The sequence below is a fragment of the Pseudovibrio sp. W64 genome, from assembly GCF_001623145.1.
In the GTDB taxonomy this organism is placed as follows: domain Bacteria; phylum Pseudomonadota; class Alphaproteobacteria; order Rhizobiales; family Stappiaceae; genus Pseudovibrio.
Genome location: NZ_LMCI01000007.1, coordinates 1 through 56,855, shown reverse-complemented (window position 1 = coordinate 56,855; position 56,855 = coordinate 1). Strand labels below are relative to the sequence as shown.

54 protein-coding genes, 2 tRNA genes, 1 other RNA gene and 1 riboswitch (1 of these 58 running past the window's edge) are annotated in these 56,855 nt (G+C 51.6%); of the genes, 38 read left to right on the top strand and 19 right to left on the bottom strand.

Annotation, left to right across the window (positions count from 1 at the left end):
- Both PsW64_RS04020 and PsW64_RS04015 read left to right on the top strand, forming a co-directional pair.
- Positions 1-912: the 3' portion of an Acg family FMN-binding oxidoreductase gene (locus PsW64_RS04020; protein ID WP_063302768.1), read on the top strand. 195 nt of this gene lie to the left of the window's left edge; the window shows 912 of its 1,107 coding nt (coding positions 196-1,107); its start codon lies off the left edge, out of view; it ends in the stop codon at positions 910-912.
- A complete protein-coding gene (locus tag PsW64_RS04015; protein WP_063302767.1) occupies positions 905-1,372 on the top strand; it encodes a MarR family winged helix-turn-helix transcriptional regulator in 468 nt (155 codons plus the stop codon). The genes PsW64_RS04020 and PsW64_RS04015 overlap by 8 nt, the downstream gene beginning before the upstream one ends.
- A gap of 128 nt (positions 1,373-1,500) precedes the next feature.
- Here the strand turns inward: PsW64_RS04015 and PsW64_RS04010 are convergent, their stop codons facing one another.
- Both PsW64_RS04010 and PsW64_RS04005 read right to left on the bottom strand, forming a co-directional pair.
- Positions 1,501-2,013 carry a DUF2938 domain-containing protein gene (locus PsW64_RS04010; RefSeq protein ID WP_063302766.1) on the bottom strand — a complete coding sequence of 171 codons (513 nt, stop codon included), beginning with the start codon at positions 2,011-2,013 and terminating at the stop codon, positions 1,501-1,503.
- Positions 2,014-2,109: 96 nt separating this feature from the next.
- Positions 2,110-2,655 (bottom strand): TetR/AcrR family transcriptional regulator, encoded by a 546-nt coding sequence (locus PsW64_RS04005; RefSeq protein ID WP_063302765.1) that lies wholly within the window; start codon positions 2,653-2,655, stop codon positions 2,110-2,112.
- A 130-nt stretch (positions 2,656-2,785) separates the two neighbouring features.
- Here PsW64_RS04005 and PsW64_RS04000 point away from each other — a divergent pair, with 130 nt between their 5' ends.
- Positions 2,786-3,199, top strand: a complete 414-nt coding sequence (locus PsW64_RS04000; RefSeq protein WP_063291521.1) for a putative quinol monooxygenase — start codon at positions 2,786-2,788, stop codon at positions 3,197-3,199.
- Positions 3,200-3,305: 106 nt separating this feature from the next.
- Here the strand turns inward: PsW64_RS04000 and PsW64_RS03995 are convergent, their stop codons facing one another.
- On the bottom strand, positions 3,306-3,893 hold the full coding sequence (locus PsW64_RS03995; protein WP_063302764.1) for a TetR/AcrR family transcriptional regulator: 588 nt from the start codon (positions 3,891-3,893) through the stop codon (positions 3,306-3,308).
- 106 nt (positions 3,894-3,999) lie between these two features.
- Here PsW64_RS03995 and PsW64_RS03990 point away from each other — a divergent pair, with 106 nt between their 5' ends.
- The 4 genes from PsW64_RS03990 (at position 4,000) to PsW64_RS03975 (ending at position 8,552) form a co-directional block, all read left to right on the top strand.
- On the top strand, positions 4,000-4,887 hold the full coding sequence (locus tag PsW64_RS03990) for a DMT family transporter (RefSeq protein ID WP_063302763.1): 888 nt from the start codon (positions 4,000-4,002) through the stop codon (positions 4,885-4,887).
- A 10-nt stretch (positions 4,888-4,897) separates the two neighbouring features.
- The gene (locus PsW64_RS03985) at positions 4,898-5,314 is read left to right on the top strand and encodes a TrmO family methyltransferase domain-containing protein (protein WP_063302762.1); all 417 of its coding nucleotides are present in this window, start codon (positions 4,898-4,900) and stop codon (positions 5,312-5,314) included.
- A gap of 246 nt (positions 5,315-5,560) precedes the next feature.
- Positions 5,561-6,010 carry a hypothetical protein gene (locus PsW64_RS03980; protein WP_208980559.1) on the top strand — a complete coding sequence of 150 codons (450 nt, stop codon included), beginning with the start codon at positions 5,561-5,563 and terminating at the stop codon, positions 6,008-6,010.
- A gap of 22 nt (positions 6,011-6,032) precedes the next feature.
- A complete protein-coding gene (locus tag PsW64_RS03975) occupies positions 6,033-8,552 on the top strand; it encodes a hypothetical protein (protein ID WP_208980558.1) in 2,520 nt (839 codons plus the stop codon).
- A gap of 145 nt (positions 8,553-8,697) precedes the next feature.
- On the opposite strand, the gene PsW64_RS03970 is transcribed toward PsW64_RS03975, so the two are convergent.
- From PsW64_RS03970 to tkt, 8 genes are all read right to left on the bottom strand, one after another.
- On the bottom strand, positions 8,698-9,492 hold the full coding sequence (locus tag PsW64_RS03970; protein WP_063302760.1) for an inositol monophosphatase family protein: 795 nt from the start codon (positions 9,490-9,492) through the stop codon (positions 8,698-8,700).
- A gap of 68 nt (positions 9,493-9,560) precedes the next feature.
- A complete protein-coding gene (efp, locus tag PsW64_RS03965; protein WP_063302811.1) occupies positions 9,561-10,127 on the bottom strand; it encodes an elongation factor P in 567 nt (188 codons plus the stop codon).
- Between the two features lie 285 nt (positions 10,128-10,412).
- Positions 10,413-10,625, bottom strand: coding sequence for a hypothetical protein (locus PsW64_RS27850; protein ID WP_208980557.1), 213 nt, complete (start codon positions 10,623-10,625; stop codon positions 10,413-10,415).
- Positions 10,626-10,804: 179 nt separating this feature from the next.
- The gene (locus PsW64_RS03955; protein WP_208980556.1) at positions 10,805-11,887 is read right to left on the bottom strand and encodes a tetratricopeptide repeat protein; all 1,083 of its coding nucleotides are present in this window, start codon (positions 11,885-11,887) and stop codon (positions 10,805-10,807) included.
- A gap of 4 nt (positions 11,888-11,891) precedes the next feature.
- Positions 11,892-12,533 carry a thiamine phosphate synthase gene (locus PsW64_RS03950; protein WP_063291524.1) on the bottom strand — a complete coding sequence of 214 codons (642 nt, stop codon included), beginning with the start codon at positions 12,531-12,533 and terminating at the stop codon, positions 11,892-11,894.
- 213 nt (positions 12,534-12,746) lie between these two features.
- Positions 12,747-13,937, bottom strand: a complete 1,191-nt coding sequence (locus PsW64_RS03945; protein WP_063302759.1) for a phosphoglycerate kinase — start codon at positions 13,935-13,937, stop codon at positions 12,747-12,749.
- A gap of 183 nt (positions 13,938-14,120) precedes the next feature.
- Positions 14,121-15,128: a type I glyceraldehyde-3-phosphate dehydrogenase gene (gene gap / locus PsW64_RS03940; protein WP_063302758.1), complete on the bottom strand. Its 1,008-nt coding sequence runs from the start codon at positions 15,126-15,128 to the stop codon at positions 14,121-14,123.
- Positions 15,129-15,252: 124 nt separating this feature from the next.
- The gene (gene tkt, locus PsW64_RS03935; protein ID WP_063302757.1) at positions 15,253-17,253 is read right to left on the bottom strand and encodes a transketolase; all 2,001 of its coding nucleotides are present in this window, start codon (positions 17,251-17,253) and stop codon (positions 15,253-15,255) included.
- A 556-nt stretch (positions 17,254-17,809) separates the two neighbouring features.
- Here tkt and PsW64_RS03930 point away from each other — a divergent pair.
- Positions 17,810-18,106: a DUF4164 domain-containing protein gene (locus tag PsW64_RS03930; RefSeq protein ID WP_057461991.1), complete on the top strand. Its 297-nt coding sequence runs from the start codon at positions 17,810-17,812 to the stop codon at positions 18,104-18,106.
- A gap of 5 nt (positions 18,107-18,111) precedes the next feature.
- Complete coding sequence (locus PsW64_RS03925) at positions 18,112-18,549, top strand: cell division protein ZapA (protein ID WP_063290226.1); 438 nt, start codon at positions 18,112-18,114, stop codon at positions 18,547-18,549.
- Here the strand turns inward: PsW64_RS03925 and nagE are convergent.
- A complete protein-coding gene (gene nagE, locus PsW64_RS03920; RefSeq protein ID WP_063302756.1) occupies positions 18,546-19,964 on the bottom strand; it encodes an N-acetylglucosamine-specific PTS transporter subunit IIBC in 1,419 nt (472 codons plus the stop codon). The two genes, PsW64_RS03925 and nagE, sit on opposite strands and share 4 nt — an antisense overlap.
- Positions 19,965-20,232: 268 nt before the next feature.
- Between nagE and ssrS the strand changes: the two genes are divergently transcribed.
- The 5 genes from ssrS to PsW64_RS03895 all read left to right on the top strand — a co-directional run bounded on the left by ssrS (position 20,233) and on the right by PsW64_RS03895 (position 23,945).
- Positions 20,233-20,392, top strand: a non-coding RNA gene (ssrS, locus tag PsW64_RS03915) — 6S RNA.
- Between the two features lie 157 nt (positions 20,393-20,549).
- Positions 20,550-21,143: a 5-formyltetrahydrofolate cyclo-ligase gene (locus PsW64_RS03910; RefSeq protein ID WP_063302755.1), complete on the top strand. Its 594-nt coding sequence runs from the start codon at positions 20,550-20,552 to the stop codon at positions 21,141-21,143.
- Positions 21,144-21,386: 243 nt separating this feature from the next.
- Positions 21,387-22,223 (top strand): TIGR00282 family metallophosphoesterase, encoded by an 837-nt coding sequence (locus tag PsW64_RS03905; protein ID WP_063291526.1) that lies wholly within the window; start codon positions 21,387-21,389, stop codon positions 22,221-22,223.
- Positions 22,224-22,458: 235 nt separating this feature from the next.
- A complete protein-coding gene (locus PsW64_RS03900) occupies positions 22,459-23,202 on the top strand; it encodes a YebC/PmpR family DNA-binding transcriptional regulator (RefSeq protein WP_063302754.1) in 744 nt (247 codons plus the stop codon).
- A gap of 158 nt (positions 23,203-23,360) precedes the next feature.
- On the top strand, positions 23,361-23,945 hold the full coding sequence (locus PsW64_RS03895; RefSeq protein WP_208980555.1) for a hypothetical protein: 585 nt from the start codon (positions 23,361-23,363) through the stop codon (positions 23,943-23,945).
- Positions 23,946-23,949: 4 nt separating this feature from the next.
- Here PsW64_RS03895 and PsW64_RS03890 read toward each other — a convergent pair whose 3' ends face one another.
- The 3 genes from PsW64_RS03890 to PsW64_RS03880 all read right to left on the bottom strand — a co-directional run bounded on the left by PsW64_RS03890 (position 23,950) and on the right by PsW64_RS03880 (position 26,282).
- The gene (locus PsW64_RS03890; RefSeq protein ID WP_063302752.1) at positions 23,950-24,447 is read right to left on the bottom strand and encodes an Lrp/AsnC family transcriptional regulator; all 498 of its coding nucleotides are present in this window, start codon (positions 24,445-24,447) and stop codon (positions 23,950-23,952) included.
- 130 nt (positions 24,448-24,577) lie between these two features.
- Entirely contained in the window at positions 24,578-25,339 is a 762-nt protein-coding gene (locus PsW64_RS03885; RefSeq protein ID WP_208980554.1) for a sulfite exporter TauE/SafE family protein, read from the bottom strand.
- Between the two features lie 187 nt (positions 25,340-25,526).
- Positions 25,527-26,282, bottom strand: coding sequence for a sulfite exporter TauE/SafE family protein (locus tag PsW64_RS03880; RefSeq protein ID WP_063302751.1), 756 nt, complete (start codon positions 26,280-26,282; stop codon positions 25,527-25,529).
- Positions 26,283-26,405: 123 nt separating this feature from the next.
- Here PsW64_RS03880 and ruvC point away from each other — a divergent pair, with 123 nt between their 5' ends.
- The 17 genes from ruvC (at position 26,406) to PsW64_RS03795 (ending at position 45,156) form a co-directional block, all read left to right on the top strand.
- The gene (gene ruvC, locus PsW64_RS03875) at positions 26,406-26,927 is read left to right on the top strand and encodes a crossover junction endodeoxyribonuclease RuvC (protein WP_082827053.1); all 522 of its coding nucleotides are present in this window, start codon (positions 26,406-26,408) and stop codon (positions 26,925-26,927) included.
- Complete coding sequence (gene ruvA / locus PsW64_RS03870) at positions 26,924-27,538, top strand: Holliday junction branch migration protein RuvA (protein ID WP_063302750.1); 615 nt, start codon at positions 26,924-26,926, stop codon at positions 27,536-27,538. The genes ruvC and ruvA overlap by 4 nt, the downstream gene beginning before the upstream one ends.
- Positions 27,538-28,584 carry a Holliday junction branch migration DNA helicase RuvB gene (ruvB, locus tag PsW64_RS03865; protein ID WP_063290221.1) on the top strand — a complete coding sequence of 349 codons (1,047 nt, stop codon included), beginning with the start codon at positions 27,538-27,540 and terminating at the stop codon, positions 28,582-28,584. Before ruvA ends, ruvB begins: the two co-directional genes overlap by 1 nt.
- Before the next feature lie 9 nt (positions 28,585-28,593).
- Complete coding sequence (gene ybgC, locus PsW64_RS03860; RefSeq protein WP_063302749.1) at positions 28,594-29,055, top strand: tol-pal system-associated acyl-CoA thioesterase; 462 nt, start codon at positions 28,594-28,596, stop codon at positions 29,053-29,055.
- 245 nt (positions 29,056-29,300) lie between these two features.
- Positions 29,301-30,086 (top strand): protein TolQ, encoded by a 786-nt coding sequence (gene tolQ, locus PsW64_RS03855; RefSeq protein WP_057461981.1) that lies wholly within the window; start codon positions 29,301-29,303, stop codon positions 30,084-30,086.
- 3 nt (positions 30,087-30,089) lie between these two features.
- Positions 30,090-30,548 (top strand): protein TolR, encoded by a 459-nt coding sequence (tolR, locus tag PsW64_RS03850; RefSeq protein ID WP_057461980.1) that lies wholly within the window; start codon positions 30,090-30,092, stop codon positions 30,546-30,548.
- Positions 30,549-30,554: 6 nt separating this feature from the next.
- Positions 30,555-31,490 carry a hypothetical protein gene (locus PsW64_RS03845; protein ID WP_063302748.1) on the top strand — a complete coding sequence of 312 codons (936 nt, stop codon included), beginning with the start codon at positions 30,555-30,557 and terminating at the stop codon, positions 31,488-31,490.
- Between the two features lie 40 nt (positions 31,491-31,530).
- Positions 31,531-32,883 carry a Tol-Pal system beta propeller repeat protein TolB gene (gene tolB, locus PsW64_RS03840; RefSeq protein ID WP_446737460.1) on the top strand — a complete coding sequence of 451 codons (1,353 nt, stop codon included), beginning with the start codon at positions 31,531-31,533 and terminating at the stop codon, positions 32,881-32,883.
- Positions 32,884-33,023: 140 nt separating this feature from the next.
- Positions 33,024-33,506, top strand: coding sequence for a peptidoglycan-associated lipoprotein Pal (gene pal, locus PsW64_RS03835; RefSeq protein ID WP_063290216.1), 483 nt, complete (start codon positions 33,024-33,026; stop codon positions 33,504-33,506).
- A 218-nt stretch (positions 33,507-33,724) separates the two neighbouring features.
- A complete protein-coding gene (gene ybgF, locus PsW64_RS03830; RefSeq protein ID WP_063302746.1) occupies positions 33,725-34,612 on the top strand; it encodes a tol-pal system protein YbgF in 888 nt (295 codons plus the stop codon).
- Complete coding sequence (gene tilS / locus PsW64_RS03825; RefSeq protein WP_063302745.1) at positions 34,596-35,921, top strand: tRNA lysidine(34) synthetase TilS; 1,326 nt, start codon at positions 34,596-34,598, stop codon at positions 35,919-35,921. Before ybgF ends, tilS begins: the two co-directional genes overlap by 17 nt.
- Before the next feature lie 270 nt (positions 35,922-36,191).
- A complete protein-coding gene (ftsH, locus tag PsW64_RS03820) occupies positions 36,192-38,120 on the top strand; it encodes an ATP-dependent zinc metalloprotease FtsH (RefSeq protein WP_063302744.1) in 1,929 nt (642 codons plus the stop codon).
- 253 nt (positions 38,121-38,373) lie between these two features.
- Positions 38,374-39,723 (top strand): phosphoglucosamine mutase, encoded by a 1,350-nt coding sequence (glmM, locus tag PsW64_RS03815; RefSeq protein ID WP_063302743.1) that lies wholly within the window; start codon positions 38,374-38,376, stop codon positions 39,721-39,723.
- 268 nt (positions 39,724-39,991) lie between these two features.
- Complete coding sequence (locus tag PsW64_RS03810) at positions 39,992-40,783, top strand: outer membrane protein (protein ID WP_063302742.1); 792 nt, start codon at positions 39,992-39,994, stop codon at positions 40,781-40,783.
- A 283-nt stretch (positions 40,784-41,066) separates the two neighbouring features.
- Entirely contained in the window at positions 41,067-42,239 is a 1,173-nt protein-coding gene (locus tag PsW64_RS03805) for a phosphoserine transaminase (protein WP_063302741.1), read from the top strand.
- 128 nt (positions 42,240-42,367) lie between these two features.
- Complete coding sequence (serA, locus tag PsW64_RS03800; protein ID WP_063302740.1) at positions 42,368-43,960, top strand: phosphoglycerate dehydrogenase; 1,593 nt, start codon at positions 42,368-42,370, stop codon at positions 43,958-43,960.
- Positions 43,961-44,109: 149 nt separating this feature from the next.
- Positions 44,110-45,156, top strand: a complete 1,047-nt coding sequence (locus tag PsW64_RS03795) for a M42 family metallopeptidase (RefSeq protein ID WP_063302739.1) — start codon at positions 44,110-44,112, stop codon at positions 45,154-45,156.
- A 68-nt stretch (positions 45,157-45,224) separates the two neighbouring features.
- On the opposite strand, the gene PsW64_RS03790 is transcribed toward PsW64_RS03795, so the two are convergent.
- Entirely contained in the window at positions 45,225-46,145 is a 921-nt protein-coding gene (locus PsW64_RS03790) for a DMT family transporter (RefSeq protein WP_063302738.1), read from the bottom strand.
- 367 nt (positions 46,146-46,512) lie between these two features.
- Here PsW64_RS03790 and PsW64_RS03785 point away from each other — a divergent pair, with 367 nt between their 5' ends.
- From PsW64_RS03785 to PsW64_RS03770, 4 genes are all read left to right on the top strand, one after another.
- Positions 46,513-47,805 (top strand): adenylosuccinate synthase, encoded by a 1,293-nt coding sequence (locus PsW64_RS03785; protein ID WP_063302737.1) that lies wholly within the window; start codon positions 46,513-46,515, stop codon positions 47,803-47,805.
- 37 nt (positions 47,806-47,842) lie between these two features.
- A complete protein-coding gene (locus PsW64_RS03780; protein ID WP_063302736.1) occupies positions 47,843-49,609 on the top strand; it encodes a hypothetical protein in 1,767 nt (588 codons plus the stop codon).
- A gap of 129 nt (positions 49,610-49,738) precedes the next feature.
- Positions 49,739-49,846: riboswitch (TPP riboswitch) on the top strand.
- A 285-nt stretch (positions 49,847-50,131) separates the two neighbouring features.
- Positions 50,132-50,731 carry an ABC transporter permease gene (locus tag PsW64_RS03775; protein ID WP_446737459.1) on the top strand — a complete coding sequence of 200 codons (600 nt, stop codon included), beginning with the start codon at positions 50,132-50,134 and terminating at the stop codon, positions 50,729-50,731.
- A gap of 26 nt (positions 50,732-50,757) precedes the next feature.
- The gene (locus PsW64_RS03770; protein WP_063302735.1) at positions 50,758-51,696 is read left to right on the top strand and encodes an ABC transporter substrate-binding protein; all 939 of its coding nucleotides are present in this window, start codon (positions 50,758-50,760) and stop codon (positions 51,694-51,696) included.
- A gap of 72 nt (positions 51,697-51,768) precedes the next feature.
- Here the strand turns inward: PsW64_RS03770 and PsW64_RS03765 are convergent, their stop codons facing one another.
- The 3 genes from PsW64_RS03765 to PsW64_RS03755 all read right to left on the bottom strand — a co-directional run bounded on the left by PsW64_RS03765 (position 51,769) and on the right by PsW64_RS03755 (position 56,187).
- Complete coding sequence (locus PsW64_RS03765) at positions 51,769-53,832, bottom strand: CHASE2 domain-containing protein (protein WP_063302734.1); 2,064 nt, start codon at positions 53,830-53,832, stop codon at positions 51,769-51,771.
- Positions 53,833-54,093: 261 nt separating this feature from the next.
- Positions 54,094-54,987: an RNA polymerase sigma factor RpoH gene (rpoH, locus tag PsW64_RS03760; RefSeq protein WP_057461965.1), complete on the bottom strand. Its 894-nt coding sequence runs from the start codon at positions 54,985-54,987 to the stop codon at positions 54,094-54,096.
- 150 nt (positions 54,988-55,137) lie between these two features.
- Complete coding sequence (locus PsW64_RS03755) at positions 55,138-56,187, bottom strand: RluA family pseudouridine synthase (protein ID WP_063302733.1); 1,050 nt, start codon at positions 56,185-56,187, stop codon at positions 55,138-55,140.
- Between PsW64_RS03755 and PsW64_RS03750 the strand changes: the two genes are divergently transcribed.
- The 3 genes from PsW64_RS03750 (at position 56,186) to PsW64_RS03740 (ending at position 56,854) form a co-directional block, all read left to right on the top strand.
- Positions 56,186-56,542, top strand: a complete 357-nt coding sequence (locus PsW64_RS03750) for a hypothetical protein (RefSeq protein WP_057461963.1) — start codon at positions 56,186-56,188, stop codon at positions 56,540-56,542. The two genes, PsW64_RS03755 and PsW64_RS03750, sit on opposite strands and share 2 nt — an antisense overlap.
- A gap of 90 nt (positions 56,543-56,632) precedes the next feature.
- Positions 56,633-56,707 (top strand) — tRNA-Glu (locus PsW64_RS03745).
- Between the two features lie 72 nt (positions 56,708-56,779).
- A tRNA-Glu gene (locus tag PsW64_RS03740) sits at positions 56,780-56,854 on the top strand.
- The last annotated feature ends 1 nt before the right edge of the window (position 56,855 follow it).

Sequence of the window (56,855 nt, the reverse complement as noted above, 5' to 3'; positions counted from 1 at the left end):
CGTCAGCCGTGGGTGGCTGAGCTGCGCGGAAGTAACATGCTGGCCATTTACCGCGACAAGAGGTTGAACCTGCCAGAGACTGATCCGCTTGACCGCCAGTTGACCGTTGGCATGGGGTGTTTTCTGGAACTGTTGCGCATGGCTGCTGCGGAAGATGGGTACGATTTGCAGATGGAGCTGTTTCCACTGGGAGAAGATGGGCCGGTTGCAACGGCTTACTTTGCGAAAGGGGGCACACCTGATCCGCTGTTTGCGCATGTTTTTGAGCGGCATACCAACCGTAACGCTTATAAGGATATGTCTGTTTCAGCAGAAGCGCAGGCGGTTTTGGCTGACTATGCCACGATCAAAAGCGGCAAGGCTGAGGTTGCGGCCTTGCGGAAGCTGACGTGGGACGCGATGGATGTTGAACTGACAACGCAACGTGTGATGATGGAAAGCGTTGATCTGATGCGGTTTGGTAAAGCCGAGATTGAAGCGAACCCGGATGGCATTGCGCTGAGTGGTCCGTTTTTGGAGAGCCTGATGCTGGCTGGGATGTTGAGCCGCGAAGATCAGGCAGATCAGACCAGCTCTAGCTTTCAACAGGGACGGGATATGATCCGGGATGCGATGAACGCGACACAGGCGTATGCGGTGGTCATCAGTCCGGGCAATTTGCGGGTCGATCAGATTAAAGCAGGGTATGACTGGATCAGGTTGCAACTGGCAGCTGTTGGATTGGGCCTTTCCATGCAGCCGGTTAGTCAGGCACTGCAGGAGTTTCCTGAAATGGCAGAGCATTATTCTGCGGTGCACGAAATGCTGGCCGGTCCTGGTGAGACTGTTCAAATGCTTGCGCGATTGGGGTATGGTCCCAAAATTGATCCCAGCCCGCGCTGGCCTTTGGAAACACGAGTACCGAATGTCTGACGATACCCCCTCCCAAGATCTGACGCCCTACTTTTCTATGTTTGTTGAGGTCGGGATTATAAACCAGATTGGCTCTGCGTTTTTGGAAGCGCGGCTGCCAAAGGGCCTTCTGGTTTCGCATTTCGGGGTGACCAGCCATTTGAGCCGCGGATTTGATGGGGCCACTCCGCTGGAACTGGCCCGGTCGTTTCAGGTTGCGAAAACAACCATGACGCATACGCTGGGCGGGTTGGAAAAGCATGGCTTCGTAGAACTGCGCCCCAACCCGGATGACGGGCGCTCCAAGCGGGTGTGGTTGACACCGCAGGGGCGGCAGTTTCGTGATGATGCTGTGCAGCAGCTGGAGCCGCTGTTTCAAAAGCTGGCCGAGCGGTTTCCACCTGAGCAGGTCTCTGCCTTCTTGCCGGGCATAAGTGAATTTCGTGCGGTCATTGACCAGCTGCGGGGTGAGGAGAAGTAGCAGCGGGTGTTGCTGCTCTTCGTGCCTTAGAGCGTGTTGCGTTTATATGTAGTCACGCACCAAGCTCTAACTCTTTATTTCTTGCGTACTCTTATCGGAAAACCAGAGCCGCTTTTCAGGAGCGCGCTCTAAGATGTTGCTCCTTTTACCAGCAACAGGCTGAGGCAAAGCCCGGTGAGGTATAGGCCTAACCCAAATGAAAGGTGGGCGATAAGACTTCTTATTCTTGCGATTGTCGGGGCTGGTGTTTTAGAGGCGGCAACTCCAAAACCGAATGCTGGTTGCATGAAGAAGAAGGGGAACCCCACTGAAAGCAGGCCAATTAAGAACGGCATCAGGATGGTTGGATTTTGAAGCCAGTTTGGTCCGGTCAGAGCAAGCAAAACGAGCGCAAATACAGCACCGATGACGTAATGAGCGATCCAACCGATGGAGCGTTCAAACGGCTGTGGAGGGCTCTGCATGATGTTCTGATGCTGGAAACGCCCGCGCAACATGCTTAGCATCCAACGGCCAACCAGTCGGTAATCCAGAGCTGGAATAGCGAAAAACCGAAGCCGGACCCAGGCGACCAGATCCATGAAAATTGTTGCGCCAATGCCAAGCAGAGCAGCATTGATCAAAAGACTTGTTGTGTGCACGGTTTTACCTTTCCTGATAGGGAGTTGGCGGCACCGTGCCACTTCAAGTCGACTTGAGGTCAAGAGAATTCTCTAGATTTTGATGGATAATATTTCTCAGGTTAACAGTGCTAGTAAGCCTGCTTTTTGGGTGTTCAGGAGGGTGAGAAGCTGGGTCTCATCCCGCGCGTGATCGCGGATTCCAAGTGAGGAGAGCACCAGATATTCTGCGAGTTGCTCAGCGCTGTGTCCCTGAAAGCTATAGTGCGCCAGCATTTCGGCACAGGCGGTGATGTTGGTTGCTTGTGCTTCCAGTGTGGCCGCTTTGCCTTCTGCATTGAACCCACCGATCATGTCTCTTGCATCAGGAGATGCGGTGATGACCTTGAAGGATGGGATGATGGAGTGCTTGTAGTAGGCGCTTAGTTTGTCCTCCAGAGTTTCCAGAGCGGACCATTCTTTTTGCACGGCTGCCAGAGACTGGTTAGAAAAGTGCCTGATGGAGGCGCACAGGATCTCGTTTTTATTCTTGTAGTTTGAATAGACTGTCTGGCGCGCAACGCCTGCCTCTGACGCGATGTCGTGCATGCGGGTGCGGTTTACGCCAAAGCGCATGAAGGCCCGCACGGCGGCTTCCAGAATCTTCTCTCGCAAATTTTCCATGGATGCATCTTGACAAAAAATGTCATTTTGTCAAGAATTACAAAAATACGAAAAATGTCATTTTGTAATTTGCAGAAGAACGCTTCCTACATGGACATGCAAAGCTTTGGAGCTGAAGAGGACATCGAGAATGGAAAGACGCGCCGTATCGCAGGCACTAGCTGCAAGCATCGTGACTGGCTTGGTGCCAGGGCATGTTTTTGCAGCCGCACAGAAATTGGAACAGAAGGATAGAGCTATGATTATTGTCACTGTTGAAGTTGAGTTTGAAGACAACCAGATTCAGCAAAAACTTGCTGCTGTTCAGCAGATGGATGCGGCAACTGCTGAAGAGGCTGGATGTATTTCCTACAAGTCTTCTCTGGATGCGACCAATCCGAACATCCTGAGAATCTATGAAATGTGGGAGAGTATGGATGCTCTTATTCCGCACTTCCAAACGCCACATATGGCGGCGTTTCAGGCTGAACTTAGCTCGTTAAAATCAAAAGGCATGACGGCAAAAGTCTTTGAGGTCAGCAAAGAACTGCCGTTTCCAAACTAACTGGCAGGCCATCTGGATCAGCTTACAGGCAGGATTGAGTTGCAAGCTGATCGGAAAGTGTCTCTGCTGGTGTTTCGAGCACTAGAGGTGCAGGAAGCGAGATTTTTCAGCGAGTTGTCTTGGCCAGAAGTAGTTCTGTTGCAGCTTTCACATGCTGTTCTATCTGCTGGTCTGAAGGGTGGGGCATTCCCATTAAGACGGAATCTCTGAATGCGAGCAGCATTGATGTCCATAACCGAACGGCAGTGTCTGGCGCAGTCAAACCCAACCTGTCTGCGAAAAACTCTGAGAGGTGCTTGTCTGTTTCATTTGGGCCGACCGAGAAGAAAGTGCTTGTTATTTCGGGTGCTTTTGCACTCTCTGCGACCAGCAAGCGGAATGTGCTCAGGTGGTTGTCGGTTAAATGCGCATGGATGAAACTTACACCAAAACCTTCCAGGGCATCCTTTGCGTCAGGCTTCTTTAGGTGATCGAAGAAGTTGTCTTCTGAATCTGAGCCTATGTGCGTCAAGGTTGCTTGAAACAGGTCGATTTTGGAAGAGAAATAGCGGTAAACTGTTTGCTTTGTGACCTGAGCCTGATCAGCGATCTTGTCCATGCTGGCCAGTATATAGCCCTCTGAGAGAAACACGTGTTGTGCTGCTTCCAGAATCGCACGGCGCTTCTTCTCTTTGTTTTGCTCGATCTTCCCCATACTTTGCCCTTTGCAATAAAATCATACTGATTGGTATGATTTTATTGACATTCGTGTGTGTTTGCATAAATCATACTGAGCGGTATGATTATTGAAGGTATACATCATGTCTTATCTAACAGGGTACACGTTAGACCAGAAAAATCTGAGAGTATCCGGAATTCTAATCACCCTGCTGGGTGCTGTGCTGATGAGCTTTGACCCGATCTTCATCCGGTATTCGGGTGTAAGCGGGTTTGATACAACATTCTTATTCGGGCTTTTTACAGCTATCTCAATGCCATTCTTTATCCAGATGCGGGATGAGCGCGGGGTGATTGGGGCGTTGCGGGCGAGCGGATGGCCAGTCTTGTTTTCCGGCTTATTGATGCTGGGGAGTGCTTCTTCGCTGGTGCTGAGTATCAAGCTGACATCGGTCGCCAACACTTTTGTTATCCTCAGTATCTCACCAGCATTAGCTGCTGCGTTCAGCTGGCTTTTTCTTGGGGAGGTGACGAAACGCGCAACGTGGATTTCTATCATTTCGATAATGATTGGAATTGCGATTGTTGTCTCCGGTTCGTTTGGGTCCGGAACCCTTATGGGGGATGTACTGGCAGGGCTGGCGGTGACGTGTTTGTCTCTCAATCAAACACTCTTGCGCAAGTATCAAGGTGTCAGCCGCATGGCGAGTGTTGGTGTTGGTGGCTTCCTGTTGGCGGTGGCTATGTTTTTTCTCGCTGCGCCGTCCACTTACAGCCTGAACACATGGATCATTATGGGCTTGATGGGATTGTTTACCGCTCCATTTGGTCGTGTCCTTTCTCAAGTTGCGACGCGCTATATCACAGCGCCTGAGGTTGGCATGTTGCTGATGATAGAGACGGTGCTGGCCCCTCTTTTTGCCTTCGGTTTTTTTGGTGAGATACCGCATCAGGAAAGCTTCATCGGTGGCACGATTATCGTCGTGACGATCCTTATTTACGCAGTGATTTCCGGCAGGGAAGAAGCTTAAGGAGCATAGTGTGACTGGAGAACTTATCTATATCGGGCATATTGAAACCCCGTATTTTGATGTTGAGGATTGCCCGAACAACATTCAGCCTGAAGGGCCAGAATGCAAAGTCATCCTGAAACATGATTATTGGGCAGGATTAAAGGGCCTTCAGCCGGGGCAGGCGATTATGTTGCTGTACTGGTTCGAAAATACGCAAAGATCTCTCATCCAGCAGAAAGGGTGCAGGCACTCAACTGATGACCTGATTGGGAGTTTCGCGCTTCGCTCGCCTCATCGGCCCAACCCTATTGCAGTCTCTCAATTGCCAATTCTAAGTATCGGAGATGGTGTGATTACTGTTCGGGGTCTCGATTGCCTGAATGAGACCAAACTGCTTGATATTAAACCTGCAATTTTGCATGAAACCGCGAGACTAAAGCCTTAGGAAGACCTTTTGCTTTGAGTTTACGCATGGCTGATAGGCAACGTGTGAGGAGAGCATCCATGCACGTTGCTTCTTTTCAGCACCTTTTATTGAGTTTGGGTTATTTTATTTCAATGATTAGAATTGTAGAGAAATAAAATATCAACTTAGCGGTGTGGTTGTGCTCTTCGATACACTTGTGCATCAACTGCTTCTCTAGGCTTGTCCTGTTCGCTTTTGCTTCATGCAGTTGTTTGGGAGAGCATTTTGGAGCGATGTCAGGAAACGGAATTACAAGACCTATTTGATGGCTTGGCGGCGGAGCTTCAATTGCCTGCTCTGGCGCCGAACGGAGCTGGGCAGGTTGCCCTTCACTCTGATGAACATCATCTTACGACAATGATTTGGGCGCGGTTTCAGGAACGGCGCTATGAGGTGCAGCTGGAAGCTGATGTCTTTCCAGAAAATGATCTGGAGATGCCTCAACTGAAAACTCTGTTGGCTCGTGTGGGCCAACTTAACTCCTGTGGCCTGATACTCGATGCTCAGCAGCGATACGCTGTGCGGCAACACCTCCTTTTGCAGATGACTGACCCGGTTGAACACCTGATGGAGGCTTTGAAGAGCTTTATTGGTGAGGCATTGCAGCTGCGCCATTCGCTGGTCAACGCCGGAGACGCAGAAAGCCAGTGGTCCTCAGAGCATATTTTGGTCTGAGTAGTTTGGGAGGGACGCCACGATGAGGAATACCGGAATATCAACGCAGGTCAGCACGGCCAGTTCAAATGTTAGTCAGGCTTCCGAGCAAACAGGGGTTAGGCCGGAAAGGGCGCGGTCCAATACTCAGTCTGCGAGGATGCCTTACCGGCTTTGTGCAGTGCCTGTTGCTGGTGGGCATGAGCGGCGGGCGCCTCAACAGCAGAGCAGGGTTTCTCTGGCAAGTTTTCAGCCCCGGCGTGTTCCTGCTTCTGGCGTGTCCGGGCAAAATGCACGGTCAGAAGCAGGGCAAGGTATCTCCTCCATGGAGCGAGCGCTGCTGGATGCTCGCCTTAAACTTCAGCCTGTTCAACGTGACTATCTGGGCCAGACGGCCCGGTTTGGTGACAAGGTTGCTGGTGTCGGTGCTGAGAACCGGATGCTGCAGGAGCTGCAGGCCTTTGCAAAAGACCCGAGCTTGCTGACGAAAGAACAGGCTGCAGAGCTGCAAAAGCAGCTGGCTTCTGTCTCGTTTTCTGACCCTGAGCAGGCTGAGACCAAGCAAACACTGGTTGATCACTTTAAGAGAATTGCACGAGGCGCGACGCCGAACCGGCAGACTGTGCGGGTTCTGCGTCCAGTTGTTGAAGATTTGCAGCGCCACATTGAGGACAGACAACCCGCGCTTGATCGGGCGTTGGGTGGTGGCAGGGCGCGGTCGCAGCTGCGTGCCAGCCAGAGCGTATGGAATGAAGTCCGGACCAAGCAGCTTTCTGAGGTTGCGGGTGGGCAGGACAAGGACGCCGGGTACCATCCCTCCCGTGTGACTGCACGAGGAGCCGCTGTTGAGGGCGTACAGACAGAGGGGCTTGTGAGGAATGTTCTGGGCAAGTTTCCTCACAATGTCACGCCGTTGATCAACGGAGCCGTGAATGGTCGTGCGGAGATTTTCCGTGGTGAAATCCCGATAACGGATGGCGTTGCTTATGGCCGCTTTGGGTTTACCAGCTTTTATTACGCTCTGGGGGCAATCCAGAGCCTGATCTCTGCACGCTCTGCTTACACCAGCATGAAGGCCGCAGATGCAGCGCTGGATACCTTTCACTCTGAAGGTTCCCAGTTTATTGAGGCGCAAAAGGACATTGCTGAAGTGGCTGCGCTGTCCCGCATGGTCAAGGATGTGCAGAAGGGCGGTGGTTCTCCTCTGACATTGTTGGATTCGTTGGCTCAGGCGGTCAAAGCAGGCAAGGTTTCTCAGAATGGACTTGGGGTTGCCCTGAACGGCGTGTTTCCGGATTTATCGCCGCGTGCGACTGCTGCTTTGGAGGCTTACGTCAAAGCTGAGAAGGGGACTGCTGGAGAGACTGAGTGTCTGACCGCTTTGCGCAATGAAGTGGCGCTGCATTACGGTGAGAGTTCCACCAGTGACAGCGCGCATTTGAAAGGTGGTCTAGATCATCTTGAGGGCGCGCTTAAGCTGAAGATGCGAGAGGCTGATCGGGCTCATAAAACACTGACCGGGCTTGTTGCCAATTACGGTAAAAGTGCTGAGCTGGCGAAGGCCATGCGAGATGACTACCACAAACAGATGCATGTGAGTATTTTCTCTGCAGAAGTGTGGGGGCTTGCCATGGTTGCTGATGGCATGGTGATCGCGGAAAGAGCTTTGACCTCAAATGTTGAAGGGGTTTCTCTGGTTACGACCGGGTTGGGTTATGCCGCTGGTACTGTTGGAGCAGGCGTTGGTGTGCTTGCAGTTGGCCTGTCGGCTTATGATGCCAGTGTCACGGCTATCAAAGCCTTTAAGCACCATCAGACCGGTAAAAAGGCTCAGGCTCTACATCGCTTGTTCGCGGAACGACAGGAAGTGCCAGTTTCAGGGCTGGACGGGTCGCGGAAGGTCTCACAACCGCGGGATGCAGAGCTGGCGATGATTACAAAGACCATCGCGAACAATCAGTCCAAAGCACGAAACACCAAGATTGGTAAGGCTGTTTTGTCTGCGGTTGACGGGCTTGGGTTTGCTGCGCTGACTGTAGGCGGCGTTGCGGGTGTTGTTGCGACGGCCACTGGCGGCGTTGTGGCTGCTGGCGTTGCAGCTGCGGCTGGACCGGTTGGGGCTGCGATTGGCGGAGCGTTTGTTTTGGGCTCAGTGGCCTTTGTTGCCACGCGGTTGATCAGATGGGGCGTGCACCATTATCAAAGCAAGCAGCTTCAGAAGGTGATTGCGGGTGATCAGCAAGCCATGCAGAAATATGCGCGGAAGCATAATATTACGACTGGGCAGGGTGGGTCTGCGCGGCGAAGTACCGTTGTTGTGGAGATTAAGAGACATGCCATTGATACGCTGACCAAGCACAGCACGAAGTTTGCTCTGCACCGGTTCCACCAGCGGCTCACTCAGGAGATTTTGCAGGTGGACAGGGCACACTGGGATCAATCACCCGCTATTGCTGTGATGAAGTGTTTCTTCGACGAACCTGCGCAAATTCAAGCTATCGCAGGCTTAAGTGAAGATGCTGCCGTGAAGGTGCTTGCGAAGAAGTTTCAGGTGCGGATGTAGGCTTTAGAGCTTGGTGCATGTTCTTATCTGAAAATCGGAACCACTTTTCGGGAACATGCTTTAGAGAACAACAAAAAAGGCAGCTTGCCGGAGTGGTCCGGAGCAAGCTGCCTTTTGGAATTCTTAGGCTTGGGTGCCGTAAGCTTTATGCTTTAGCTTTTGCCAGCAGTTCACGCATCTGGAGGTGTGTGAACTCGTTGCCTGCGATGATGGAGCGGGTTTCGAACATGTCGTCCTTGCCGTTGGCATCGGACACGAAACCACCAGCTTCGCGCACCAGCAGAACGCCTGCTGCCATGTCCCAAGGGTACAGACCGTTTTCCCAGAATGCATCGAGGCGACCAGAAGCAACCCATGCCAGATCCAGTGCAGCTGCACCAGCGCGGCGGATGCCTGCAACTTCGCCCATCACGTGACGGATTTCCTTCAGCGCGCGGCCATGGTCGCCAACGCCGATGAATGGAATGCCGGTGCCGATCAGGCAGTCAGTCATGTCTTTACGTGCTGCAACGCGGAGGCGGCGGTCATTACAGAATGCGCCAGCGCCTTTTTCTGCAGTGTAGAGCTCATCCATGATCGGGTTGTAGATCACGGCTGCTACGATCTGACCTGCGCGTTCCAGAGCGATGGAAACACCAAAGATCGGAATGCCATGGAGGAAGTTTGTTGTGCCGTCGAGCGGGTCAACGATCCAGCGGTGCTGACCGTCTGTGCCTTCGATCTCGCCGGATTCTTCCATCAGCAGGCCGTAGGTCGGGCGTGCTTTTTGAAGGTCTTCACGAACGATTTTTTCTGCTTTGTGATCTGCCTGGGAGACAAAGTCACCTGGGCCCTTGCGGGATACTTGCAGGTTTTCAATTTCGCCGAAGTCCCGTGCCAGAGAGCGACCAGCTTTTGTCGCAGCCTGAACCATTACGTTTAGAAGGGCCGTACGTGCCATTTTTTATTCACCGTTCCTGAATGGGTAATGAGGCAACCGTATGCTGCCTCATCTTTATTGCTTTAAGATTATTTCTCTGCGCGACGAACGTATTCAACAGTGTCGGTGTCTACAATGATCTTCTCACCAGAGGTGATGAATGGAGGCACCATACAACGTACGCCGTTTTCCAGAACTGCTGGTTTGTAAGAGGAAGACTGGGTCTGGCCTTTTACAACTGCGTCAGCTTCTACGATTTCCAGAGTGACGTGGGTTGGGAGAGAAATGCCGATTGGCTTTTCTTCGTGCAGTTCAACAGTCACGGTCATGCCGTCCTGCAGGAATGCTGCGCGCTCACCAACGAATTCCTTCTGGAGTTCGAGCTGCTCATATGTTTCGTTATCCATGAATACCAGCATGTCGCCTTCTTCATAGAGGAACTGGAAGTCTTTCTGCTCAAGGCGAACACGCTCAACGGACTCAGTTGCGCGGAAGCGTTCGTTCAGTTTGCGACCGTCGAGCAGGTTTTTCATTTCGACCTGAGCGAATGCGCCGCCTTTGCCTGGCTTCACGTGCTGAACTTTAACCGCAGCCCAAAGTGTGTCCTGGTGCATAAGCACGTGGCCCGGCTTAATTTCGTTGCCATTGAGTTTCATAGAACTACCAATCAGTTTGATAAGTTCAGAGTATGTCGCGTTCACTTGTATTGACGCGCCACATTCTTAACTTTTGTTTTCATGCGTATCCTGATCTGAGGTCCGGTTGGTCCTTGTCAGGGATATGCTTTAGCAAAGGCTGGCACGGATTGGCGCTGGGCCTAGGATCGCAGCCTGTCTGGAGGTCTGTGCAACATAATTTCGCGCGATTTTCAAGGAAAAAGAGCGGATGCTCACCGTGAACCTACATTCCGGTGCATATCCACAAGGTTAGTGCGGACAACCTTAGGGCTTTTTATCGCTTCTGCGTTTGGTAATCTGTTCAACAAAGACGACGCTGAGAACGAAAGTCGCCACCTTGCCCAGCCCAGCTATTGCGGTGGTAGCGCCAATATCAAGTAAGCCAGTTCTGACCATTTCACCAAATGTCAGAAATGAAATTACACCAATTCCTAAGGCTAGCGCCAAGCGACTGATGAATATACTTATTTGCTTCATGGGTTTTCTTTTGCGATTAAAGTGCCAGAGTATTTTAATCGCCTGACGTTGCGCGAAGCTGGGTGTTGGTAAGTTGATGGTGGTGTGTGTTGGAGTCTACCTGTCCTTCTATACTTAGACTGGAGATAATTTTACATAAAAACTCATCGGTTTTTCATCAAGAGGATTGCGGTTAAGCGTTAGCGAGCTGGCTGGAGAACTGGAGAAGCGCCGATTTTTATTCCAATTTCTGCCGCGCGTTTGCTGGCTTGCTCTTGCTGTTCCAGAGAAAGAGAATTGGAAATCGCTTCCAACTCACTGTCCAGAATGCCCTGACGGCCTGCGTGGAACTGCCAGGCAGAGGCTTCAATCAGATCAACCGGTCGCCCACGGCCATTGGCGTAGATGCGGGCGAGGCGGTTCATGGCGATTGGATTGCCTTTGGTTGCTGCACGCTCAAACCAGTCTGCCGCTTCAGTCTCATTCGGGACAAGACCTTCGCCTTTGAACAGCAGGGTTGCGTAGTAAATCTGCGCAGGGACCAGTCCGCGGCGGGCAGCACGGCCCATCCAGAAGGCCGCGCGCAGTGGATCGCGGATTTCCTCCGGGCCATCCTTCAAGTAGATGCCAAGTTCCAGCATAGCGTCGGCATCACCGGTTTCTGATGCGCGTTCCAGCAGGTCTTTGATTTGCTTGGGATCATTCGGGCGGACTTTGCCTTCCTGATGCAGGAGGGCGAGATTGTAGAGTGCTTCGGGGATGTTGACAGCGGCAGCTTTTTCCAGTTGCTGGGCTGCCTTGTCCTTGTCAGCGGTTGTGCCAGCACCTGCCAGATAGAGCAGGCCGAGGCGCAATGCTGCCTGTGGATCGCCATCATTGGAGGCGAGCTCATACCAGCTTGCGGCCAATGGCAAATCCTGAGGGACACCTCTGCCGGATTCGTAAAGCACACCGAGCAGCGTCTTGGAGCTGGTGATGCCAGCTTCTGCCTGACGGGTTGCCAGTGCCAGAGCTGTCAGATACCACCCGCGCTGGAATGCACCATAGGCCGGATCGCCTTTTATGGTCTCCGGCGTTGGAGAAACCTGCGGAATGAATGGTGCTTTAGAGAGAGGAGAGGGCAGCAGGATTGATCCGTTTGGATTATACGGATCAACAGTTCTTGCGCCTTGAGGTGTGGTTCCACCGCTCGGAGTTGTTTGTGCAACAGCCATGCCCTGTAAGCCGAGCAGACCGGTCACAGCTGCGACAGTTACGAGTTTGATAGAACCAGACAACTTCAAGATATCAGTCCTCAGCTTCCGCCAGTGTGTGTGTGGAGAGGATTGCATTGGCCTGCTCAACAGCTGCTTTTGGCCCTTCAGGGTGATTCCAGACAGCTTCACGTACTGCTACGAATTCAGCGCCAGTTTGGGCTGCGGTGTCAACTGAGGAAACTGAGGTGCCCGCCAGGATGACACATGGCGTTTCGAACACTTCAGACCACCAGTGCCCGTAGTCCAGTGATTTGCGATGTGGCTCTTCTTCCTGATTGAGTGAAAGCAGGCCGAAGAACATGTAATCGACGCCCATAGAAGCAACAGTCATTGCTTCGTGGCGTGTTTTGATGCCAGCGTGGCCGATGATGCGGTCTTCCGAGAAGGACTGCATGGCTTCTTCCAGATCCTTGTCAGAACCGGAAACGTGCAGGCCATCTGCGCCGGAGCGACCCATGATTTGGGTGTTGTTTTCAATCAGAACAGCAACTTCTTTGGCCTGTGCCAGTGGCACCAGACGCTTTGCAGCCGCCTGCAGGTCGCTTTCGTTTGCGTCCGGCATGGAGATCAGCAGGCTCGCAATGTCGCCACCTTCCAAAGCTTGATTGAGTTGTCCTTCGAATTCGTCGAGGTCAAAGGTTGGCGGTGTGACAAGATACAGACGCGGATGCACTGAGGTTGCTCCTGATAAAATTCCAGTAAAAAGAGATCATGGCGGTAGTGTAACCTACGTCAAGCCTCTGGCCCATTCATTGGGATAAGTTCTAAACAGCGTCTTGATCTCTTTTTCAAGAGGCTGTGTCAAATTCTAGGCAAAAGCGAGAATAAAACGAAAAGAGGGACCAAAAAGGCCCCTCAATCCATAATAATGTAAGAACTAACTGTCTTATGCTTCCAAAGCAACAACGCCAGGTAGTGCTTTGCCTTCCAGCCACTCAAGGAATGCGCCGCCAGCAGTGGAGATGTAAGAGAAGTCTTCACTTGCTTTTGCGTGGTTGAGAGCTGCAACGGTGTCACCGCCACCAGCAACAGTTTTCAGCTTGCCCTCTTTGGTGCGTGCTGCTGCATGCTGTGCTGCTGCAACAGTTGCTTTGTCGAATGGTGCGATTTCGAATGCGCCGAGAGGACCGTTCCAAACGAGGGTCTTCGCGGTGTCGATTTTTGCTTTCACAACTTCGATAGAAGCTGCGCCAACATCGAGCATCATTGCGTCTGCTGGGATTGCATCGAGAGCAACAGTTTCGTTCTTGGTGTTTGCTGCAAATTCCCATGCAACAACAGCATCTGTTGGCAGAACGATTTCGCAGTTTGCTTTTTCAGCTGCCGCCATGATGCGGATTGCTGTGTCAGCCAGATCGTGCTCGCACAGGGATTTGCCGACGTTCACGCCTTTAGCCGCGAGGAAGGTGTTCGCCATGCCGCCGCCGATGACCAGGATGTCTACTTTAGACACGAGGTTTTCGAGCAGGTCGATCTTGGAGGAAACCTTTGCGCCGCCAACAACTGCCAGAACCGGACGCTCAGGCGTGGAAAGTGCGGAACCGAGTGCTTCCAGCTCTGCCTGCATGGTACGGCCTGCGAATGCAGGAAGCAGCTTTGCAATGCCTTCGGTGGAACCGTGTGCGCGGTGTGCTGCAGAGAATGCGTCGTTTACGTACAGGTCGCCGTTTGCAGCCAGTGCTTTTGCGAATTCTGGATCGTTCTTTTCTTCACCAGCATAGAAGCGGGTGTTTTCCAGAAGCAGAACATCGCCGTCAGCCATTGCATCAATGGCGGCTTTGGCTACGTCACCGGTGCAATCTGTGGCGAAAGCAACTGGTTTGCCAAGCAGGTCAGCAACAGGGCCAGCAACAGGTGCGAGGCTCATCTCTTCGACTACTTTGCCTTTTGGACGGCCAAAGTGTGCGAGAAGGATGACTTTGCCGCCAGCCTCGGAGATTTCGCGGATGGTTGGCAGGACACGCTCAATACGGGTGGCGTCGGTAACGATGCCATCCTTCATTGGAACGTTGAGGTCTACGCGGACGAGAACACGTTTGCCGGAAAGTTCGGCATCGCTAAGAGTTTTGAAAGACATAAAAATCTCCGGAATTTCTGTCTGTGACCTTATACTGGTCGACTTACTTACAGAAAGACTTTGCGGAGTTGGTGATCAAATCTATGGGAGACTTCGCACTGAATGGTGCGGCTCAGGGATTGGATCACTCCGCACTGGTATATGTGAGAAAAAAGGGGCCGCTTAAAAGCGGCCCCTTTCTGATTAGATGAGCTTTGCCATTGCAACAGCGGTGTCCGCCATGCGGTTGGAGAAGCCCCACTCGTTGTCGTACCAGGTGAGGATACGAACCATTGTGCCTTCCATGACCTTGGTCTGGTCCATGTGGAAGATGGAAGAGTGTGGGTCGTGGTTGAAGTCGCAAGAAACGTTTGGCACTTCGGTGTAACCAAGAACGTCCTTCAGTTCGCCTTCAGCCGCTGCTTTGATTGCTGCGTTGATTTCTTCTACGGAAGTTTCTTTCTTCGCGATGAAGGTCAGGTCAACAACAGAAACGTTTGGAGTGGGTACGCGGATTGCAACGCCGTCCAGTTTACCAGCCAGCTCAGGCAGAACCAGGCCAACAGCCTTAGCAGCACCTGTGGAGGTTGGGATCATGGAAAGAGCTGCTGCGCGGCCGCGGTACAGATCCTTGTGCATTGTGTCGAGAGTAGGCTGATCACCGGTGTAAGAGTGAACGGTGGTCATGAAGCCTTTTTCGATGCCAACCAGTTTGTCTAGAACGTAAGCTACCGGAGACAGACAGTTGGTGGTGCAAGATGCGTTGGAAACAACCAGATCTTCAGAAGTCAGGGTGTCGTGGTTTACGCCGTAAACGATTGTTTTGTCAGCGCCTGCTGCAGGAGCAGAAACCAGAACGCGCTTTGCGCCAGCTTCCAGATGCAGGGAAGCTTTTTCTTTTGCGGTGAAGATGCCGGTGCACTCCAACGCAACGTCGATACCCATTTCACCCCAAGGCAATTCTTTAGGATCACGGATAGCGGTTACTTTGATTGGACCACGACCACAATCGATTGTGTCGCCGTCTACGGTCACTTTTGCAGGGAACTTGCCGTGTACGGAGTCAAACTGCAGCAGGTGTGCGTTCGTTTCAACCGGGCCGAGGTCGTTAATTGCTACAACTTCAATGTCGGTACGACCGGATTCAATGATTGCACGGAGAACATTACGACCAATGCGACCAAAGCCATTGATGGCTACCTTGACTGCCATTTAAGAACCTCTTTCGGTACGGCGCCTTAAAAAACGCCCTCGTTTTATATATTCGCCAGCTCTTGCCGGCCGTCTTCTGAGAGGCCTCTGGCTGAGAGGAGCCAGAAGCTTCATTTAGTCAGCTTTAGGCGTTATCGCTATCGCCAAGGCGCTTTTCTGCCTCTTGGACCACTGCATCGGCAGTAATCCCGAAATGCTCATAGAGCTCCTGGTAAGGGGCGGAGGCACCAAATCCTGACATGCCTACGAAACCACCATCAGAACCGACAAAGCGATCCCAACCCATACGAACGCCCGCTTCCACAGCGATCTTCACCGGACTACCACCAATGATGGCATTCTTATATGCGTCAGATTGATGCTCGAAGAGTTCGAAGCTCGGGACGGAGACCACACGGGTCGCAATTCCCTTGCCGTCGAGCTCTTTTTTCGCGTCGACTGCGATCTCAACTTCGGAGCCGGTTGCGAACAGAGTAACGGTCGCTTCTTCTTCACAATCAGCGATGATGTATGCGCCTTTGGCACACAGGTTTTCGCTTTCGTAGTGAGGACGAAGGGACGGTAGGTTCTGACGAGTCAGAGCCAAAACGCTTGGATTATCAGCGGCTTTCATTGCCAACTGCCAGCATTCCAGGGTCTCAGTGATGTCCGCTGGGCGGAAGAACTGCAGATCTGGGATACAACGTAGAGCCGCGAAGTGCTCCACAGGCTGGTGTGTTGGGCCATCTTCACCCAAACCGATGGAATCGTGGGTCATTACGTGAATGACGCGCTGCTTCATCAGGGCTGCCAGACGCAGAGACGGACGGCAGTAATCGGAGAAGATCAGGAAGCCACCAGAGTAGGGGATAACTCCGCCGTGCAGGGCCATACCGTTCATTGCTGCAGCCATGCCGTGCTCACGGATGCCCCAGTGAATGAAGCGGCCGGAGAAATCGTCCGGAGTGACTGGTGGTGTATGTTCGGTGTTGGTGTTGTTGGAACCAGTCAGGTCAGCAGAGCCGCCGATGGTTTCAGGTACAGCACCTGTGATCACTTTCAGAACAGCCTGGGACGCCTTACGGGTCGCAATTTTTGGCTGGGTGTCTGCAAGCTCTTTCTTGTAGGCGTCGATTGCTGCGTCGAAGCCGGATGGCAGATCGCCACGGCAACGGCGCTCAAACTCGCCACGCTGCTCAGGGTTTGCTTCGTTGAAGCGCTGTTCCCACTCTTTGCGAGCGTTTGCGGAACGCAGACCTGAGATGCGCCATGCATCGAGAACGTCGCTTGGGACCTCAAACGGCTCAGCAGACCAGCCAAGAGCTTCGCGGGTTGCTGCAATTTCTTCAGCGCCCAGAGGAGCACCGTGCACTTTGTTGGTGCCGGACTTGTTTGGAGACCCGAAGCCGATTGTGGTTTTCGCCGCAATCATTGTTGGCTTGTCACTCTTGCGAGCTTCGGTCAGCGCTGCTTCGATTTCTTCCGGATCATGACCATCGATTGAGATGGTGTTCCAGCCAGATGCTTTGAAGCGTGCAATCTGATCGGTGCTGTCTGACAGATCTACGGAACCATCAATGGTGATGCCGTTGTCGTCCCAGATGAGGATCAGTTTGTTCAGCTTGAGGTGACCTGCCAGAGAAATAGATTCCTGAGAGATACCTTCCATCAAGCAACCGTCACCTGCGAGAACGTAGGTGTAGTGGTTTACGAGATCTTTGCCGAAACGCTCTTCCTGCAGACGCTCAGCGATGGCCATGCCGACTGCGTTGCCAAGACCTTGACCGAGAGGACCAGTGGTGGTCTCGATGCCTGCGCCATGACCGTATTCCGGGTGGCCGCATGTCCGTGCGCCAAGCTGGCGGAACTGCTGAAGCTGTTCAATGGAGAAGTCTTCGTATCCCAGCAGATAGAGTGTGGAATACAGCAGCATGGATCCGTGCCCTGCGGAGAGCACAAAGCGATCGCGGTCTGCCCATTTCGGGGAGTTCGGATCAAACTTCAGAAACTTGGAAAACAGGACCGTTGCGATGTCAGCTGCACCCATTGGAAGTCCTGGGTGGCCAGATTTTGCTTTTTCAACGGCATCCATTGAAAGAAAGCGTATCGCATTCGCCATGCGAGAGTGCTTTTCGAGATCGGTCATCTTATTCCCGCTGTCGACCCGGCAGGGCAGCCGGTTCTTTACTAATAGCTAGTGTAAATTCGATGACAGTTGCCATAGTCTTTGCCCCAGACTAATGCGAATTGGCAGTTGTCCACGAACGAATAACGGAAGGAGACATAGCAGGTCAGAAAGTTGAGTCAATGAAACTGAGCTCTTCTGGTGCCGTTTATTGCGTAAGTTGAGCGCTTTTGAAATTTGAATAGCATTTGTCAACATAAGTTATGTTGCCAAGGTCTCTTTAATGAGTGAATTTGCTTAGCGTAAAATGCGTGTTCATTAGATTTTTATGGTGGCGAAGCTTGTATTTTGTTCACGAATGTTGCGTCGGGTAATTTTCCGAGTCGAAGGCCTTTGTAAGTTCTGTAATCACTGATAAATGAGATGGTTCTCGCATATTCCTAAGATATGATGTGAATAAAGCTCGACGATTCCCTCCAGCTAATGGATAATTGTCTTCCGCTTCCCTAGACGGGATTAGGTCGGGTTGCCATCTCCCAATGGTAACTGATGTTTTGGTGAGTACGGATACAGGTAGATGTCAGAGGTGAAGATGGATAGTGGGCAAGATCTGGATCATGCGCTGGATCGTATTACTGCCTCCATCACGAAGCTTGAGGGGGCGATTCATCGTAGGACGTCCCGTGACAAGACCCTTGATGCGTTAGAAAACGACTTGCAGAGAATTGGTGAGGATCGAACACAGCTGGCATCAAAGCTTGATCAGGCCGAGGCGCGTGGTTCGCGACTTGAAGATGTCAACAAAGATGTTTCCCGCCGCCTTGTTGCTGCCATGGAATCCATTCGTACTGTTCTCGACGGACAGGAGAGCTAAGATCAATGGCGCAGATTACAGTTACAATCAATGATCGCAGCTTTCGCATGGCGTGTGATGATGGTGAGGAAGAACGGCTTCTCGGTCTTGCTCAGCGTTTTGACGACAGCATCAGTAGCCTGAGAGAGAACTTTGGTGAGATTGGCGATCAGCGCTTAACCGTGATGGCGGGCATCATGGTGACGGATCACCTTGCCGAAGTTGAGCGGAAATTGCGTGCCGCCGAAGGGCGTATCGAAGAACTCGGGAAAGCTGAGGCTTCTGTTGAAGAGCGTCTGGCTGCGCAAGAGCAGCGTTATTTGAGCCGCATTGAAGAGCTCGAAAAAGAGCATCGTGAGAAAGAAGCCAGAATTGTTGCGCGCCTGCTGGAAAGCGCAGACAAGATTGAGCAGCTGAGCACTGATATGGACAGCGAACTGCGCGAAGACGAAAGCGCGGCTTAAGACCTCTTTGTTTCTTCCTTTATCTCGCCTGCCAGTTGGTCCGCTATAGGGCCAACAACCACCTGGACCGAGCCTGCAGCAGGTTTGATGACACCGTGAACACCGAGTTGCTTCAAAACTGCTTCATTGATGGCATCACTATCTACCACTTTCAGGCGCAACCGGGTTGCGCAGGCATCTATTTCCAAAAGGTTGGCTGAGCCACCCAAGGCTTCCAGATAAGCATGCGCTTTGCTGTTTGTTTCGGTTGGGTTGTCCGCTGTGTTATCCGTTTTTGTAGTTTCACGACCCATGGTCTTCAGGTCAAAAAGCTTAATAGTTGCCACGAACAGAAAGTAGTAGATGGCGAAGAATGCAGCTCCAACCGGGATTAGCAGGAGCGGTTTTGTGGAGATGCCGTAGTTGATCAGGTAGTCGAACAAACCTGCTGAGAAACCAAAGCCCAGCTTCACACCCAGCACGTTCATGACAACCATCGAGACGCCTGTGAGGATTGCGTGGATCACGTAAAGTGCAGGGGCCAGGAACATAAAGGCAAACTCGATCGGCTCAGTTATTCCGGTCAGAAATGACGTGAGCGCCATGGAGAGCAATATGCCTCCTACGACTTTGCGATTTTCTGGCTTTGAGCAATGGTACATGGCAAGGCATGCGGCGGGGAGCCCAAACATCATGACTGGGAAAAAGCCGGCCATGTAGGCTCCGGCGGTTGGATCTCCTGTGAAAAAGCGGTTCAGATCGCCGGTGACAACATCTCCTGAGGCGGTGATATAATCACCCAGAATGAACCAGGCGATGTTGTTCAGGATGTGATGAAGGCCTGTGACGATCAGCAGTCGGTTCAAAGCGCCATAGAGGAACAAGCCCACATCACCCATATGCGTAATTGTGTTTGTGAGGGAGATTAAAGCCCTGTCGAACCAGAGCCAGCCATACCCAAAGAGGGCGGCGACGAGCAGTGCGGCGACGCCGGCCACAATGGGAACAAAGCGGCGGCCTCCAAAAAAGGCGAGGTAGTCGGGAAGCTTGATATCCCGGAATTTGTTGTAGAGCAGGCCTGCCGTAATACCCATGATGATCCCGACCGGGACTGCAATACGGCCTTCCATCTTGAGAGCTTGTTCTGGACTGAGCCCTGCCAATTCAACAGCGCCTTGTTGTGCAACGAGGAAGCCGACCAAACCTGCCAGAGCTGCTGCGCCGTGGTTCTCCTTTGCAAACCCAACTGCGATACCTACGGCAAACAGCATGCCCAGATTGGCGAAAATTGCACTTCCAGCAGAGGCAACGAAGGGAAGATTAAGAAGATCGGCTTGTCCAATGCGCAGGAGGATCGCTGCGACCGGCAGCACTGCAATTGGCAGCATCAAGGATTGCCCGAGCTTCTGAACGCCTGCAAATGCATTGTTTGACATTCAACTTTCCTTCCTCTCGATAAAACCCAGGGGCCTTGAAGTTCGGCTTCCTCTTCATGTGTCCTTATTTACGCGGAAACTATGAAGAAGCTGCCGAACGTGCCCTTGCGTTATGAAGGGTTCTCGGTGATCGAGTTAATAGTCTTGAAAAATTACCCGCATACGGGCTGGCGATACTTGTTTATGACAGTGGGTTACGCTTGATTTAATGGGAAGGTTGGATCTGAGGGGCTGGTAATTTTGTTCGCTCTGGCCTATATCACCCATTGCGTTGCTGCGCGGTTCGTCAGGAGACACATATCCCCGGGGCCTTACGCATTCCTTTGGGAGCTGTTCCTTCCCTCGCTCGTGGGCTTGGGGACACGGCGCCCACCTACATAGTAGGTTCTCCGGGATTGCACACTCTCCAACGGCTGTTGTGGCGCGCTCTTATCTTTTTGTTTTCCTCTCTCATTTCAGTGATGCTCTCTTGCTTTGCGATTTTTCGCAGGCTGCATCATAATGCGCGTCGTTCATGCGTATTGTGTTCCGATAAGTGATCCAGTCCTTTCGGAAATGCGCCATTCAATAGAAGTGAGGTGCGTGTTGACATCCCAAGACATCGAGAATGATGAGTGCAAGCTGGCCAAGCGTGAAGTCCGCAAAGCAGGACTTGCTGCGCGGGCAACTCTATCGTCAGTAGAGCGGATTGAGCGGTCGCTTGATCTTGTCGGATATGTTGGTGAGCTTGGGGTGGAACCGGGATCGGTTGTTGCCGGGTTCTGGCCTATTCGTGATGAGGTTGATCCACGTCCGCTGATGGATGCATTGGCGAAGAGTGGCTGTTCTTTGTGCCTTCCTGTTGTCATTGGTGATGATCTTGAGTTTCGCCGTCTGGATAAGGGCGGGCCGCTGGAACCGGCGGGTTTTGGCAGTATGGCACCGGGGCCTGAGGCAGAGGTTTTGCACCCCAATGTGGTGCTGGTGCCACTCTCTGCCTTTGATGGGGATTGCAACCGCATCGGATATGGCAAAGGTTTTTACGACCGTGCATTGAGTGATCTGGAAAAACTTACCGATCTCACTGCGATTGGGGTTGCATTTGCGGTTCAAGAGGTAGAAGAGGTTCCGATGGAACCGCATGATCGTCAATTGGATGGAATCCTGACAGATCATGGGCTTCTGAAAGCTGGTGATTAGAGTGATTTGTCAGGCACTGGGCCTTTCTGCGATTTGCATGAAATGCTCGAGAGCTGGCGGGTCTGCTTTGGTCCAAATGATGTGCGCGTATTCTTTCATTATAAAGCCTTAGGTCTGGAATACGTGGCAGGGCATGTCTCGCGTTTAAATGCAGTTACGCGTCATGTTCTACGGTTTGTTTTGTGCGTGTCCTGATAGAAAGCCGAGCGGGCATTTCGGGGATACGTTTGAAAGGGTGTATAAATGCAGCTGCTGTTTCTTGGGGATCTTGTTGGGCGCGCTGGTCGCAACGCTGCGACTGATGAACTGCCTCAACTTGTTGAAGACAACCAATTGGATTTTGTCGTTGTGAACGGCGAAAACTCCGCAGCAGGCTTTGGTATCACCGAAGAAATTCTTGAAAATGTGCTGGATGCTGGTGCTGACGTTGTTACCACTGGCAACCACATTTGGGATCAGCGCGATACGCTTGTTTATATTGAGCGTCAGAACCGCTTGCTGCGTCCTGCAAACTATCCATCAGGCACGCCGGGTAAGGGCGCTAACCTTTACCGCGCAAGAAATGGTGCTGATGTGCTGGTAGTGAATGTGATGGGCCGCGTTTACATGGATGCACTGGATTGTCCGTTTGCTGCTATCGATAAAATTCTGGCTGATTGCCCGCTGGGCGCTATGGCTGATGCGATCATTATTGATATGCACGCCGAAGCGACCAGTGAAAAGCAGGCGATGGGTCACTTCTGTGATGGCCGTGCGTCTCTGGTAGTTGGCACCCACACGCATGTTCCGACTGCTGATCATCAGGTTCTGGTAGGCGGCACGGCCTATATGTCCGATGCGGGTATGTGCGGCGATTACGATTCTGTTTTAGGTATGGATAAGGAAGAACCAGTCAACCGCTTCCTGCGCAAAGTGAATGGCAGCCGTTTTACACCTGCATTGGGTGAGGCAACGGTTTGTGGTGTTGCTGTTGAGACGGATGATCGCACGGGTCTGGCCAAGCATGTCTCTCCGGTACGGATTGGCGGGCGTTTGTCGCAGATTATCCCACCATTCTGGCCAAGTGCAGCAAACGGCTGAGCCTGAATAAACATCATGCTTACACGATAAACGACAGGTACGAGTAAGGTCGCGCCTTATCTCGCGGTTTCTTGCTCTGGATTTTGTCGTGTAAGCGTCTTATAAGCTTTCATCAAATTTGCTCGACGTTTTGGCGACATGCGTGTCGGGGCGAGCGCTGTCCAGGCTATCAGCGGCTTGGTGAGCGCTCCTTTGAGCTATAAGTTTTATTTGCAAACACAAGCCGGGAAGACCTATGGCCGGACATTCAAAATTCAAAAATATCATGCACCGCAAGGGACGTCAGGATGCTGTGCGTTCCAAGCTGTTCTCTCGCTTTTCCAAAGAGATTACCGTTGCTGCGAAGATGGGTGATCCTGACCCGGACAAAAACCCTCGCCTGCGCCTTGCTGTGCAGAACGCGAAGGCCCAGTCCATGCCGAAGGACAACATTGCCCGCGCGATCGCAAAGTCTCAGGCTGGTGAGGGTGCTGATTATACCGAGATTCGCTATGAGGGTTATGGCCCAGGTGGCACCGCGATTATTGTTGAGGTCCTGACTGACAACAAAAACCGCTCTGCTGCAAATGTGCGTTCCTACTTCACCAAATACGGTGGATCCATGGGGGAAACCGGTTCTGTTTCCTTCATGTTCGATCGTGTTGGCGAGCTTGTTTACAAGCCTGAAGCTGGTGATGCGGACACCGTCATGGAAGCTGGCATTGAAGCCGGTGCTGATGACGTTGAGAGCGATGAAGACGGCCACACCATTATCTGTGCCTTCGAGGATCTCTCCGACGTTTCCAAGGCGCTGGAAGGTGCGTTGGGCGAAGCTGAGTCTGTGAAGACCATCTGGAAGCCGCAGAATCTTGTAGAAGTGAACGAAGAAAAAGCCGGCACCATCATGAAGCTGATGGATGCGCTGGAAGATGATGATGACGTGCAGAATGTCTTCTCTAACTTCGACATCTCAGAGGAAATCATGGCAAAGCTCGGCTAAGCCTGTTTTCTGATTAAGCTTTAAAGGCGGTACGTTTTGCGTGCCGCCTTTTTTGTTGCGTGCTTGTTTTGTGAGGGTGCCCCTGATTTCAATGGAGTTGGCTTCGTTCGGGCTCTGTGAAACCTTTTTGCGACCATGATCAGGGTTGAGGCAGGTTGGTGAGTGAGGAAAACGACAAGGTTCGCGTGATTGAACATGCCATTGGCTCGGCATGGCGGCTGCATTTGCTGGCGATTGCCTATGCCGCTCTGCTGGTTCTTGGTGCCGTGCTGGAAACGCCTTCCGGTGTTTGGGAGGAGAGGGCGCCGTTGGTGGCGCGGGTCTACGGCTTTTGTGTGCTCAGTGCGCCGTATGTGCTGACGGTGGCTGGTCTACTGACAGCGCTGTATCTGCGGCAGGCGGTGAACATTGCCCGGACAATGAAAGAGCGCTGTCTGATTGCGACAGCTGCTATTCTAACCATGCCGATCAATGGTTTTCATAAGGGAGAGTGGTGGGTATCCCTGTGTTCAGTCATTGTGACTGTGTTCCCACCTTTGCTCTACATCGGCCTTGCTTTGCTCGGGCAGCCCCTCTCCCTTATCGGATTGGGGCTTTGTATTGGTGCATACTTGTTTTGCCTTTATCAAAGGCAGATGCTGCTCATCGCTCAAAACAGCAACTTCCTTCAGGACAGAATTTCCGAGCTTGTCAGTATGGCGCAGATCGTTACCGGCTCAGGTAAGAACGAGGACGCCTCCTGATTGATTAACCATCGTCGATGATGGATTCCAAATGCTGTAGTGGCAATGCGCCGTTTGCTTTGAGTGTGCGGATTGCAAAGTTGGAGCGTACATCTTCGACGCCGTCCAGTGACATCAGGAAGTCAGAGAGGAAGACGTCGTAGGCTTCCAGCGTTGGGACAACGATCTCAGCAAGGATATCAGACTGACCTGAGACCAGATGACAAGATACGACCTCTGGCTGAGAGGTGACGCGCTCGATGATTGACATGATCTGCGCTTTGCTTTGTTTGCCTACGCGCATTTCAACAAAGACCGTCATGCCAAGACCAACAGTCTTGCGGTTCACGGATGCCTGATAGCCGTTGATCACGCCGCTGTCTTCGAGGTTTTTGACGCGGCGCAGGCATGGAGATGGGGATAGGGCAACTTTACCTGCCAACTCTACGTTGGTTAGGCGACCGTCCTCCTGAAGATTCTTCAGGATTTCTAGGTCAATCTTGTCGAGCGATGATTTTGGCATAAATCTGGTTTTTTCGTCTGTTTATAGGGATATTATTGCGGAAACTAAGTTGTTTTTCTTTGTTTCGCAAGATGTGTCGGTTGTTCTTGGCTTCTTGTGGCCGTTATCAACGTGTGTGTATGGTCTTAGATCATCTGAGAATTCCATCCAAAATTGGCATGCTTGTGATGGCGGCTCCCAAGATGAGTGAATAAGCGAGTGCGCGGTACGAGCGACCGCTTGATAGTGAGAAGCCTTTGGCTCCCAAATAGATGCTCAGGCCGTATGCCGGGCAGATCAGGAGTGAGAGGAGCAGCAGCTCCTGTGTGATCAGGCCATTCCACCAGAACGCTGCAAATGAGCCGAAACTGGTGAAGAAGAAGTAGGTGATCAGGTTGGCGCGAATGACGCTGACGGGTAGGGGGCCAGACATCCAATAGGTGATGACCGGAGGGCCAGCCAGTTGTGTCATGCCACCGAGCAGGCCGGAAACTGCGCCAACCCCAAAGGAGGTGCGCTTGTTGGGTGCCTTGGTGTAGCGCCATCCCGAAATCAAAATGATTAGCAGGAGGAGTACCACACCGGACAGAACCCAGCGCAAAACGTAGGGATCGGCATTCGTGAGTACCCATGCGCCGATAGATACGGTGATCACTGCCCCTCCTGCTGCTGGAAGGACGGTTCTCCAGTCGCAGATTTTGGTGGCTGAGACCACCATGGGGAGTGAGATTGTTGCATCGACCATGAGAAGAGAGGCTGCGGCCAGCTTTGGTTCCATAATGGCGGAGGCAATGGGCATGTAGATCATCGCGGCTCCGAAGCCCGCAAACCCACGGGTCAACCCGGCGAGCGCTATAGTTGCGCACACCATCAAGAAGGCCGGGGATTCTAGTCCTGCGACGTCTGGGAGCATATATGCCTCTGCTGAGAAGGTCGGTTTTAGGCTTCCTAGTTGTGCGGACTATAAGTTACGAAGGTGCCTTCCTCCAATCGGGACAATTGGAGGAATTGTCGAGAATTTCTCAATTACCCTCTGGAGGACATCGCAATTTGCCCTTTAGCCTTGTGAAACTGCGGGAAATTGAGTGAGGCAGGTATGGCTAGAGGTCGTGGAAGAATGGCAGGGAAACGACCGCAGCGAGGAAGATGATGCCTTTTGCGGCCCATTTGAAATACGTAAGTGGTGCGCTTTTGAAGGCTTTCGCACCAAACATAAGACAACCCAGATAGATTGGACCTGCGATGATCAGGACTGGGATGAGTTCTTTTGTGAAAAGGCCGTTGTAAGCGTAGGAGGCATACGCGGAGACGTCAGCTATCGCGATAAACACGATCATGTTAGCGCGGATTACGTTTTGTGGATGGGGGCCGGTGGCCCAAAGTGTGTAGATAGGGATGGATGGCATCTGGCTGAAGCCGCCAAGCAGGCCAGAGAGTGCACCGACACCGAGGTTCTGTTTACGGCTGGGTTCCTCCGAATAAGTCCAGTTGGACATGAGGACGGCCAGCAGCGCGAGCACTACGATGGATATGCCCCAGTGCAGAATAAAGGGTGGTGCGTTGGCGAGGATCCATGCGCCGACAGAGACAGCCAGGATCGCTCCAATGGCGGCAGGCACGACGCTTTTCCATCGGCACAGCTTGGTTGCCGGGAAAATGAGTGGCAGTGCGATGACGGTGTCGAGGATGAGAAGTGTGGCGGCAGCGAGTTTTGGGCCGATGACCAGCGCAGCGAGGGGGATCCAGACCATACCTGAGCCAAACCCGGCAAATCCGCGCATCAAACCTGCCAAAAGGATGGCTCCAGCCACCAGACACAACTGCAAGGCGGAGTGTGCAGACAATGCTTCAATCATACCGGGTCCTTACCTGCAGGATTTGCAGGAACGCGTGGATTACTCCTGAATTTTAACGGATTAAGCGATTGGTTGAGGTTACCGGCTAGCGTCTTCGGAGATTTTTCGTTACCGGTTTGTTCTATGGATCATTCAATTCGAATCATGGGTGTTGACCCTGGCCTCAGGAACACTGGTTGGGGCATTATTGATGCCAAAGGTAATCGCGTCAGCTTCATTGGAAGCGGCACGATACAATCCAACAGCAAGTACTCCCTCGCAGAACGGCTCAAGCAGTTGTACACTGGCTTGCAAGAAGTGATTGAACGCTATGATCCTTCCGAGGCTGCGGTTGAGAATACGTTTGTGAACAAGGATGCCGGAGCTACGCTTAAGCTGGGGCAGGCGAGGGGGATCGCTCTGCTTGTGCCATCTCTGCACAATCTCGTGGTTTCAGAATATGCTCCGAACCTGGTGAAAAAGACTGTGGTGGGAACCGGGCATGCGGAAAAAGAGCAAATCCGTATGATGGTGAAGGTGTTGATGCCGAAGGCGACGTTTAATTCGGACGACGCGGCGGATGCACTGGCGATTGCGATCTGCCATAGTCATCACCGGGGTAGTGTAACGGGCCGTCTGGCCGCAGCGGAGGCGCGTTTGAAATGATCGGGAAACTCAAGGGTGTCGTCGACAGTTACGGCGATGATTTTGTACTGCTGGATGTGCAGGGCGTTTGTTATCAGGTGCATTGCCCTTCTCGCGTGTTGCAGCAATTGCCGCGTGTCGGCGAAGCTGCTGTGCTGGCCATTGAGACCATGGTCCGTGAGGATATGATCAAGCTCTTTGGTTTTTCCGAGGACAGTGAGCGTGAATGGTTCCGCATTCTCATGACCGTTCAGGGTGTTGGTGCAAAGGTTGCGCTGGGCATTTTAGGCATCATGCGGGCGACTGAAGTGGCGAACGCGATTGCGCTGGGCGATAAGACTGCGATCACACGGGCGCCGGGTGTTGGCAAGCGCGTTGCTGAGCGTATCGTGACAGAGCTGAAAGACAAAGCGCCTGCCTTTGCCTCTGTTGAAGATGACACCATTGCTGTTTCCCAAAGCGTTGCGGAAAATGTGGCGTCCCGGCCTGTGGCAGATGCTGTCTCGGCTCTTTCCAATCTCGGCTATCAGCCCGCTCAGGCCTCAGCCGCTGTGGCAGCTGCTGTAAAAACAGCAGGTGAAGATGCCAGCGCTGAAAAACTTATTCGCCTCGGCCTTAAGGAACTTGCGTAATGAATGAGGGTGAGGATCGCCTTGTTACTCCTGAAATTCGGGGCGACGAGATTGACAGCGGAACGCGTCCGCAAACGCTGGATGACTTTACCGGACAGGCGCAGGCTCGTGAAAACCTGAAGGTTTTCATTGGAGCAGCGAAGGCACGGAGTGAAGCGCTGGATCATGTGTTGTTTGTCGGGCCTCCAGGCCTTGGTAAGACAACGCTGGCGCAGATTATGGCGCGTGAACTTGGGGTGAACTTCCGGGCAACTTCCGGCCCCGTGATTGCAAAAGCGGGTGATCTGGCTGCGCTGCTGACCAATCTGGAAGATCGGGATGTTTTGTTCATTGATGAGATCCACCGTCTCAACCCTGCGGTTGAAGAGGTGTTGTATCCGGCAATGGAGGATTACCAGCTCGATCTCATCATTGGTGAGGGACCAGCCGCGCGGTCTGTGAAGATTGACCTTGCCAAGTTTACTTTGGTGGCCGCAACGACCCGTATTGGCTTGCTGACGACACCGTTGCGTGACCGCTTTGGCATTCCTGTTCGACTTGAGTTTTATACTCCGGAAGAGCTGGAGCTGATTGTGAAGCGCGGTGCGCGACTCTTGGGAATCGGTATGAGTGATGCGGGTGCACGAGAGATTGCCAAGCGCTCCCGCGGGACACCGCGTATTGCAGGACGTTTGTTACGCCGTGTGCGGGACTTTGCGATTGTTGCCGGGGATGCTGAGATTGACAGTGGGCTTGCTGACCGGGCTTTGCGGCAGCTGGAAGTGGACAGTGCTGGCTTTGACAGCCTCGATCGGCGTTATCTGAAGCAGATTGCGCTGAACTTTGGTGGCGGCCCTGTTGGAATCGAGACGATTGCAGCGGCTCTTTCTGAGCCGCGGGATGCGATTGAAGAGATTGTTGAGCCGTATCTTATCCAGAATGGCTACCTACAACGGACACCGCGTGGCCGAATTTTGACGCCAATCGCTTTCAAACACCTTGGTTTGGCGGTGCCGGACAACCCGAATGCACCTCAGATGGCTCTTTTTCAACACGATGAAGACTGACCTGCAGATATGAACACCAAAAAAACTGAGGCAAATTGGCCCGATCTGACAGGGCGAGTTGACGGCAACGAACATATTTTGCCTGTGCGTGTGTATTACGAGGACACCGACTTTTCCGGCGTCGTCTATCACGCGGCTTATCTGAAGTTCATGGAGCGTGGCCGCACTGAGCTGCTGCGTATGCGCGGTGTGCATCATCATGAACTGGATTCAGGCATGCATGGGGAGCGTCTGGCGTTTGCTGTTCGCCATATGGATATTGATTTTCTCAAGCCTGCACGAATCGATGATGTGCTTGAAGTTCATACGGATATCAGTGAGGTGAAGGGTGTCCGAATGTTTATAAGCCAGAGAGTTATGCGTGGTGACGAAGTTTTGATCAAGGCGCGTGTGACTGCTGTGGCTATTTCTGCGGACGGGAAACCACGCAGATTGCCCAAGGATCTAGTCGCCCAAATGAACGGCGAATAAGCGCGATAATCATCGCGAAAAATCACCAATATTCATTCAAAGTAAACGGGACTGGAAACCTTTTAATCCTTCAGTAACCTTAAACAGGTCTTTTCATTTATGCCTTCAATGCTGGCTGTAGTCGAAGTTTCGCCAAATTCGACAGGCAGGAAGGCTGCTAAATGTTTAATAGACTGGTTGTGTCCATGGCAGGGGTTCTACCGTGGACAGGTCTTTGGGTTATCAGGGCAAGAGGTCCTTATTACATGAACTCTAAGGTGATGAAACTCGTTGTGGCCATGAGCGCAGCGGTGGCTTTGTTGACGCCATTGGCTGCAACGGCTCAGGACGTGCAATCTGTTGAGCTGGGTGCAGCTCCGGGTTCGGGCTTGTCCTACATTTCGTTGTTTCTGGAAGCAGACATCGTCGTCAAGATTGTAATGATCGGTCTGATCGCTGCTTCTGTCTGGAGCTGGGCGATTATCTTTGACAAGATTGTTCTGTACGGTCGCTCTCGTCGCCAGATGAACCGTTTTGAGAATGTGTTCTGGTCCGGCCAATCTCTCGAAGAGCTTTATAAGTCTTTATCCTCCCGCGCGAATAACGGCATGTCCGCATTGTTTGTGGCTGCGATGCGTGAGTGGAAGCGCTCTCATGAAGGGGATAAGCCTGCGATTGCCAGCCTGCAGCAACGTATCGACCGCGTGATGGATTTGACCATCTCCCGTGAAGTTGAGCGGCTTGAAAAGCGCTTGCTGTTCCTTGCAACGATTGGCAGTGCGGCTCCATTTGTTGGTCTGTTTGGTACGGTTTGGGGCATCATGAATGCGTTTACGTCTATTGCAGCTTCCAAGAACACCAACCTTGCCGTTGTGGCTCCGGGTATCGCCGAGGCGCTGTTTGCGACCGGTTTGGGCCTGATTGCAGCTATTCCGGCGGTTATTGCTTACAACAAACTGCAGAGCGATTCCGGCAAGCTTGCCGCGCGTATGGAAGGCTTTGCAGATGAGTTTTCCGCTATTTTGTCCCGCCGCATTGATGAGCGAGGATAACCCATGGGTATGAGCACTGGAGCAGCTGGTGGTGGTGGTCGTGCAGGTGGCAGACGTGGTCGCCGCAGGCATTCTCACGCACCGATGAGCGAGATCAACGTAACGCCGATGGTGGACGTGATGCTGGTACTGCTGATCATCTTTATGGTGGCAGCTCCCTTGCTGACTGTCGGCGTGCCGATTGACCTGCCTGAAACTCGCGCAAAAGCGATGGAAGGTGATACTGAGCCGATAGCGATTTCGGTGAAGTCTGATGGGGGCGTGTTCATTCAGGATACTGAGATCCCTATTGATGAATTGATCGCGAAACTCGGTGCGATTGCCGAGAATGGTTACAACGAACGTATCTACGTGCGTGGTGATCAGGATGCCGATTATGGAATCATCATGAAAGTTATGGGTCGCATCAATGCTGCTGGATACAAGCGCATCGGGCTCGTCACTCTAGAGGAGCAGGGTTAACCGGGAATGCGTGCAGGCCTTATCGCATCGCTAGTTGTTCACGTGGTCGTGCTTGTTGCCGGAGCGGTTTCGCTTAACTTCGGTAAAGAGCTGACCACTGCCCCGGTGGATTCACTGCCCGTGGATCTTGTGCCTGTGAGCGAGCTGACAAAGCTGCAGCTAGGCACAAAAGAAGCGAAGGAAATCAAAGAGGCTGCGTTGCAGCCGACCAAGAAGCCTGCAGAAAAGCCAGAGCCGGAGAAAAAGACCGGTGAAGCTAAGAAAGAGGTGAAGAAGGTTCAGGAAGCGAAAAAGGAAGTGCAGCAGGCTGAAACACCGCCGCCACCACCAGAACCAGCTGAGCCAGAACCAGCCCCAAAGGAAGTGCCAAAAGAGAAGGCTCCTGCGGAGACTGCAGAACTTGGTCCTGAAGTCGAGAAAACAGAAAAGCCGAAGCAGGTCGTTAAAGTCCGTCCACGTTCTAAGCCAAAGCCTCCAGCGCGCCCTAAAGCGCCGAAGAAGGAAGAGCCGAAGAAGAAGGAAGATTTTAACTCGAAGATGGCGGCTTTGCTGAACAAAACGAATGCGAAGTCGAGCGGGACTGCAAAGTCCGCAAAACCGGCTTCTCTTGGATCCGAATTGGGTCAGACCAACGTGAAGATGAGCCAGTCTGAACTGGATGCGCTTCGCGGACAGGTTGCCCGGTGCTGGAACCCACCTGTGGGTGCCGCTGGTGCTGAAGATCTTAACGTTCGCCTAGAGTTTAACTTGAGCCGTACCGGTGAAGTTGAAGGGCAGATAAAGGTTCTGAATTCCAGCAGTAACCCGACATTCAGAGCTGCTGCAAGCAGTGCAGAACGCGCGGTCTATCGCTGCGGTCCGTATTCTCTGCCAGCAGCTAAATATGATGCATGGAAAACCGTCATCTTGAATTTTGATCCACGCGATATGCTTGGATACTAGGTATTGAGATTGAAAGGAGCTTAGGTCTATGTCCTTTGTGATGGGGCTTAACCCAATGCGTACAACAGGAATTAAGCAGCTGTGGCGTCATGCGTGTCGCCTTGTGGCTGCTGCTGTTGCTGTTGCTGCGATCTCTCAACCTGCATATGCCCTGATTGAACTCGATATTACTCAGGGCAACGTTGAACCTATGCCGATTGCAATTTCTCCCTTTGCAGGTTCCGGCTTGCAGGAAGACGTGGCAGGGCAGATTTCTCAAGTTGTTGCAGCGGATTTGCAGCGCTCGGGCTTGTTCCGTCCGATTGATCCGACAGCGCATATCCAGCAGGGAATGAATGTAGGCACCATGCCGCGCTTTGGCGATTGGAGAACCATTGGTTCTCAGGCTTTGGTGACTGGTTCTATCGCGCAGCAGGCAAACGGACAGATCCGGGCAGAATTTCGTTTGTGGGATGTGTTTGCCGGTCAGCAGTTGATTGGCCAGCAGTTCTTCACCACACCGGAAAACTGGCGCCGTCTGGCACACATCATTTCCGACGCGGTTTACCAGCGTTTGACTGGTGAGAAAGGCTACTTCGATACCCGTGTGGTCTTTATTGATGAAAGCGGTCCGAAGGATGCGCGCCGTAAGCGTCTTGCGATCATGGATCAGGATGGGGCGAATGTGCGCTACTTGACTCGTGGTGATGATCTTGTGCTGACACCTCGGTTCTCTCCTGTCTCACAGGAAGTGACCTACATGTCTTATGTGGGCGGTAATCCGCAGGTTTACCTGTTCAACATTGAAACTGGACAACGTGAGGTTCTTGGTAACTTCCCGGGTATGACGTTTGCTCCGCGCTTTTCACCTGATGGTCAAAAGGTCATCATGAGTTTGCAGCAAGGCAGCAACGCCAACCTTTATCTCATGGATTTGCGTACTCGCCGGACAACGCGTCTGACCAACACAGCTGCAATTGACACCAGTCCTTCTTTCTCACCAGATGGAAGTCAGGTGGTGTTTGAAAGTGACCGTGGAGGTTCTCAGCAGCTTTATGTGATGAATTCTAATGGAAGTGGAGCAACGCGCATTTCCTTTGGTCCGGGGCAGTATTCTACGCCTGTGTGGTCGCCGCGCGGTGATTTGATTGCCTTTACCAAGGTGCATCAGGGGCGCTTCATGATTGGCGTTATTCGTCCGGATGGCAAAGGGGAACGTATTCTCACCGAGGGCTATCATAATGAGGGGCCTGCCTGGTCTCCGAATGGACGTGTGTTGACCTTCTTCCGTGATACCGTGGGTGAGCAGGGCGGTCCTCAGGTCTGGACGGTTGACCTGACCGGCTATAATGAACAGTTGGTTCAAACACCAAACTTTGCTTCAGATCCAGCGTGGTCTCCGTTGCTCGACTAATCAAAAAGCTGAGCCCCTAATTTCTTGCGGGAATTTGGGGGCATTAGCACTTCATTAACCAATAAATTCAAGTTACCCTTAACCAAGTTGGTCTAGGGCTTTTTTAACCCTCGGGGTTTGAGGGACAGGAGATTCTATAAATGTCAAAGACGCTGTTCGCGCGCGGAGCGCGTTTCGCCGCTGTGGTGGCTGTGTGTCTCGTCGCAGCAGCTTGTTCGCAGACACGCCCTGAACTAACCAGTGGCAATAGTTCTGTTGCAGCTGGCTCTGGACAGGACTTCGTTGTGAATGTTGGGGATCGTGTATTCTTCCTCAATAACCAGAGCTCCATTGATGGTTCTGCTCGCGCAGTGCTGGACAAGCAGGCTCAGTGGCTGCAACACTATAAAAACTACTCAATTACTATTGAAGGTCACGCTGATGAGCGCGGCACCCGCCAGTACAACATTGCACTGGGTGCGCGACGTGCAGCTGCAGTTCGGGAATACCTTGTTGCAAAAGGCATTAGCCCAACCCGCATCAAGACTCTTTCCTACGGTAAAGAGCGTCCGGTTGCCGTTTGTAATGCGGCTTCCTGCTGGAGCCAGAACCGTCGTGCTGTGACAGTTCTGAACGGTCAGTAATTGAGTTTGACACGCTGAAATATGGAAAAGGCTTCTCTAAATTGGGGGAGCCTTTTTTGTTGAAACTCCTGCAAACTTGTAGGAGAACGGAAATTGGTCGGGGAGAAGCCGCAAATAGGAGAGAAACACTGAGTGTGTGCCCTATTTTCGTCTTTTCCTCTTGCCAAGAGATGAGAAATTCCGACCCGGCCCCTGTAGGGTGTCTCAGGAGATAATTGATGGCTCTTTACCGACGTATTGCAACAAGCTTTATTGTTCTTGCGCTTGTAACCTCTACAAGTTTACCAGCATCTGCGCAGCTTTTCGGTTCATCTAAAAATGATGAAACCGCACAGAACACTGCTCGCCTTGGTCAACTTGAAGAGCAGGTTCGCTTGCTGACTGGCAAGGTTGAAGAGCTCAATCACAAACTGCGTCTGACTGAAGATGCACTGCGCCGTTCTCAGGAGGACGTTGAGTACCGCCTGCAGCAGTTGGAAAATCCGGGGCAGACACCTCGCGTTGTCCAGCCTCCTGTTGTTCAGCAGCCGAGCACGACGGCTCCGACAAATCGGTCTCAGCAACTTTCTACGCTGAATACGCCTGCACAGGGAACGAATAGCGGTCCGTTGGATCTTTCTCAGATTGCACGCGGCAACAACGCTGCGCCTACCGGTTCCACACCTGCACCAAGTTCTGGCTCTCTTCAGTTTTCTGGCAGCGTAAATGAACTGCTGAGCGGTGATCCGCAGTCGGACTACAATGCTGTTTATGGTCTGATGGTAGGTGGTAACTACCCTGCCGCGACCGAGGGTTTTGACACTTTTCTTGGCATGTATCCTGATCATGAGCTGACTGCAAATGCGCAGCACTGGCTTGGCGAAAGCCTGCTGGCTCAGCGTCAGTATGAGAACGCTGCACAAGCTTTTCTAAAAAGCTATACTGATTTTCCTGAGAGTGAACTGGCTCCTGAAAGCTTGCTGAAATTGGGGACTGCCCTTACAGGTATGGGGAATGCGCCCGCTGCTTGTGAGACTTATGAGCAGCTTCTCGCCAATTTCCAGTTTGCAGCTCCTGCTGTGCTGGAGCAGGCCAAGGTTCAACAAAAACGTGACAACTGCCTCTAATCAAGTTGCTCTCTTTTCTTCCGACGAGCTGAATGAGCTTTTCGGAGAGTATAAGTCTTTCCGCCGGATCGCCGTTGGTGTGTCCGGCGGTGCTGATTCTATGGCCCTGCTTTACCTGTTGAAGCAGTGGACGCAGGAACTGGGGTTTTCTGCTCCTGAACTTTATGCTTTCACAGTCGATCATGGTTTGCGTGCTGAGGCTGCCAGCGAAGCTGCAGGTGTTGCGCAGTATTGCCGACGCATTGAAGTGCCGCATGAGACCTTACATTGGATTGGTGAGAAACCGTCTTCAAACATCCAATCGGAAGCCCGGGATGCGCGCCATGCTCTTTTGCGACAGGCTGCTGAAGACCACGGATGTGAGGGGCTCTTTCTAGGTCATCATCTGGAAGATCAGGCAGAAACGTTTTTGACGCGTCTGGCGCGGGGCAGTGGGGTTTATGGTCTTGCGTGTATTCGTAAGGACCGCGAGTTGGATGGATTTCAGATTTGCCGTCCACTGCTCGAAATCAGCAAGGTTCGGCTCAAATCGCTTTTGCATTCTGCCCAGGTGCCATGGTTTGAAGATCCTTCTAATGAAGATGAGCAGTTTACGCGTGTAAAATTTCGGCAAGCGCAGCAGGAGCTCGACGAACTTGGGCTGACTGCGGCTAAGCTTTCCGACACGGCGCGACGCATGGCCCGTGCTGCTGATGCGATTGATGTTTGGGTGGATGAAGTCGCTGAGAAATCCTGCACGTTTCATAGTGCAGGACCCGTCCGTTTTGACAGTTCGTGTCTGGAATACATTCCCGATGAAATTGGCTTGAGGCTGGTTGGGCGGCTCGTCCGCTACATTTCCGGTGCTCCTTATATGCCGCGCCTTGCCAAGCTTGAGGGGCTTTATGAGACTCTGAAAGCAGAAGATGGGAGCAGGGCAGCTACTCTAGGCGGGGTCCGGTTCGCGCTGGCGAAACCGCATGACGAATCTACCTGGTTCTGCTTTCGAGAAGCCGGCAGGGCTGGCTTGCCGGAGATTGAAGTTAAGCCGGGAGATGAGGGAATATGGGATGATCGCTGGCGTTATAAAGCGGCGCATTCTGCAGAAAGCTTCAAAATCACTTATGTTCAAAAAGAGCTTTGTGGAGATTTTGAGCTAGAAATTCCTGCTAACTGGCTGAAAACAGCATTTCTGACAGCTCCGCTTATTGTTTTTGCGGGTGGGGTATCCTACATGCCTTGGAAGAAGATTGGTCGAACAACAGCTGATGCTGATGTAAGATCGAGGACCTACGGGATTTCGATGGTTCCAGTGAGCAGAACATTTTGAATAAATCTTGGTTTTGCTGGCGTTCTGTTAAATCTATGCATTTATGCTTTAGAGGAATGCAACTTGAACGTCTGGGCTGGTAAAGTCGGAATTAACGGAGCATCAATCCTGAATTTTCAGGGGTAACCGGCAAAATTCCGTTGGCCTTAAGAAAACTGAGAAAGAATCTGTGTCATTCTCAGGAAAACGTAGAAAGCCCATTAGGGCTCGCTATGATCTTGACAGAGACACGTGCGAGGATCGCCGCCACCTTGCGGTAAAGGGATCGAAATGAACACCAATTTCCGGAATTTTGCCCTCTGGGTGATTATCGGTCTGTTGCTGATAGCGCTGTTCCAGCTCTTTCAGAATCCGACCTCACGAAGCAATACAAATGAAATCGCTTATTCTCAGTTTATCAATCAAGCTGAGCAGGGTGATGTGCGTGAGGTCACGATTCAACAACAACAGATTACCGGCAAATACAGCAATGGCGGTACTTTCCAGACCTATGCGCCTAGTGATGCCAAATATGTTGATGTGCTGCAAACCAAAGGCGTTTTGATTAACGCGAAGCCACCTTCCGAGAGTTTCTCTCTCTTTGGAGCCTTGATTTCATGGCTACCGATGCTGTTGATCCTCGGTATCTGGATCTTTGTGATGCGTCAGATGCAAGGTGGTGGTGGCAAAGCTATGGGCTTTGGTAAGTCTAAAGCGAAACTGCTGACCGAGTCTTCTGGTCGTGTGACGTTTGAAGACGTCGCAGGCATTGATGAAGCGAAGGAAGATCTTCAGGAAATTGTTGAGTTCCTGCGTGACCCGCAGAAATTCCAGCGTCTTGGTGGTCGTATTCCTCGCGGTGTGCTGCTCGTTGGCCCTCCTGGTACTGGTAAAACCTTGACCGCTCGTGCAGTGGCAGGTGAAGCAAACGTGCCGTTCTTCACCATTTCCGGTTCTGACTTCGTTGAAATGTTTGTTGGTGTTGGTGCTTCTCGTGTTCGTGACATGTTCGAACAGGCGAAGAAGAACTCCCCATGCATTATCTTCATCGATGAGATCGATGCTGTTGGCCGTCACCGTGGTGCAGGCCTTGGCGGTGGTAACGACGAACGCGAACAGACCCTCAACCAGCTCCTTGTTGAGATGGATGGTTTTGAAGCGAATGAAGGTGTGATCATCATCGCAGCGACCAACCGTCCTGACGTGCTTGATCCTGCGCTTCTGCGTCCAGGTCGTTTTGACCGTCAGATTGTTGTGCCAAATCCAGATGTCACTGGCCGTGAAAAGATCCTCAAAGTTCACATGCGTAAAGTGCCTTTGGCTCCAGACGTAAACGTGCATACACTTGCTCGCGGAACACCTGGTTTTTCTGGTGCTGACTTGATGAACCTTGTGAATGAGGCTGCGCTTCTAGCCGCGCGCCGCTCCAAGCGTCTGGTCACCATGGCTGAGTTTGAAGATGCTAAAGACAAGGTGATGATGGGTGCGGAACGCCGTACGCTTGTCATGACCGAAGAAGAGAAGAAGCTGACTGCTTATCACGAAGCTGGTCATGCGCTGGTTGCAATGCACATGCCAGCGTCTGATCCGGTACACAAAGCAACTATTATTCCTCGTGGTCGTGCGCTGGGTATGGTGATGCGGTTGCCTGAGAAAGATCAGGTTTCTCTGACCCGTGCGAAGTGTAAAGCTGACCTTGCTGTTGCTATGGGTGGCCGTGTGGCTGAAGAAATGATCTTCGGTTATGAGAAGGTTACTTCCGGCGCTTCCGGCGATATCCAGATGGCAACCAAGCTTGCGAAGGCTATGGCGACGCAGTTTGGCATGTCTGATAAGCTTGGCCCGTTGCTTTACGGTGAGAACCAAGAAGAGGTCTTCCTTGGTCACTCTGTTGCGAAGAGCCAGAATGTTTCTGATGAAACCCAGAAAATGGTTGATGCGGAAATAAAAAGCTTCGTTAATCAGGGCTACGAGACCGCGAATAAGGTTCTGAAAGAGCATGAAGATCAGCTGCATCTGATTGCTCAAGGCTTGTTGGAGTATGAAACTCTCTCCGGTGATGAAATTCGCAAGATGCTTGATGGTGAGCAGCCTGTGCGTGATACCGGTGATGATAGTCCATCTACTCCGCGCTCTACTGGCGTGCCTACTGCCGGCGGAAAAAAGCATGGCGGTGAAGGTGAAGCTTCTGATGGGCTTAACCCACAGCCGCAGAGCTAACAGCCAGTCTTCTTGATGGCGCTTTAAAGTATTAAATGCCCGGCTGTTCAGTCGGGCATTTGCTATTGAGGCTCAATTGTTTGGCTTTGTATTGATGAGAATTCACCTTTGCTGCTGCGGCAAATTGCGGGTGAAACGTAATATTTGGACACATCATTTGACAGGACCAGGCAAGGGCAAGCGTGTATCACCATTTCAATTAGATTTATCGTGAGCGATACGCTCCGCATTTGAGAGTTCAGGGAAACATTAAATGTCGCGAAAATACTTTGGCACCGATGGAATGCGCGGTACTGCAAACAAGTGGCCAATGACCGCGGAAGTTGCGCTGAAGGTTGGAATGGCTGCTGGTGTGGTGTTCCGCCGTGGTAAATATCGGCATCGCGTGGTTATCGGCAAAGATACGCGCCTGTCTGGTTACATGTTTGAAAATGCTCTCGTCGCTGGCTTTACTGCGATGGGTATGGATGTTTTTGTGCTTGGCCCGATGCCAACCCCAGCGGTTGCAATGTTGACGCGTTCGTTGCGTGCTGACATTGGTGTCATGATTTCTGCGAGCCATAACCCATTCGAAGACAACGGGATCAAGTTCTTTGGTCCAGATGGGTTCAAGTTGTCTGATGAAGTTGAGCTTCAAATTGAACGTCTCATCGATAGTGACATGAGCCAAAGCTTGCCGGCACCAGACACTCTGGGTCGAGCAACGCGTATCGACAGCATGAAGGATCGCTACATTGAGTTTGCAAAGCGCACCTTGCCGCGTGATTTGAACTTGAATGGCATGCGCATCGTGATCGATTGTGCAAACGGTGCTGCCTATAAGGTTGCTCCTGAGATCCTTTGGGAGTTGGGTGCAGAAGTGTTCCCGTTGGGTGTTGATCCGGATGGCTTCAATATCAATAAGGACTGCGGTTCCACTGCACCAGATGCACTTGCAAAAAAGGTTCATGAAGTTCGGGCGGACATCGGGATCGCGCTGGACGGTGATGCAGACCGTGTGATCATCGTGGATGAAAACAGCAAGGTGGTTGATGGAGATCAGCTGATGGCCGTGATTGCTGAATCCTGGAAAGCAGATGGCCGTCTCTCGGCGCCAGGCATCGTTGCGACCGTGATGTCGAATCTAGGTTTGGAGCGTTTCCTGAAAGGGCTTGGCCTTTCTCTTGAACGTACCAAAGTTGGTGATCGCTATGTTGTTGAGCGGATGCGTGAAGGTGGCTTCAATGTTGGCGGAGAGCAGTCCGGCCATATTGTGATGTCTGACTTTGGTACGACTGGTGATGGCCTCGTCGCTGCATTACAGATTCTTGCTTGCGTGAAGAAGACGAAGAAGCCGGTCTCAGAGGTTTGTAACCGATTCGTGCCAGTGCCTCAGGTCCTTAAGAATGTGCGCTATGCGAGTGGTAAACCTCTCGAAGATAAGGCTGTAAAAGCGGTTATTAAGGCTGGAGAAGAGAAGCTTGGTAAACAGGGTCGCCTTGTTATTCGCGCTTCTGGTACTGAGCCGCTCATTCGTGTGATGGGTGAGGCTGATGATGCAAATCTTCTGAATAAGGTGGTTGATAGCATTGTTGATGCAGTGAAAAAGGCTGCAGCTAGCTAGCTGAAACTATTTAATTTATCGAGTTTTGAGAGCGGGTATCTTCGGATGTCCGCTTTCTTTGATTTGAAATCTGAGGGGTGCATGAGTAAATGTAAATTAACTTTCTAGCATTTGCTTGGTTTGTGCCTGTTAGTTGTTTGTTAATAATAAATATTAGGGTTAAGAATACTGGTTAATTTATAGGTAATTCTTTCTCTGTAAAAAGTGCTTAGGTTTTAATCAAGGGCAATCATCTCGCATGACAGGTGCCGTTTGAGGGGACATAAGCATGAAGTATTTTAGTAAGGTGCTGACATTGAGCGTAGCTGCGCTGGTTTCGTCTGGTGTTGCTTATGCAGCCGACCTCCCAGCACCTGTATTCGTAGAAGAGCCAGAGCTCCCACAAGTGGAAATCGGTGGTGGGTGGTATCTGCGTGGTGATATCGGCTACAAAGTCTATCAGAATCCAAAAGCGAAATTCTCCCATATCAAATTCAATGATGAAGAATTAGAGCCAACGGGAATTGTTGGTGTTGGTGTTGGTTATCGTGTGAACGATTTCATTCGCACAGATGTGACACTGGACTATGAATGGGATGCTGACTTTACAGCAAAAGCTGAGTGTATTGGTACTTGTAGTACTTCCGGCACCTCAGATGAGTTTGCGACACTCGATGTCTGGACTGTTCTTTGGAATGTCTATGCTGACCTAGGGTATTACAATGGCTTGACTCCATATGTTGGAGCTGGTGTTGGCGCATCTTACGTGAACGCAAAGAACGTCCGTGCGATCAATCCAGATGGTACCAGAGTCAAATATCCAAAAGGACATTGGTGGAATTTCTCATGGGCTCTTATGGCAGGTACGTCCTATGAGATCGATGATAACTGGAAAATTGATGCAGGTTACCGCTATCTGAACATTGGTGCGGTGAAGACAAAGTCGTTCTCCAGCAATGGTAAGACCTCCGGTATCAAGTATGACAATCTTGCTGCGCATGAAGTGCGTGTTGGATTGCGTTATGAATTTGGTGGGTTTTCCAATGGTGGATATGACCAGCCGATCGTCACAAAATATTAGGTCACGGACTGGTGCGTCTCCAGTTTAACTTCTGACCAAAATTTTCAAGAGCCTGTCCTGCGACAGGCTCTTTTTTTGATCAAAACCAGAGGATATGCGGAATTGAAAGATTGGTTATCCACTGGGTAGATATACAAAATATATCTAATCATACGCAACGTTTAATTGATTGAATGTTGCTCTGCAAAAAAAACATTTGTTGACGAGATAAGTCGTTTCGCATAGACCCGTCGGTGGGACACCCCTCCCCAACGAGGGGCACCTATCTGAAAGGGTAGTCATTATGACGAATACGACAATGCCGGCCACAAAACCGGTAAACCCGAACTTTTCTTCGGGTCCATGTGCCAAGCGTCCGGGCTGGACACCTGCAATCCTTGCAGATGCGCCTCTTGGCAGATCTCACCGTGCAAAGATTGGTAAGGCTAAGCTGAAAGAAGCTATCGAGTTGACGCGTGAAGTCCTCGAAGTGCCTGCTGATTATAAAATCGGAATTGTTCCTGCTTCTGATACAGGTGCTGTTGAAATGGCACTTTGGTCGCTGCTTGGTGCGCGCCCAGTTGATATGGTTGCCTGGGAAAGCTTCGGGTCCGGTTGGGTTAGCGATGTCATGAAGCAGCTCAAGCTTGCGGATGCACGCAAGATTGAAGCTGGCTATGGCGAGTTGCCAGACCTCAACTCTATAAATTTCGACCACGATGTGGTCTTCACCTGGAACGGTACCACCTCAGGTGTGCGTGTGCCGAATGGTGATTTTATTCCGGCAGACCGTAAAGGCCTGACCATCTGCGATGCGACTTCTGCAGCTTTTGCGCAGGAACTGGAATTCGATAAGCTGGATGTTGTAACTTACTCCTGGCAGAAAGTGTTGGGTGGTGAAGCTGCTCACGGCATTCTGATCCTGTCGCCTCGTGCTGTTGAGCGCCTTGAGAGCTATACGCCTGCATGGCCGATGCCGAAGATCTTCCGCCTTACTAAAGGTGGCAAGCTGATCGATGGTGTGTTTGAGGGCGCTACCATCAATACGCCGAGCATGCTTTGCGTTGAAGATTATCTGGATGCTTTGGGTTGGGCCAAAGAACTGGGTGGTCTGAAAGCACTGATTGCGCGTGCTGATGCAAATACCGCTGCAATCACTACTTGGGCTAAGAAAACTGATTGGGTTGACTTCCTGGCAGTAGACCCGGCAACCCGTTCCAATACTTCTGTTTGTCTGAAGATTGTTGATCCGGAAATCACGAAGCATGATGACAAAGCGCAAGCTGCATTTGCCAAAGCGATCGTGAACCTGCTCGACAAAGAAGAAGTGGCATTCGATATTGGAGCATACCGCGATGCGCCGTCTGGTCTTCGGATCTGGTGTGGTGCGACGGTTGAAACTGCCAATGTAGAAGCGCTTATTCCCTGGTTGGATTATGCTTTTGCTGCTGAAAAAGCAAAGCTGGTTTCTGCTTAAAACTCCTTTTTTTGAACGAAAAAGTTCCGGTCGCCCTGTGTGACCGGTTAACCTGACGCAAGAAGTGTATCTGTCTCCCGCAACATGTGAATGGGAGGGTACCTTCGTTGACTTGAAAGGTTAGCCCGATGGCTCCTAAAGTTCTTATTTCCGACAAGCTCTCTGATAAAGCAGTTCAGATTTTCAAAGAACGCGGTTGCGATGTCGACTTCCTGCCAGACGTGGGCAAGGATAAAGAAAAACTCGCTGAAATCATTGGTAAATATGATGGCTTGGCGATCCGTTCCGCGACCAAAGCAACAGAGAAAATCATCAAAGCAGCGACCAACCTGAAGGTTATCGGTCGCGCTGGTATTGGTGTCGATAACGTTGATATTCCGGCAGCGACTGCCAAGGGTATCGTCGTGATGAACACGCCGTTTGGCAATGCCATCACGACTGCTGAACATGCGATTGCGATGATGTTTGCAGTGACCCGTCAGATCCCGGCTGCTGATGTTTCCACGCAGGCTGGCAAGTGGGAAAAATCCCGCTTTATGGGTAACGAAGTCACCTCAAAAACACTGGGTCTGGTTGGCTGCGGTAACATTGGTTCTATCGTTGCAGACCGTGCTATCGGTTTGAAAATGAAGGTGATTGCGTTCGATCCGTTCCTGTCTCATGAACGTGCTATCGATCTTGGTGTTGAGAAGGTTGAACTGGAAGACCTCTTCAAGCGCGCTGACTTTATTACACTGCATACCCCGCTGACTGATCGTACCCGTAACATTATTGATGCGGATGCAATCGAGACCATGAAAGATGGTGTCTACCTCATCAACTGTGCCCGTGGTGGTCTCGTTGATGAAGATGCTCTGCGTGCTGCGCTGGACAGTGGTAAGGTTGCGGGTGCTGCAGTTGACGTGTTTACTGTAGAGCCAGCTAAAGAAAACGTTTTGTTTGGTGCTCCAAACCTCGTATGTACGCCTCACCTTGGTGCCTCCACTTCTGAAGCTCAGGAAAACGTTGCGTTGCAGGTAGCTGAGCAGATGTCTGACTATCTGGTCAATGGCGCTGTTTCTAATGCTCTGAATATGCCGTCTATTACTGCAGAAGAAGCGCCACGCCTTGCTCCATTTGTGAAACTGGCGGAGCAGCTCGGTTCCTTTGCTGGTCAGGCGACAGAGACAGGCATCAAAGCGGTTCGTATTGAATACGAAGGCGATGTTGCAGAAATGAACGTCAAGGCTTTGACTGCTGCTGCACTTACAGGTGTTCTGCGTCCTCTGCTGCAAACTGTGAATATGGTTTCTGCTCCTGAAGTTGCTAAAGAGCGCGGCATTGTGATTGAAGATGTTCGCCGCGAACAGCATGGTGCTTATGAGAACTACATTCGCCTGACAGTTATCACCGAGCGTCAGGAACGTTCTGTTGCTGGTACGGTGTTTGGTGATCAGAAGCCGCGTATCATTCAGATCAAAGGCATCAACATGGAAGCAGAGCTTGGCGAGAACATGCTCTATGTGACCAACCAGGATAAGCCAGGCTTTATTGGTCAGCTGGGCTCCATTCTTGGTGATGCAAAGATCAACATTGCGACGTTTAACCTTGGCCGTAAGGTTGAAGGTGAAGAGGCGATCTGTCTTGTTGAGATTGATGGTGAAATTGCTGAGACGACCGTGGATGAAATCGCTGCGATTGCGCAGGTGAACCAGGCAAAGCTTCTGCATTTCCCTCAATAGGGCTAAGCTATTTTTGGGAATAGGTTAGGAAAAGGCGGCCTTCTAGCCGCCTTTTCTTTTTCCGGTGGTCATGTGGCTAGTGGAAATTGCTTATCTTTGAACTTGGCGCCATGATGTAGGCTGGTTCCATTTCGAAGTAGAAAGCTATTATGAATATTGATCTGCTGCGCCGTCTCTGTGAAACTCCTGGTGTTCCTGGGCATGAGCATCGAGTACGTGAGATTATTCTGAAAGAGATTGAAGGCCTGTTTGATGATGTTCAAACGGATGCCATGGGGTCTCTTATCTGCCGCCGTGATGCACGCAAAGCGCCTGAAAATGGTGAGAAACCAAAAAAGGTTATGCTGCTCTGCCATATGGATGAGATTGGCTTCCTTGTTTCGCATATCACCGAGAAAGGCTTTGTCTATGTGCAGCCGGTCGGCGGTTTTGATGCACGCAATCTCTTCTCCCGTCGAGTACTGGTCTCCACAGATGAGGGTGATCTGAAGGCGGTGATGAATCCGGCTGGGCGACCAGTTCACATTGCTCCGCCTGAAGAGCGCAAAAAGATCCCTGAAGTTACTGAGTTCATCATCGATCTTGGTCTTGGTAAGAAGACCAAGGAGGTGGTCAAAGTAGGTGACATGGTCACTCTTGATGAGCCGCTGATTGAGATGGGCGAAAAAGTTGTCTCCAAAGCGATGGATAACCGGGTCGCATGCTGGCTTGGTATTGAAGCTATGCGTGCGCTTGGGGATGCGGATCATACCTGCGAAATCTATGTTGCTTTTACCTGTCAGGAAGAGGTTGGGCTGCGCGGTGCGAAGACTGCGGCCTATGCCATTAAACCAGATATCGGCCTTGGCGTTGATATCACGCTTGCTTGCGATACGCCTGGGGTGCCAGAGCAAGATCAAACGACTGAGCAAGGCAAGGGGTTTGGGCTGCACGTGAAGGACGGCTGGTTCATTGCCGATCTGGAGCTTGTAAAAGAAATCGAAACTCTGGCTATTGAGGAAGAGATTCCCTACCAGCGCACCATGTTGAAGGGTGGCGGACAGGATGGGGCTGCTGCTCAGCAGGCGGCTGCTGGTGCTAAAGCAGTCGGTATCATGGTTGGCACTCGTTATGTGCACACAGTTACCGAGATGATTGATAAGAGTGATCTGCTTGCTGCACGCGATATTTTGGCTGCTTATCTGAAGCGCTGCTGATACCGCTGACTGTTGCTTAATAAGAAGCCTCCAGATCCTAACTGTGGTAGGGTCTGGAGGCATTTTTGTTATGCGATTGCTTGTTTCTTGCCTATCCATTTGCTGGTTAAGCGACCATCGATCAGTAGCAGTGCAATGAAGATTGCTGCCATGCCAATCCAGTGGTTGGCTTCGAGGCGTTCATTCAGGAAAATTGCGCCCAGAATGATTGCGCTGACTGGTATTACAAGCGTGACAGAAGCTGCGTTGGTTGCTCCTGCGAGTTTGAAAAGCTGGAAGTACAGGATGTAAGCAAAAGCAGTGCAAGCGAGAGCGAGAACGAGAACGCTTGCCCATGTTGAAGCGGATGCCTCCATCAGTTGCTGAGTTGGCGCTGTATAAATGAGCGCAGGTATCAGCAAGATTGTTGAAGCGGAGAGCTGGCCGGTTGCCAGAGCTGCTGGTGGTAGCTTTTTGAGACGCATGATGATGAACGCGGCGAATGCATACGAGAGAGCGGCCCCTAAAACTGCGAGCTGAGGCCAAACCTGATTGCTGGCACCGCTTAGAGCATCACTGCCAACCATGATGGCAACTCCGATAACCCCGATCACTGCCGCGACGAGCTTGGTTGCTGTCAGCTTCTCCTCATTGCTGAGGACCTGCATGACAATCATCGTGAAGATGGGTGTGAAGGCGTTGAGCACGGATGCCAATCCAGAGGCAATGTATTGCTGCCCCCAAAAGATGAGGGAGAAGGGGACTACGTTATTTAAGAAGCCCAGCAGGAGGAAGCTGCCAATCCATTTTGTAGAGAGCGGTATGGACTGCTTTGAGATGAGTAAGAAGCCCCACATGGCGAGTGCTGCGATTGCTACTCTTAAGAAAACAAGTGTGATGGGATTGAGTTCTGCGACCGCGACTTTGGCAAAGAAAAATGCGCCACCCCACAGGGTGCCCAGCAATAGAAGAATAGACCAGCCCAGCCAGTCAAGTTTTTGTGCGTTCATAAAGCGTATTCAACTTAGTGAAATTTCTTGCAGGAATTGCAAAAAATGAGAAATTGGAACTTACGCTAGTAATATCACTTGCTGTTGTGCCTGTACCACCCGATTTGCGAGTAAAACAATCAACAGAGGTTCACTCTGATCGCAAAAATTACAGTCTTGGCCTAATTTTGAAGGAAAAGGGCTCGTATTTAAGAGATTGACAGATTATAAGGCGCTGTAACTGCGCCCCGGCTCTTACGCTGGGGTTTCTTATGTTGTCTCTCACGATTTGCATTCTGAGCTGGCAAGCCACTTTATACAGAAATAGCAAATCGTATGACGGCGTATTTTAGGAATACGCTGGCAGCCGCAGGAGGGCTGAAGAATCATGGCCAACGTTGTCGTAGTTGGGTCACAATGGGGTGACGAAGGTAAGGGTAAACTTGTCGATTGGCTCTCTGAGCAAGCCGACATCGTTGTACGCTTCCAAGGCGGACACAATGCAGGTCATACGCTTGTAATTGACGGAACGAGCTACAAGCTGGCACTGCTGCCATCTGGTGTTGTTCGTGGGAAACTTTCTGTCATTGGCAATGGCGTTGTGATTGACCCTCATGCACTGGTGGCTGAGATTGCACGTCTTGAAGAGCAGGGCGTTAAGATCTCCCCGGAAATCCTGCGTGTTGCTGACAATGCTACTCTTATTTTGAGCCTGCACCGCGAGCTTGATGCTTTGCGTGAAGATGCAAGTCCGGCAGGCACCAAAATCGGTACCACCAAACGCGGTATCGGCCCTGCTTATGAAGATAAAGTCGGTCGTCGTGCAATTCGCGTGATGGACCTGGCAAACATGAGCACGCTGCCAGCCAAGATTGATCGTCTGCTGACCCACCACAACGCTATTCTGCGCGGTCTGGGTCGCGATGAGATCGCGGCTGAGACCATCTACAAAGAGCTGGATGACGTAGCTGATAAGATCCTGCCGTACATGGATAAAGCCTGGTACATGCTGGACAAAGCACGCCGTGAAGGTAAGCGTTTGTTGTTTGAAGGTGCGCAGGGCGCGCTGCTGGACAACGACCACGGCACTTATCCGTTTGTAACCTCCTCCAATACAGTTGCAGGTCAGGCTGCTGCTGGTAGTGGTCTGGGTCCAAACTCCATCGATTACGTTCTGGGTATCACCAAAGCTTACACCACTCGTGTCGGTGAAGGTCCGTTCCCAACCGAACAGCAGAATGAAGTTGGTGAGTTCCTCGGTACCCGCGGGCACGAGTTTGGAACGAACACTGGTCGTCGTCGTCGGTGTGGCTGGTTTGATGCAGTGATTGTCCGTCAAACCGTTTGCACCAGCGGAATCAATGGGATTGCATTGACAAAGCTTGACGTTTTGGACGGACTGGATGAAATTAAGATTTGTGTTGGTTATGAGCTAGATGGTGAGCGAATCGATTACCTTCCGGCATCTCAAGGTGCTCAGGCGCGGGTTGTTCCTATTTATGAGACCCTGCCTGGTTGGAAGGAAACGACCAAAGGCGCACGGACTTGGGCAGAATTGCCAGCACAAGCTGTGAAATACGTTCGGCATGTTGAAGAGCTGATTGGTGCTCCGGTTGCTCTGTTATCAACAAGCCCTGAACGTGATGACACAATCCTGGTTCAGAATCCATTCCAGGATTAAGTCTTGAAATGAAGCTCTGGGGGCAATGGGCAGTTAAATGGCGGACTACAATTCCGTTCTAAAAAAAGCGGTAGCTGGTTTACAAGAGAACACAGGTTCTGCACGGCGGGCAGTTTATCAACGCGCGCGGAATGCAATTGTAAAGCAACTTAAAAGTTACGACCCACCTCTGTCTCCCTCCCAGATCACTGAGGAGCAGCTGAAGCTTGAAGAGGCCATTCGTAAGGTCGAAGCGGAAGCTGCTCGTGAGTCTCTCGGGTTGGGGCGGTCTAAAACCACCCCAGCTCCAAGTGCTCCAAAACCTGCAGCTCCAGAAATCTCTGCTGCATCTTCACCTGCTGGCGATACGCCTAAGGCAGGTACAAAGGCCGATACTCCAGCGCGCGATGAGCCAAAAGCACCTGCTGCTAAAGCAGACGTGTTTAAAGAGGCGGTTCGTGCCGCGCAGGATCTCGGCAACGCCGCTCATCAGGCCAATCAGATGGCGCGTGATCAGCTGCCTGAATCTGCCAGCGAGCGCAAAGAGCCTGACCTTGGCTCTATGGATGACAAAGAGACGGGTGAACCTGCTGCGTCTCTGCCAACCAAAGGTGCTGTTGAGACGAGCGCAGAAGAGCGCTCCTGGGTGCCGGGTGAGGCACGTCGCACTAAGCTGGAAACAAAAGGTAAGTCGCGTCCTGAGATCGATGAGCCTGCCAAGGTTAAGCCAAAGACGAGCCGTAAACCTGCTTCCTCCCGCAAGCCAGCCGTTGCGCAGCGCGTTGGTGATGCGATTGAGCAGGAAGAAGGGCTGAAGCCTTCCAACACATCGGGTATTGTCGGCATCATTGTGGTCATACTGATAATCTTGGGCGTTACCGCAGGTGTCTATAGTCTGCGCGATGTTATTCTCTCTTTGGTTCTTCCAGTTGAAACCGGTGAGACTGTTGCGCCAGAGAGCGCACCTTCGAATGAAGATGAGCCGCTTCGGGTTCAGCCGGAACGCACGCCGAAGAAGAACACTGACCGCTTGTTGCCATCTGATGAAGGGGCAAAGGTTTCTCCGGATGCGACGCGGGTTCAGACGACCCGGATTACCCGGAATTCATCCAGCGCTGCGCCAACCGAGACAACAGCTGAGCCTCCAGTCGTGCGTGTGGTTGAATCTCCAGCAGCACCGGCAGAAGACACATCTTCTGAGCAGGTTTTGCCGGTGACGGAGCCTGCACAGCAAAGTACTGCAGTTGAGACCAATTCTGTTCCGCCAGCTGAAACCATTGGAACGGAAGCTGCGGTTTCTCCTGTTGCACAACAGAGCATACTTTACGAAGAGGCTTTGACGCCGGGCGCAGCAGGTTCTGCATCACGCGGGAACGTTGTTTGGTCACTGGATGAAGCTAACGGCGATTCTGTTATCAAAGCTGTTGCGACGCTGCCATCTCGTAACTTCTCTGTTGAGATGACGTTGAAGCCGAATAGTGATCAGTCTTTGCCAGCCAGCCATCTGCTTGAGCTGAACTTCATCTTCCCAGAAGGATTTGATGGCAAAGGTGTTGAGAAGGTGCCTGGCCTGATCCTGAAGAAGACAGAGTCTGAAGCTGGTGACCCGCTTGATGGTGCTGCCGTGAAGGTTTCTGACACTCTCTTCTGGATTGCGCTGTCTGACAGTGATGAAGAAAAAGCGAAGAACCTGAAGCGTCTTGCTGAGCGTGAGTGGATTGATGTTCCACTGCTGTACAACAGTGGTCGCCGTGCAATGTTGACCTTTGAAAAAGGTACAACCGGCAACAAAGTTATCGCACAGGCAATCAAGAGCTGGAAGTAATCTAGTTTCAGATATTTAGATTAGATTTCAAAGGCCTTGGCTCTCTCAGAGCTGAGGCCTTTTTCATTATGCTGTCGTCCGTCAGAGCAAAATCTGCTTGCATCCTTCAGCAGAAACGCGCATGTTCCTTGCTATTCCGAGGGGTGCTTTTCTTTCGAAAAGCTGAGATTGCGATGAGCTAAACCCTTTGAACCTGATCCGGGTAATGCCGGCGAAGGGACGGGACCTGAGCCATTCTTCCCGGATCTCCATGTTTGCATTTTGCTGTAACGGGAGATCCTGTGCTGAAAACATCCCAGAGAGCTGATGTAGCTCCGTTCTTCCGCCTGTTTGTGATGCCCAATACCATTGTTGGGAGTCTGCATGCTGAAGCGAGCTTTGAAACGAATTCTCCGAAGTCTTTTCGGGATTTTGCTTTTTATCGCCATTTGGGAAAGTGTGGTTCAGATTGGAGAGTTTCCCCCGTTTCTGTTGCCAGGTCCGGCGGCGGTTTTTTCCGCTTTTCTCAATCAAGGTTTTTTCTTGCTGCATCATGCAGGCATTACCGCTTGGGAGACTGTTCTCGGTTTTCTCTTTGGCGTGAGCGCTGGAGCTTCGCTGGCTGTTTTGCTGGCAGTGTCTCCTCGGATACGCCTGTTTCTGCTGCCTCCGATTGCAGCGACCCAATCTCTTCCTGTGTTTGCAATTGCACCGCTTCTGGTGCTGTGGTTCGGCTTTGGGCTCGCCTCCAAGGTTGTGATGGCCGTGATTGTGATCTTCTTTTCTGTGACCTCGACTTTCTTCGATGGTTTGCGCAGGACTGATCAATCACTGCTCGACCTTGGCAAGCTGCACGGTCTGAACCGCTGGCAAACACTTCGCTACATTCGCATTCCAGCCGCCTTGCCATCTCTGGCTTCTGGTATGCGCATTGCAGCGGTGTTCGCTCCTATTGGGGCGGTGGTTGGAGAGTGGGTTGGTGCAAAAGGGGGACTAGCTTTCATCATGTTGCAATCCAATGCACGCATGCAAACAGCGACGATGTTTGCGGCGTTGATTTTGCTTGCGGTGATGGTGTTGAGCCTGAGGGCAGTTGTTGAGTTCGGCACTTCTCGGATGATCTATTGGCAGAAAGAGATCTAGGTCTCAGAGTATGAGGACGTAACCTTATGAAAAAACTAGGTATGCTGTTTGGTGCGGCAATGCTTGCGAGCACGCTTCAAGTGCAAGCAGCGGACAAGCTGACTGTGTTGCTGGATTGGTTTGCGAATCCAGACCATGCACCAATCGTGGTTGCCAAGGCACGGGGGTTCTTTGAAAAAGAGGGCCTTGATGTTGAGCTGATTGAGCCTGCTGATCCTTCCATGCCACCAAAGCTTGTTGCAGCAGGGCAGGGTGACATTGCAGTTTCCTATCAGCAGACGTTGCACCCGCAAATTGATGAGGGCATGCCGATAATGCGGATCGGGACGCTGGTCTCTACACCTCTGAACACGCTAATTGTTTTGGAAGACGGACCGATCAAGGAGATTGCAGACCTGAAAGGCAAGCGTATTGGTTATTCCACATCCGGGTTTGAGAACGCCATGCTTGGGAAGATGCTTTCCAATGCAGGCCTAAGTTCTGACGATGTGGAGCTGATCAACGTAAACTTCTCGCTCTCACCATCTCTGATGGCTGGGCAGGTTGATGCGGTGATTGGTGGTTACCGTAACTTCGAGCTGAACCAGATGGAGATTGAAGGTGCGAAAGGTCGCGCGTTTTATCCTGAAGAGAACGGCGTGCCAGTCTATGATGAGCTGATTTATGTGGCTCACAAAGACAAGCTGGATGATCCGCGTTTGAAGAAGTTCATCAATGCGATTGAGGCGGCTACCGTTTATCTGCTTAATAATCCGCAGGACTCCTGGAAGAGCTTCCTTGAGGTCTATCCAAATCTGGATGATGAGCTGAACAAGCGTGCCTGGGCGGATACTCTGCCGCGTTTTGCCAGCCGTCCAGCTGCTTTGGATAATGGTCGTTATGAACGGTTTGCGAACTTTCTGATTGAGCAGGGGCTCATTAAAACAGCGCCTCCAGTTGAAACCTACGCGGTTGAACTGCGCTAACCGGTATAGGTCTAAACTAAAATTTGAGCCTCCGAGTTTCGGGGGCTCTTTTTATTTGTAGGCCAAATGCCGTTATTGCGCTGCATCCTTGACCGCCTCGTGTTGAGCCAGATCGCTGAGGATGTATTTCTCAAAAGCAGCATAGATGGTGTTGTACTCGCCCTCAGAGAGTGATTTGCATTCATCTATCAGCGTCAGGGCTTTCTTCTTGTCGTTCTCCTCAAACAGCGCGAAGACCATGTTGCAGTGGACGTTCTTGAGCTTGAGGAAGTTTTCTGAAAAGGCGAGCGACGGATCACCTAGCAACGCAAACGAACGCATCTGGTAACGGCTGGTTTTGACTGGGATTGTCTCCAAAGCTGCCAGTTCAGGCATCTGACCGCGTGTCGTTTCGCACATAAGAACGCTGTGACCGGCATCTTTGCAATGACGGGCTAAATCTTCCGCTAAATCAACGCATTTGCCGAGTGGGGCGTATCTGAAATGACGCCGTGTACCTGTTTCGCCAAGCGTTGCTAGCCCGGTTGAGATGCCGATATCGATTGTGACCGCGTGGTCCTTCATATTTTTCTGGTTGAAATTGAACCGGTCCTTGAGATTGAAGCGCTTCATTTGCTTCTGCATTTCAATCGCTGTTCGGCAGGCATGAGCAGCGTGGAATGGATCATCGAGTGGTGCGTTCCAGTAAGCATTCAGGCCGGATGTACTCAGCGTGTTCAGTGTACCATCGTGGATATGCACTTCATCGAGATGAGCTGTTTGGAAGCCGTTGGAGAAGCCTGCTAGGTCCTGAGGAGACAAACCCTCATAATATCGGTGAAAGTACCTCAAACGTGTCGAGAGGCTCGTGATTTCACGTTGCTGCCCCTCAAGAGGGAGTTGCTCTGACTTCGCCAGTACCTTTTGCATCTGTTTGGGAGAGAGAATTCCTGCAAAGCGTTCAGTTGTTTGGTTTCTGTGACTCTTGAATGTCACACGCCGGATTGTGCAGGAGAAAGCGAATATCAGCAGGATAACGAAGGATGGGAAGAATGGCTCAAGGACGGTGTTTTGCAGAGCGAATTGGTGGAATGCAACTCCGTTGATGACCGAGACAGCGACGCCTGTAAATGACAGACTTAACCAGAAACCTTGCGTGGCGGAGATGACCGCAATGGCGATGCCAAATCCGATTAGTGTCAGTATTTCAGCGTATTGTGCCCAGGTGGGTATATTGAGGAAGTTGCCAGACTGAAGTGTTTGCAGTGCCTGTGCATGTCGTTCTGAAGTTCTGTCCTGAGTGCCGATGACGAACTGACTTCCAGAAGCTGGTGGCCAGAGTTTGGAGGATACTCTGTTCTTTAAGACATCGCTCGCCGCAAGGATGAAATTGCTGGCATTGCTTGTTTCGAACACCAGCATTTCTGCCTCTGCAGTGACAGGAATCTGCAGATCAGTGCTTTTCAGCTGATAGCCATCTTCTGCTTGCGTGACCTGGAACGGTTGCGTGTTTGTCTGATTGGACAGGCTCCATGCCATTAATGCGAGAGATGGCAACTGCGCTGTGTCGCTTTGGAGTTGAAGCGGATAGAGCAGCGCATTTGAACCGTGTGCGTATTGGGTGTCGCTTTGATACCCTGTGGCCTGCGAGAACCTTATGTAGTTGGAAAGAGGAGGTTTTTCAGCTACGGCTTCGCTCAACGGTCTGCTGAGCAGGACTGGGTAATGGGAGATGATGGTTTGTAAGAGCAGGTCGTGATTTGGGTAAGTTGCCCGCAAGGAGGGCTGCAGATCGTCGTAGATTCTGCTTCTTAAGGTGGGGGAAGTCGGATCGGCTTTTCTGAAGTCTGCATCTATAATCAGAAGCTTGGGATTATGCTCCCCCAGCTTTTGAAGGATTTGTGCGAGCTCCAGACGCTGATACATCGGCTCCTGCGTTTGCTGGATTGATTCTGGCGTGAGATGGATCGTGTAAACTGGCGGCGTAGAAGTTGTGTTTGGCCATGCCAATTGCAGCGCGTTTTGGCTGAGATATCCGACGTTATCCAGTACCTGCGGGTATAGGGTACGGACAAGTATTGCTATTGCAATGAATAGACAGGATACAACCGCTGCAAGTGCACGGTTGGTTTGTGACAGCCAGCTAGAGCCGAACATGTAATTCCCCCCAAAAGGGGAAGTGACCCAACTCACATAAATTCCCCTCATCATTAACCTTAGGAAAGCTCTGAGGGGACGACAAGCTTAGCTGTTTATTTAAAAGGGTGTTCCTACAGTTGATTTGTATTTTAAGTTAATTCAACTCAACTTTTATGCAGCTGAGCGTCTTAAAGCACTTTGCAGCCATGTTGACTACGCGAGTTGCTTTAAGTTTTGGCCTTACCTGAGAAATCGGTAGCCCCGTGAGGGGAGCACACTTTATGCACCTGCCTCATGACCTGCCATTGCCATGGCGCTTTCCTGAACGGCCTTTTGAACCTTCTCAAAAGCACGCACTTCAATCTGGCGTACACGCTCGCGGCTTACGCCAAACTCGGTTGAGAGTTCTTCCAAAGTGATCGGGCTTTCAGAAAGTCGCCGAGCTTCAAAAATGCGGGTCTCGCGCTCGTTCAGCACGCCCATCGCGTTTTTCAGCATATCGCGGCGTACATCGTATTCTTCCTGCTCAGCCAGAACTGCTTCCTGACTCTCGGCATCATCCACGAGCCAATCCTGCCACTCGCTGGATTCTCCTTCGCTGGAGCGCAGAGGTGCGTTCAGGGAAGAGTCGCCACCCAAACGGCGGTTCATGGAAACAACTTCTTTCTCGGTTACACCGAGAGTTGTCGCAATGTGCTGGACCTGATCCGGACGCAGATCACCATCTTCAAACGCCTGAATTTTGCCTTTGACGCGACGCAGGTTGAAGAACAGGCGCTTCTGGTTTGCTGTGGTGCCCATTTTAACGAGCGACCATGTGCGCAGGATGTATTCCTGAATGGAAGCCTTGATCCACCACATGGCGTAGGTTGCCAGGCGGAAGCCTTTGTCCGGCTCAAAGCGTTTTACAGCCTGCATCAGACCGACGTTACCTTCTGAGATAACTTCGCCCAGAGGCAAGCCATAGCCACGGTAGCCCATTGCAATTTTTGCAACGAGGCGCAGGTGAGAATTTACAAGTCTTTCAGCAGCTTTTGGTTCGTCGTGTTCCCGGTAGCGCTTGGCGAGCATGTACTCTTCCTGCGGCTGAAGCATCGGGAATTTTCTAATCTCATCTAAATAGCGGCTTAAACCGCCTTCGCCACCCGTGAGGGCTGGTAGGTTACGGGCCATAAAGCACCCCTCCTTGCTTGGTGTTCCCGCCTGATCGAAGGATCAGGCTTTTCGGCAAACACACATTGGTGCCTTCAGATGAAGCGCACCTGAAGTGTCTATATGGGAACATTGTGGCCAAAACGCTACCAGATCGGCAATCTTTTTGGCCTAAATTTTTCGTAATGATTGAAGAATACCAGCAAAATCAGCGGGTAACTCCGATTCAAACTTCATGAATTCCTGCGTTCTTGGGTGCGCAAACGCCAAAAGTCCTGCATGCAGGGCCTGTCGCTTGAAATCCGCCAACTGGGTTTTCAGTGGTTCTTGGAATTTATTGTATTTGGTTCTGAACCCGGAACCGTAATCCATATCACCTATTAGCGGATTTCCGATGTGGGACATGTGTACGCGGATCTGGTGGGTTCTGCCTGTTTCCAGACGGCACTCGATCAAGCTTGCAACGGGTGCTGCGTCTTGAGGGCCAAACCGTTCCTGCACCTGCCAGTGGGTGATGGCGTGGCGACCGCCGGTTTTCAGCACCGAGATTTTCTGTCGGTTTGCAGTCGAGCGGGCAAGGTTGGCGTCTACTGTGCCCTTTGGTGCTGTTGGGGCACCCCAGACAAGAGCCTTATAAGCGCGCTCCAGTGGGCCGGTTTTGCCATGGTCGGCAAACTGAGCTGCGAGGCCCTGATGGGCCATGTCGTTTTTAGCAACAACGAGCAGACCTGTTGTGTCTTTATCGATGCGGTGAACGATGCCAGGGCGCTTGACGCCGCCAATACCAGACAAAGATGAACCGCAGTGGTGAATCAAGGCGTTGACCAGTGTACCCGTTGGGTTCCCGGCACCTGGATGCACAACAAGGCCGGCGGGTTTGTCGACGACGATCAGGTCGTCATCCTCAAAAACGATATTGAGCGGAATGTCCTCTGGCTGCGGTTCTGCGTCTTCCGGCTCTGGAACAATAAGAGTGATTGTATCTCCGGCACAGACTCTATATTTAGGCTCCAACACCGTGCGCTGGCCAATTTGAACCTGACCAGCCCGGATCAAGGCTTGAAGTCGGTTGCGACTGAAGTCATCTATATGCGCAGCAAGCACAGCATCCAAGCGGCGACCGGTATCTTCCGGTTCCGGGGTGATGACTGTTGGTTGCTGCTCGTCGGCAATTACAGAGTTTGTGAGTGGCTGGGTGCCCTCAGGAGATTTATCGTTCATGCGTGATCCTAATACTGACAGCGATGAGACTGTACAGAACGAACTTGATCCAGCAGCTTTGAGGCTTCAAGGGAAGTTACGTCGCCTCCTGATGGGATCAAGCCTTGTCATGGTGCTTGGCTTATTAGCTGTCTTTGCGGCTATCTTCTATAAGATTAACGCCGGCAATTCCAATGTTAGCGCAGATAGTATTGCTGCAACAATTGCGATTGGCCCTGAAGCACAGGTTATATCTGTTACTCAGATGGACGGAAATCTGGTGATGCTGATCAAAGAAGGTCCGACGCAGGCTCTTGTCTATGTTGATCCTGTCACCGGACGAAAAATCGCACGTACGGATTTTGTTGCGAGATAGGTGGATAAACCCCCTTTTCTTTCAAGGAGGGGGCTTGCCAAGCGGGGGATTAGCCAATATACCCCCGTCCATCGCGAAAGCGAAGCCTAGGCGCCCATCGTCTAGCGGTTAGGACGCCGCCCTTTCACGGCGGAAACAGGGGTTCGATTCCCCTTGGGCGTACCAAAGGCTTCTATTGCGATACCAGGCAGTTATCTGCTTGAAGACAAGGCTATGAAAAGTCTTCTCACTATGTGAGCGCCCATCGTCTAGCGGTTAGGACGCCGCCCTTTCACGGCGGAAACAGGGGTTCGATTCCCCTTGGGCGTACCAA

Excerpts from the sequence above, each read along its gene's own strand:
- PsW64_RS03945 (WP_063302759.1), bottom strand. The coding sequence starts at position 13,937 with ATGTCTTTCAAAACTCTTAGCGATGCCGAACTTTCCGGCAAACGTGTT.
- ybgF (WP_063302746.1), top strand. The coding sequence starts at position 33,725 with ATGGCTCTTTACCGACGTATTGCAACAAGCTTTATTGTTCTTGCGCTT.
- PsW64_RS04000 (WP_063291521.1), top strand. The coding sequence starts at position 2,786 with ATGGAAAGACGCGCCGTATCGCAGGCACTAGCTGCAAGCATCGTGACT.
- PsW64_RS03995 (WP_063302764.1), bottom strand. The coding sequence starts at position 3,893 with ATGGGGAAGATCGAGCAAAACAAAGAGAAGAAGCGCCGTGCGATTCTG.
- ftsH (WP_063302744.1), top strand. The coding sequence starts at position 36,192 with ATGAACACCAATTTCCGGAATTTTGCCCTCTGGGTGATTATCGGTCTG.
- serA (WP_063302740.1), top strand. The coding sequence starts at position 42,368 with ATGGCTCCTAAAGTTCTTATTTCCGACAAGCTCTCTGATAAAGCAGTT.
- PsW64_RS03970 (WP_063302760.1), bottom strand. The coding sequence starts at position 9,492 with ATGGCACGTACGGCCCTTCTAAACGTAATGGTTCAGGCTGCGACAAAA.
- tolQ (WP_057461981.1), top strand. The coding sequence starts at position 29,301 with ATGAACTCTAAGGTGATGAAACTCGTTGTGGCCATGAGCGCAGCGGTG.
- PsW64_RS03810 (WP_063302742.1), top strand. The coding sequence starts at position 39,992 with ATGAAGTATTTTAGTAAGGTGCTGACATTGAGCGTAGCTGCGCTGGTT.
- PsW64_RS03755 (WP_063302733.1), bottom strand. The coding sequence starts at position 56,187 with ATGAACGATAAATCTCCTGAGGGCACCCAGCCACTCACAAACTCTGTA.
- ybgC (WP_063302749.1), top strand. The coding sequence starts at position 28,594 with ATGAACACCAAAAAAACTGAGGCAAATTGGCCCGATCTGACAGGGCGA.
- gap (WP_063302758.1), bottom strand. The coding sequence starts at position 15,128 with ATGGCAGTCAAGGTAGCCATCAATGGCTTTGGTCGCATTGGTCGTAAT.
- PsW64_RS03975 (WP_208980558.1), top strand. The coding sequence starts at position 6,033 with ATGAGGAATACCGGAATATCAACGCAGGTCAGCACGGCCAGTTCAAAT.
- rpoH (WP_057461965.1), bottom strand. The coding sequence starts at position 54,987 with ATGGCCCGTAACCTACCAGCCCTCACGGGTGGCGAAGGCGGTTTAAGC.
- tkt (WP_063302757.1), bottom strand. The coding sequence starts at position 17,253 with ATGACCGATCTCGAAAAGCACTCTCGCATGGCGAATGCGATACGCTTT.
- ruvA (WP_063302750.1), top strand. The coding sequence starts at position 26,924 with ATGATCGGGAAACTCAAGGGTGTCGTCGACAGTTACGGCGATGATTTT.
- PsW64_RS03880 (WP_063302751.1), bottom strand. The coding sequence starts at position 26,282 with ATGATTGAAGCATTGTCTGCACACTCCGCCTTGCAGTTGTGTCTGGTG.
- PsW64_RS03845 (WP_063302748.1), top strand. The coding sequence starts at position 30,555 with ATGCGTGCAGGCCTTATCGCATCGCTAGTTGTTCACGTGGTCGTGCTT.
- tolR (WP_057461980.1), top strand. The coding sequence starts at position 30,090 with ATGGGTATGAGCACTGGAGCAGCTGGTGGTGGTGGTCGTGCAGGTGGC.
- PsW64_RS03750 (WP_057461963.1), top strand. The coding sequence starts at position 56,186 with ATGCGTGATCCTAATACTGACAGCGATGAGACTGTACAGAACGAACTT.
- PsW64_RS03900 (WP_063302754.1), top strand. The coding sequence starts at position 22,459 with ATGGCCGGACATTCAAAATTCAAAAATATCATGCACCGCAAGGGACGT.
- PsW64_RS03885 (WP_208980554.1), bottom strand. The coding sequence starts at position 25,339 with ATGCTCCCAGACGTCGCAGGACTAGAATCCCCGGCCTTCTTGATGGTG.
- PsW64_RS03890 (WP_063302752.1), bottom strand. The coding sequence starts at position 24,447 with ATGCCAAAATCATCGCTCGACAAGATTGACCTAGAAATCCTGAAGAAT.
- PsW64_RS03785 (WP_063302737.1), top strand. The coding sequence starts at position 46,513 with ATGGCCAACGTTGTCGTAGTTGGGTCACAATGGGGTGACGAAGGTAAG.
- PsW64_RS03905 (WP_063291526.1), top strand. The coding sequence starts at position 21,387 with ATGCAGCTGCTGTTTCTTGGGGATCTTGTTGGGCGCGCTGGTCGCAAC.
- PsW64_RS03765 (WP_063302734.1), bottom strand. The coding sequence starts at position 53,832 with ATGTTCGGCTCTAGCTGGCTGTCACAAACCAACCGTGCACTTGCAGCG.
- PsW64_RS03990 (WP_063302763.1), top strand. The coding sequence starts at position 4,000 with ATGTCTTATCTAACAGGGTACACGTTAGACCAGAAAAATCTGAGAGTA.
- PsW64_RS03805 (WP_063302741.1), top strand. The coding sequence starts at position 41,067 with ATGACGAATACGACAATGCCGGCCACAAAACCGGTAAACCCGAACTTT.
- PsW64_RS03780 (WP_063302736.1), top strand. The coding sequence starts at position 47,843 with ATGGCGGACTACAATTCCGTTCTAAAAAAAGCGGTAGCTGGTTTACAA.
- ruvC (WP_082827053.1), top strand. The coding sequence starts at position 26,406 with ATGGATCATTCAATTCGAATCATGGGTGTTGACCCTGGCCTCAGGAAC.
- PsW64_RS27850 (WP_208980557.1), bottom strand. The coding sequence starts at position 10,625 with ATGAAGCAAATAAGTATATTCATCAGTCGCTTGGCGCTAGCCTTAGGA.
- efp (WP_063302811.1), bottom strand. The coding sequence starts at position 10,127 with ATGAAACTCAATGGCAACGAAATTAAGCCGGGCCACGTGCTTATGCAC.
- pal (WP_063290216.1), top strand. The coding sequence starts at position 33,024 with ATGTCAAAGACGCTGTTCGCGCGCGGAGCGCGTTTCGCCGCTGTGGTG.
- PsW64_RS03930 (WP_057461991.1), top strand. The coding sequence starts at position 17,810 with ATGTCAGAGGTGAAGATGGATAGTGGGCAAGATCTGGATCATGCGCTG.
- tolB (WP_446737460.1), top strand. The coding sequence starts at position 31,531 with ATGGGGCTTAACCCAATGCGTACAACAGGAATTAAGCAGCTGTGGCGT.
- nagE (WP_063302756.1), bottom strand. The coding sequence starts at position 19,964 with ATGTCAAACAATGCATTTGCAGGCGTTCAGAAGCTCGGGCAATCCTTG.
- PsW64_RS03925 (WP_063290226.1), top strand. The coding sequence starts at position 18,112 with ATGGCGCAGATTACAGTTACAATCAATGATCGCAGCTTTCGCATGGCG.
- PsW64_RS03790 (WP_063302738.1), bottom strand. The coding sequence starts at position 46,145 with ATGAACGCACAAAAACTTGACTGGCTGGGCTGGTCTATTCTTCTATTG.
- glmM (WP_063302743.1), top strand. The coding sequence starts at position 38,374 with ATGTCGCGAAAATACTTTGGCACCGATGGAATGCGCGGTACTGCAAAC.
- PsW64_RS04015 (WP_063302767.1), top strand. The coding sequence starts at position 905 with ATGTCTGACGATACCCCCTCCCAAGATCTGACGCCCTACTTTTCTATG.
- PsW64_RS04005 (WP_063302765.1), bottom strand. The coding sequence starts at position 2,655 with ATGGAAAATTTGCGAGAGAAGATTCTGGAAGCCGCCGTGCGGGCCTTC.
- PsW64_RS03770 (WP_063302735.1), top strand. The coding sequence starts at position 50,758 with ATGAAAAAACTAGGTATGCTGTTTGGTGCGGCAATGCTTGCGAGCACG.
- ruvB (WP_063290221.1), top strand. The coding sequence starts at position 27,538 with ATGAATGAGGGTGAGGATCGCCTTGTTACTCCTGAAATTCGGGGCGAC.
- PsW64_RS03795 (WP_063302739.1), top strand. The coding sequence starts at position 44,110 with ATGAATATTGATCTGCTGCGCCGTCTCTGTGAAACTCCTGGTGTTCCT.